The organism is Ruminococcus sp. 8Y-12 (assembly GCF_058119865.1).
Window position 1 is genome coordinate 4,120,344 of sequence record NZ_CM176623.1, and the last position, 57,671, is coordinate 4,178,014.

Sequence of the window (57,671 nt, forward strand, 5' to 3'; positions counted from 1 at the left end):
AGCCACATTGACTGCGCCAATGATGATGGACTTACCGGCCCCGGTCTCACCTGTGAGTATATTCAATCCCTGGCCCAGGTCGATTTCCGCCTCCTGGATCAGCGCCATATTTTTTACATGAATATTCAGTAACATTTTTCTACCTTTGCTCTCTCCCGAACTGCGCAACAAATGCGCAGGCCTGCTGATTCAAATACGCCTTGGCGTGATCACTATGCTTTCTCTATGATTTTACTGATCTTATCCATGACCAGCAGGGTGTCATCCGCGCTCCGTATGGCACACATGATGGTATCATCCCCTGCTATGCACCCTGCCACCTCGGACCACTGCATAGCGTCCAGCGCGGCTGCCACGGCCATGGCCATCCCTGAGACAGTCTTAACCACCAGGATATTCTGAGCCATCTCCATGGAGACAAAGCCGTCCTTTAACACCCTGAGATACTTCTCATCCATGCCTGCGCTGTGGGGCCTCATCACCGCATATTTCTGCTTTCCCCCATTCAGCGCGATCTTGGTCAGCTTGAGTTCCCGGATGTCCCTGGAAACAGTTGCCTGGGTCACGCGGAACCCCTCCGCATTCAGCCGCTCGGCCAGCTCCTCCTGCGTATCGATCTCATACTGGTTTATGAGATCAATAATTTTTGCGTGTCGTGCTATTTTCATGGTCTTACCTCCGCTACTGGCTGCTCATCTTTTTGCGCAGAACCTCTAAGAAACTGATATTGTTGATCTTGACCAACCTGGCGGACCTGGCCGCTTTGGATATCTCCACCTGATCGCCGCAGCTCAGACTCATATAAGTGTCCCCGTCAAAGGTCACCACAGCACCTTCCCTGGTCCCTGAATGGCCCTCACAGATCTCCACAGTGATCACCGCGTCCTCGGGCAGGACAATGCTTCTGGTGTTCAGTGTGTGGGGCGCAATGGGTGTGAGAAGGATCATAGAGGCCTCCGGAGATATGATAGGCCCTCCGGCGGAGAGGCTGTACCCTGTGGAGCCCGTGGGCGTGGAGACGATGATTCCGTCCGCACAGTAGGCGTTTAGAAACTCCCCATTTACATAGATATTAAAATCAATCACCCTCAGACGCCCCTCCCTGCCGATGACGATATCGTTGAGGGCCAGATCCTGCATCAGGTGCTTTCCCATGCGCATGGCTTTGCCCTCCAGCATCATCCTGCGCTCCACCACGTATTCGTCCAACACCAGCTTATCCAGTGCCGGAAAGATATTTTGTCTGTCAATCTCCGCCAAATATCCCAGTGTCCCCAGATTGATGCCCAGAAGAGGGATTTCCCGCTCCACCAGATCCCTGCAAGCCTGCAGAAGGGTTCCATCCCCTCCCACCACCAGAACACACTGCACATCCTCCGGCACCAGGTTGGCGTTGGTATACTTATAGGAGCGCACTTCCCCCGGTTTTGCGTGCTTCTGGATAATGCACTCCTTTCCCTTTTGGGTCAAGTATTCCCGCACCATTTTGGCGGTCTCAAGCTGGGGGTCCTTCAATTCATTGGTAATTATGTAAAATTTATCCATACCCTCACCTGCTAATCTAAAGCCCCGTGGGCTGTCGCCACGGTCTCTTCTATGGAAAAGGGAGTCTCCTCCCAGTATGTGCCTTCCCCGTGTTTCTGTAGATGAAGCAGATACTCAATATTTCCCTCAGGCCCTTTGATGGGAGAAAAGTCCAAATGTATTGGCTCAAACGCTATGCCTTTCGCGTACTCCAATACCTTTTCAATCACCTCTCTGTGAACCGAGGGGTCCCTCACCACGCCCTTTTTGCCCACCTTCTCCCTGCCAGCCTCAAACTGGGGCTTGATCAGGCAGACAATCTGGCCCTCCTCCGTCAGCAGTTCCCTGGCAGGCAGAAGTACCTTTGTCAGGGAGATAAAGGACACATCAATGGAGGCAAAATCCACGGGCTCCTGAATATCCTCAGGGGTCACATAGCGAATATTCGTCTTTTCCATGCATACCACCCGCTCATCCTGGCGAAGCTTCCAGTCCAGCTGTCCATGCCCCACATCCACAGCGTATACCTTCACGGCCCCGTTCTGAAGCATACAGTCCGTGAATCCGCCTGTGGAGGAGCCGATGTCCATGCACACCCTTCCCGCCAGCTTTACGCCGAATTTTTCCATAGCCTTCTCCAGCTTCAGTCCTCCCCGGCTTACGTACTTCAAGGTATTTCCCCTCACCTCTATGCTGACCGAGTCCTGGAACATGGACCCGGCCTTGTCCTCCCTCTGTCCTTCCACGTACACGCAGCCCGCCATAATTATAGCCTTGGCTTTCTCTCTGGAGGCTGCCATCTGCCTCTGCACAAGCAATACATCCAAACGCTCTTTCATCTCTTCCTCCGTCTATGCCCTATTCTAACATCCCCACATAGGAGGACACGATTCTTTTCACAATGGAGTCCGGGTCAATGCATACCTCTTTTCTCAGCAGATCCACATTGCCGTGTTCCACATAGTCATCCGGCAGGGCCACGTTTATCACCTTTGCCTCGCTCTGCAGGTCGTTTAAGTAAGCCACCACATGCTCCCCGAACCCGCCGCTTCGCACATTCTCTTCCATAGTCACAATCAGCCGGTGCTCCCTATGCAGCCTGCCAATGAGCTCCTCATCTATGGGTTTGACAAATCTGGCGTTGACCAGACTGCAGGCGTACCCCAGCCTCTTTAGCTGCCGGCGCACTTCCTCCCCGGTCTTCACCATGCTTCCCACAGCCAGCAGCAGGATCTCCTCCTCGTCGTAGAGAATCTCACCTCTGCCAAACAGAACGCTAGCCCTGAACTCCCGCAGCCCGTCATAGGCCTCCCCTCTGGGATAGCGCAGCGCAATGGGACCGCTATAGTCCACCGCAAACTTCATCATATCGGAGAGCTCCCACTTATTTTTCGGAGCCATAATACACATGTTGGGTATGGTGGACAGAAAAGACAGGTCGAAAATCCCCTGGTGGGTTTCCCCGTCACTGCCCACAAGCCCCGCCCGGTCTATGGCAAAGACCACGTGCAGATTCTGGATACAGACATCGTGCAGAATCTGGTCATAGGCCCTCTGCAGGAAGGATGAATAGACAGCCACCACCGGGATCAGTCCCGCTGCGGCCAGCCCTGCCGCGAAGGTGACAGCATGCTCCTCCGCAATCCCCACATCAAAAAACCGATCTGGAAACATGTTCCGAAACCTTTTCAGTCCGGTTCCATCCGGCATGGCAGCGGTCACCGCCACCACCTTGGGATACCGGTCCCCAAATTTGCGCATGACTGTGGAGAAGATATCCGTGTAGTTGGCCTTCAACCGTTTGTGGGTGGGCAGCCCGCTCTCAAGGTCAAAGGGCTCCGCCCCGTGGAACCTGGCAGGATGGCGTTCCGCGGGGACATACCCCTTCCCCTTCTGCGTAATCACATGGATGAGCACCGCCTCATTGAGCTTACTGGCCTCCTGGAACACACGCATCATTTGCTGGATATTGTGCCCGTCCACAGGCCCCAAATAGGTGATCCCCATATCCTCAAAAAGCATTCCTGGAATAAAAAGCTGCTTGATCCCACTCTTCGTCCTGCGGATTCTGGACACGATCCGGTCCCCATAAACCGGAATCTTGTTCAGGGTATTGGTCACACCGTTTTTCAGTCCCGTGTAGGCGTCGTTAGTGCGCAGATCCGCCAGGTAGGAGGACATACCTCCCACGTTCTCGGAGATGGACATATTGTTGTCGTTGAGTATGATCATAAAGTTGCTCTTTAACCTTGCCGCATTGTTCAGAGCCTCATAGGCCATTCCTCCCGTCAGGGAGCCATCGCCTATAATGGAGACTACCTTATAGTCCTCCCCTGTGATTTCCCTGGCTCTGGCGTAGCCCAGGCCCGCTGAGATGGAGGTAGAGCTGTGTCCTGTGTCAAAGGCATCACACAGACTTTCCTTCCGCTTTGGAAATCCGCTCATTCCACCGTATTTACGCAGGGTGTCAAAGCCGTCCCTGCGCCCGGTCAGCAGCTTATGGGTGTAGGACTGGTGCCCCACATCCCATATCAGTTTATCCTTTGGCAGTTCAAAGGTCAGATGCAGCGCCATGGTCAGCTCCACCACCCCCAAATTAGAGGCCAGATGGCCGCCCGAGACGCTGATTTTTTCGAGTAGGAAGTCCCGGATTTCCTCCGCCAGTAAAGGCAGCTCTCCGCTGTCCAGCTTTTTAATGTCATTGACCTCATTTATCTTCTCTAAAACCATAGGTTCACCCTCTATTTTTCCCGGTATACCAGCTGTAAAATCAGTTCCCTGAGAAATGCATTTTCCCGCCCCAGTCCGTCCAGGGTCTGTATCGCCCTGTCGGATACCTCTTTCACATCCGCCGTAGCCTTATGCAGACCCTCCAGGGTCACGTAAGTCGTTTTTTTATTCTTCTCATCACTCATCACAGGTTTGCCCAATACCTCCATGGTGCTGGTTACATCCAGTATATCATCCTGGATCTGAAAAGCCAGACCGATATCAGAAGCGATCTGTTCCACGGTCTCAAGCTCCTGTTCACTTGCTCCCGCCAGAACTGCCCCAACGACCATAGACGCTTCGATCAGCGCGCTTGTCTTAAGTCTGTATATGAAATTCAGCTTTTCCCTGGACAATTCCTGGCCCACAGAAGCCACATCAACAGACTGTCCGCCCATCATTCCATAGATACCTGTTTTCCTGGAAAGTGTCCTGATCGCACACCCGATCCTCTCATTTTCTGGTTCCAACTCAAAGGCTACGGCCGCTGTCTCATAGGCTAGATTCAGCAGTGCATCCCCCGCCAGTATACCCATGGCCTCCCCGAACACCACATGCGTGGTCTTCCTTCCCCTGCGGTACTCATCGTTGTCCATGGCCGGCAGGTCATCGTGGATGAGAGAATGGGTATGTATCATCTCTATCGCGGCCATGAAAGGCTCCACCACCTCTGTGCTGCCGCCGAACATCCGGTACGTCTCCAGCATCAGCAGTGGCCTCAAACGTTTCCCCCCTGCGGTCATACTGTAATTCACAGCCTCCAGAAGCGTCTTTTGAAAGCCTTCCTCTTCTGGAAGGTATTTTTCAATAATGCACTGTACCTCCTGCGTGCGCAGGTCCATTTGTTCTTTAAAATTCATTCGTCTCTCCATTATCATTCAAAACAAGCATCTTCTTTTCCACCTTGTCAATCTTCTGGCTGCATTCCTTTAAAAGCTCCATACCCTCCTGGTATTTTTTAAAGGAATCCTCCAATGTGATATCCCGGCTTTCAAGGGCCTCTATGGTTACATCCAACCTGGAAAAAGCCTCCTCAAGCGTCAGCTCTTTCTTTTTTTCATCCTGTGCCATCCTATGCCTCCTCCATCACTTCTGCCTGACTTTGTTGCAACCTTGTTTACTGTTCACAGTAACACCTTATCCCTCTTTCTCCTCCACACGCGTGATTAGGCAACCGTCGGATACATACACTCTCATCCGGCTGCCTGCCTCCACCTGGGAGACAGAGGTGACTTTTCTGTTTTCCTCATCCGCTGCAAAGGCATATCCCTGTTTTAGCTTATCCAGGGGTGAGAGCCCTCTCAGCTTTTCCACATAAAGCATCATCCGGTGCCTGGCAGTTGTTACTTTTCCTTCCATCAGAACTCCCAGACGCTCCTCAAGCTCCGCGAGCTGCTGGCGCTTTTCCCGTATCTGGTTTTCGGGGCTTAAATATCCCACCTTCAGCCGGTACTGTTCCAGTCTGCTTCTGGCCTCCCGTATCTGTCCGGCAAGCAGGCGCTCCAGGGTAATCTGATACTGCAGTATCTGCTGCTGGGTCTGGCGGATGTCCTCCACCGCCAGCTCCGCAGCCGCGGAGGGTGTGGGGGCGCGCAGATCGGCTACATAATCTGCAATGGTGGTATCCGTCTCATGGCCCACGGCAGAAATTACGGGTGTGGCGCACTCAAAGATCGCCCTCGCCACCTTCTCCTCATTGAAGGCCCAGAGGTCCTCAATGGAACCGCCGCCCCGGCCCACGATCATCAGATCCACGCCGTACTCATCCAGCAGACGGATCCCCTTTACTATGCTTTCCGCGGCACCTTCGCCCTGTACCAGAGCAGGATACAGGATCAACTGCACATAGGGATTGCGCCTTGTGGAGATATTCATGATATCCCGAATGGCCGCCCCCGTAGGCGCAGTGACCACACCCAGCTTTTTCACATGCCTGGGAATGGGCTGCTTGTAATCACTGGCAAACATCCCCATCTCCTCCAGCTCCCGCTTCAGAGCCACAAATTTCTCATAGAGCAGTCCCGCTCCGTCCAGGATGATCTCACTCGCGTACAGCTGGTAGCGTCCGTCCCGCTCGTACACATTGATCCCACCCAACACCACCACCTGCTGTCCGTTCTCCATATGAAACCCCAGACCCTTTCGGGAACCTGCAAACATCACGCAGGCAATGGCACCTGTCTCGTCTTTCAGGGAGAAATAGATGTGACCGGAAGTGTGGTATTTGCAGTTGGACACCTCCCCCTTCACATAGATCCTCCTCAGTACAAAGTCCTGGGTAAACATGTTTTTGATGTACGCATTGATCTGTCCTACGGAGTACGCCTTCTGCATCTGTCCACCATCCTCTATACCAGTTTTGCCAAAATTCCGTTAATAAATGCGGAAGAATCATCTCCTCCGAATGTTTTTCCCAGCTCAACGGCCTCGTTGATGGCCACGCCCACCGGAATATCCTCATCATACTTCATCTCATAGACTGCAAGCCGCAGAATGGTCAGATCCACCTTGCCCATTCTGCCTGTCTTCCAGCCTTTGGAAACCTCATCTAAGGCCTGGTCGATCCCCGGCAGCTTCTCCTTTATATGGGCATACTTTTCCTCTATGTACTCGTGGTCCGCCTCCTTTACCTCTGACAGCTCCTCAAAGTACATTTTAACCTGTTCCGGAAGTTCCTCTTCCTGATGAAATTCCACAAAAAACAGCAATTTGAATATATGCTCTCTCAGTTCTCTTCTTGTCATATTCTTTTCCTTTTCTCATTCAGACCCTTCGGCCCTTTGTTTTCCCGAAAGCCATCTGCTTCCCATGTGCAGAAAAAGGATGTCTTAACACAGACACCCCCTTACGCTTTTCCCGCTTTTTGCATCCTATCTGCGATTGTCCATGCTCACGCTGGCAATCCTGACATTCACGCTCGATACCGTCAGCCCTGTCATATTTTCAATGGACGCTTTTACTTTCTCCTGCACCTTTTTGCTGGTCTTGGGTACGCTGTATCCGTATGCGATGTTGAGTCCCACATCCACCTGTACCACGCCTTCCTCCACAGTGACCTTGATGCCCTTTGAGAGGTTCTTCATTCCCAGCTTTCCCACCAGCTCGTTGGTGATGTTTCCCGCCATGCTGGCCACACCCTCCACCTCAGTGGCAGCCAGGCCCGCGATGATGGCCACTACCTCATCCGCGATCTGTACCTGTCCGAAACTCTCTTCGCTCTGTATTGTATAACTGTTCTGATTGTCTTCTCTGCCCATACACGTAACCTCCTGTATTTGTTCGCTCTTCGTAGCTGTTCCGTACCTTCCTGTTGTTTGTTTCAATTCACGCTTGGTAATTTAACAGAGTACGACCACATCTTTCGATGCGTTGATTGACTTTATGTCATGTTTGTTGAATCGTTACCGCTTTTCTTTTTATTATACCAAACTGTATATTTTTTAGCAAATATATTTTCGGGTATAATCAGGAGCGCCCGAACTCGGTCAGCACCAGACCTTCATTTCGCTCCTGAGTCATACGGATACTCCATTCATTGACCCATAACAGCAGCGGATTACCTTTTAAATCCTTAACTTTCTTCATGTCAGAGGTACCCATCAGCTTATTCAGGTCAATATCCTTATTCTCAATCCAGCGTATATACTCATAGGGCAGATTTTCCATGCGGATTTCCACATTGTATTCGTTTTCCAGGCGGTATTTGAGCACTTCAAACTGAAGCACACCCACCACGCCCACAATAATCTCCTCCATACCGGTGTTGAACTCCTGGAAAATCTGGATCGCGCCCTCCTGGGCAATCTGATTGATCCCTTTGACGAACTGCTTGCGCTTCATGGTATCCACCTGACGCACTCTGGCGAAATGCTCCGGCGCAAAGGTGGGTATGCCCTCATAGGCAAATTTATTTCCCGGCATACAGATCGTATCACCAATGGAAAAAATCCCCGGGTCAAACACTCCGATGATATCCCCCGCGTAGGCTTTGCTCACAATGTGCCGCTCCTGGGCCATCATCTGCTGAGGCTGGGAAAGGCGCTGCTTTTTGTTTCCCTGGACATGGTATACCTCCATCCCCGCGTCAAACTCTCCGGAACAGATGCGCATAAAAGCAATCCTATCCCTGTGGGCTTTGTTCATATTCGCCTGAATCTTAAATACAAATGCGGAAAAGTCCTCCTCCATGGGATCAACCTGGCCGATATCCGCAGTCCTGGGCAGTGGAGAAGAGGTCATCTGCAGGAAATGTTTCAGAAATATCTCCACTCCAAAGTTGGTGAGCGCAGATCCAAAAAATACAGGGGATAGCTGCCCTTTATTCACCATCTCCTGGTCAAACTCCGCACTTGCGCCGTCCAGCAGCTCGATTTCCTCCATCAACTGGCTTTTTTGATCCGGAGTTACGATCTCATCAATCTCCGGTGAGTCCAGATCAATCTCTCTTGCTTCTCCCTCCTTTGTCCCCTTCTCTGTATCCGTAAACACGGTAATCCGGTGACTTCCGCGCTCGTAAACGCCTTTAAAGCTCTTTCCTGAACCGATGGGCCAGTTAATGGGACAGGTAGCGATGCCCAGCTCTTTCTCTATGTCATCCAAAAGCTCAAAGGTGTCATTGGCATCCCGGTCCATTTTGTTGATAAAAGTAAAAATCGGTATATGGCGCATCACACAGACTTTAAAAAGCTTCCTGGTCTGTGCCTCCACGCCCTTGGACGCATCAATCACCATCACCGCAGAGTCTGCTGCCATGAGGGTGCGGTAGGTATCCTCAGAGAAATCCTGATGTCCCGGTGTGTCCAAAATATTGATGCAGTAACCTCCGTAATTAAACTGCAGCACAGAGGAGGTTACGGAGATACCTCTCTCCTTTTCAATCTCCATCCAGTCAGACACAGCATGCCTGGCAGTTGCCTTGCCCTTCACAGAGCCGGCCAGATTAATGGCTCCTCCATAGAGGAGAAATTTTTCCGTCAGGGTCGTCTTACCTGCATCCGGATGGGAGATGATGGCAAATGTACGGCGTTTTTTTATTTCTTCTTTAATATCGGTCACGATAGTACCTCCAATGAAATTCATATTATCCCAGGCTATTTTAGCAGGGTTGATGGGGGCTGTCAACCTGCCTGATGTCAGTATCCAAAAAAGAATACTGTGGGTGGTAGCAGTTCATGATGGGAAAGAGGACGCTTCCTCCGGAGCAGAGCGTTGCACGTGTTTGCGTGAGAGATGCCAACGCCCGGGTGACGTCCGGATGATACCCCCTAACGAAGCAACCAAAATGCCGCAGGCGTGTCTTACGCTCTGCGGCAATCCGGCGGCCGGCTCTTCCGGCCCCTGCTCTTATTATTCTTGATTCTGTTCCTGATCCTGTGTTGCATCCGTGGTGGACTTCATAGGAGTGATCACAATGTTCTCACCAGATACTTCGGTCTTTCTCTTTACAATATCCTCAATCTGGGCGCGCTGCGCATCCGTCACTTCCGACTGTGCAATGACCACGTCCACTGTGCCGTCCGTGATGCTGACAACCGCGTTCTCAAAGCCCTTGGATTCCAGCAGAAGCTCTGCAGCGGCTTCTTTCTCAGCAATCTTTGTCAACTCTGTCATGCTGTTGATGGCATCCTGTTTCTGGTCGTCTGATATGTTCACATTGTTGATCACTTCCAGCAGAGTCTCTTTATTCTTTGCTCTGACCTGCTCCCTGGAAAGCTTGGCTTCCGCCGCAAATCCGGAACTTCCCGGAATGCTGGTAAGTACTGCTTCCCCAGGCGTGTCTGTCACCTGTTCTGCGTCTGCCGCATCGGAAGCTGCCGCTTCATCGGATATTTCACCCTCTGCCTGAGCGCTGTCCGTCTCCGCAGCCTGGGCGTTTTCCGCCTCCGCCGCATCCTCAACGGTGAGTGAGCCATCCGAATAATCTTCATCCAGACTCTCAATGTCCACTAATGCACTGTCATCGCCTGTCTCCCCTGTCTCGGTCGTCTCGGTCTCTTTTTTCACGCTGTCCTTATCCGCTATGGTCTGAGATACCTCTGACCCCAGCTTTGTCCCCGAATAGTTCAGGTAACCGGCTACTGCGATCATAACAGCCAGTGCAGTGATGATGATTTGATTCTTCTTAAAGATATGTTTCACACTTCCCCCTCCTTAATTCATCTTCATTACTTTGATTTTATGCGGCTCGACTCCAAATAATGCCATAACTGCCTCAGTAATATTCTGAACCACTACGGAATTATCACCTCCCTGGGCCACAACAACAACACCTGCAATCTCCGGTTCCAGCTCCTCCACCACGTAGGGGGTCTGGCCTCCGCCTCCATCCTGGGTATACACTGTTTCCTCCCCCAGGGTATGTTCCTCCACACTGCGGCTTCCGCCTTCACTGTCCTCCTCCTTGGTGCTTTGATCCGTTACCGGACTATCCTTCTCCACGATCTTTTCACCGCTGGATCTCTTGGTGATCATTACCTCCACCTTTCCTACTCCGGACACCTTCTCCAATGCCTGCGTCAGACGCTTTTCCAGTATCTCCATATCCGTATCTGCGGTTTTCGTCTCTTTGGGCACAACCTCCTCCTTTTCTGCAGTTTTCGGATTTACCGGCATGGCAATCACTAAAATCAGGATTCCCACCAAAACCAAAATAAACCACTGGTTTTTCTTCATATGTTTCATCTTTTCCAGAAGCTTTGATGTTCCCTTTTCCATAGGCTACTCCTGTACAATAATATTTATATTATCCATAGAAATATGATAGACTTCCTGAATCTCTTTTTTTATGTTTTCTGCGTCATCCTGGGTCTGAGTGTTCCCCACCTTGGGAATAGAGATCTCCTCCCCCTGCTTTGGAGCAATCTTAAGCGCTACCTCACGGATCATCTGCACCCCATCCTCCCCATCCTCAAAAGTAATGTCCGTATCTACAGGAGAAAAGTCATAGGCCTTGACTACCTCCTCAATCTGCCGCTTCAGCTCTTTTTTGTATGCTTCATTAATTTTCTCGGAGCGGAACTCCTCCATTCCCTGTTTCGTCAGTTCCAAGTTATCCACCTCCTCCTTTAAGCTTTCCATCCGCCACGCCTTTTCAAAGCTTCCGGATACCTTCACCAACTCGGCCAGAGGGTTCAGCACAATCACCACCAGCAAAAGTCCGCCGAAAAAGCGCACGTATTTTTTGAAAGCTCCCCCTGGCAACACCTGTAAAAATACGTTGAGAATGCACAGAAAACAGACAATGTTCCGAATCCACCCGTAAAAAGCCTCCATATATTACCCCCCTTTAATGGATGCAGTGGCCATGGCAATGGATACAAAAAACAGAACCCCTGTCATCAGCAGAATCCTCATCAGCAGAGCTGCACCTTCCCCCACACTGCTGACACATCCCAACATACGCTTGTCCGTAACCGGCTGTATCAGGGCTGCCATGACTTTGTATAAGAGTGTGCAGATGCCAAGTCTCACAAACGGAACCAGGCAGATCAGGGTGAGTAGGATCAACCCTGCTGCCCCAATGGCATTTTTGATCAGAAGAGCGCTCCCCAAAACCACCTCCGTGACCCCGCTGAAAATATTTCCCACACCCGGAATTGCACCTGCTGTCTTGTTCATCACAGTAGTTTTGAGTGCGTCCACAGCGGGTAGGATCAGACTTTGGACTGCCTGAAAACCGATTGCTGCTGCCACCAATGTCTTTAGCGTCCACTCCACAAAGGTTTTCAGAAGCTCTGCCATTTTGGAGAGATACTCCTCCTTTGTGAGATAGTTCAGCATTGAGAACAGCACAAACAGATTAACTGCCGGCAGCACCAGGTACTTGAGCACCCACTGAATCACTGTGATCAGGATCAGTGTCAGCTCATAAAAACCGGCTCCTGAGATGGAACCTGAGGCAAAGGCTGCAGCCAGAAAGTAGGAGGGAATCAACAGCTTCATAAATGTCAGGATGTGGTTCAAAGTATCCGTGGTCATAGAGCTCATGCTGTAGAATGCTTTCATCAGCATGGTAAAAAGCAGCAGATACATCATATAAAAGCTCACGTCCGCCACCTGACTCTTCTCAAACACATTGGCAAAATTTGTAAAAACGGCAGCTACAATGATCAAAATCAAGATATGTACTGCCGTATCCTTGTGCTGTTCCAGTTCAGAGAAAAGCGCGTTTTTGGCCAGATCTCCTACCGCCCCGGCCGACAGAGGTATTTCTCCCTTTACCAGCTGCTTCACCGCCTCCGTAAAGCTAAAGGACTTGTCCTCCAAAAGCTCCTCCAGAGTATCGTCAATCTCATCCAGCCCCAGCTCCCCCATAAAGCTGTCTGTAAACTCATCCTCAGCAGCCTGCACCTGTATTTTACAAAGGCCTGACCCAATAATCATCAAAACCAGCACCAACAACCTTATTCTTTTCACGGATCACCTCTACATCAGAAACTCATTGATGGTATCCAGAAGCGCTAAAATCACGGGGGTGCTGATTGCCAGTATGGATATCTTTCCAAAAAACTCAATCTGCCCTGCAATGGCAGAGTACCCTGCGTCTTTACAGAGGTTGGACGAAAAATCAGCGATGTATGTGATCCCCACTATCTTCATGAGGGATGTCAGGTATGAATCTTTCAGGCTGATGTAGTCCCGCAGGGTCTGGAGCGTATCTGTCATAAAGGACAGCTTGTTCAGTGCATAAAAGAAGATCAGCAAACAGGTTGCCATACTGATATACACACAAAACTGCGGTTTTACCTCTTTAATCAAAAGTGCAGTTAATATGCCCGTCAGTCCCAGGATCGCAATTTTCAGCATAGTATTTCCCCCTTACAGTGAAAATAGGCTTTTTATGCTCTCAAACAATTGATTAATATAGGGAAGTATCCAGAAGAGTACCAATATCAGTCCTGCCAGGCTTGCCAAAAAAGCGTGTTCCTCTCTTCCGCTCTGTTTCAGTACCTGGCTCAACACTGAGACCAGAATACCCACAGCCGCTATTTTAAAGATCAGATTTACACTCATGCCCATCTCCCTTCCCTAAATAAAGATAATGGCCAGAAACAGTCCGCCCATCAGCCCCAGATAACGGCAGAGCTTTGCTTTCCCCGCAAAAGCCTCCGCCGCCCTTTTATAGGAATCCTCCAGCTGGTTCTGGTAAAGCGCGAGAGCATTCAGCTGCATCTGCGCATCCAGATACCCCAACTGCTCGCCCAGTCTCTTCAGTTGTTCCAGGTCCTCCGTAGCCAGAGCCGTATCCCTTAAGTCCTGCTCTACATGCTGTGTGAAGATTTCCTGCACCGTATCCCCCCGGAACTCTTCCATATGTTCCGCCATGTTTTCTAAAAAAGCACCAAAGGGCTCGCAGATGCGCCCGGCCACATGCCTGAAGCACTCGGAGAGTGTAGAGTTGGCACACCGGATTTCCCCCTCCAGCATTCCCACCATTCTCCTCATCTCTCTCAATTGTACAAGGCGTTTTTCCATCTCCCAGCTCACAGCCAGTCCTACGGCAGTGGAGCCTGCGATTACCAGTCCTATACCCAGCCACCGGATCATCCGCCCCGCCTCCCCTCATAGAGGATACTTCCCCTTTCGTCCATGATTTCCCGCACACTCCCCACACCCCCTTGGTTATGTAGGACAATGTAACGCTCAAAAACCCTCTCCTTCACCAGCTTCTGAAGCAGCGGTTTGCGCCTGATATCCTCCATATCACATCCATGAACGGTGGCTATCAGCTTGCACCCGCAGTTTACCACCGTCTCAATGGCATGGATGTCCTCATAATCCCCGATCTCATCCACTGCAATCACTCTGGGGGACATGGAACGGACCAGCATCATCATGCCCGCTGCCTTGGGACAGCAGTCCAGCAGATCCGTGCGCATCCCCAGGTCATTTTGGGGAACTCCCAGGTAGGCCCCGCCGATCTCGGAGCGCTCATCCACAACCCCCACAGTTTTTCCCGAACAGTATTTGCCCCCATTGGAGATCTGCCGGATCAGGTCCCTTAAAAGGGTTGTCTTGCCGCAGCGGGGCGGGGAAATGATCAGAGTGTGGCACACCTCCCCTTCCTTTACCACATAGGGTATCACCGGGTCCGCGCAGCCCTTTACCTGGTGGGAAAGCCTTACGTTCAAAAAAGAGATATACTTCACATTTCGGACCCTCTCCCCATCCATGATGATGCGGCCCGCCACCCCAACCCTATGGCCTCCCTGAATCGTGAGAAATCCCTGGCGCAACTCCTCCTCATAGGCATACATGGAATAATTGGCAATATATTCCATTGTCTCCAGCAGTTCCTTTTTGCTCACAATGTATCCGCTTGTCTCACTGTTTTTCAACTCTCCGCCCTCTGTGACAAAGTATTCTCTTCCCCGGTAGGTAAGCATCATGGGCCTTCCTACCCTCAGCCTGATCTCCTGTACCTGTCCAAAGTCAGCACAGATCTTTGACAATATGGTTCTTATATTCATAGAAAAGATTTTTATAAACTCGTCCTTTTCCTTCATGGCCTCACCCCTTTTACACAATATATGTGAGGTCCTTCCTTTTATGATAGGAAATTCCAAAGGACTTTTCCGGGAAAGAACAAAGAATGTACCTTGGCTGGGAAATGGAATTTTTTATTATACAAAAAAAGCACTGCCCAGGCTTTTCTCTGCCCGGCAATGCTCTTGACTAATACGAAACACAAAAAGAACGGATATGCAGTTTTTTATCAGTTTCACAGTTTTCTCATCTATAAGATTCTCTACTGGATAAAAATATTGTTTCTTATAATAGCTGTTCCATTTTCCTCATTTCATCGAACTTCCAATGACTTTTTCCATCTTCAATAATTACTCTTCATTATAATAAATACTTTCATCTAAATGATTTCTTTTTTATAATCTACTCTTCATTACTGCAATGACCAGTTTCATTTATTTGTCTGATTACTTTACTTTAATGGTTTTAGCTAATTATAACAATTATTTTTATTTCGTCAGATCGTCTCATTCATGGAACCTTTCTGTTACTTACAGATTTCACTCACATATCCGTTCCTAATGGACTTCAATCATTCTGTACCTCTTCCTTGTCTCTGTGCTATACAAAAACAACTCAATTTAAGTTTTTGGTGGTCCATACCTCTCTTTCTCAGATTTCGTTGCTTATTTTTTCATTCACCTTCCTAAACACTTGTTTCAATCCGCTCTTAATTATTTAATAGAGCACGACTTTATCAACTGATCATGTTGAATTTGAATGATTTCTTTAGTATCCCACTGGACTGTCCTCCTTATGTTTCTTTCCCAAGTTTTCTTTTAACTTATCTCTTTCTCTTTTGTTGTTTTCATTATATCTCTATATAGCTGTTTTGTCAAGTATTAATTTGATTATTTTTTCGATATTCATAAATTTTCAGAATATTTTTTTATTTTCAGACTATTGGTCTTTTTATTTCACCCATCACTGCCTTCTTCATTACATGCAATATTCTCCTTACTGATCACCCTCTTAAGATGCACAAAACAACGTTTTCCCCTTTACATATTGCTTTTTATATCACAAACTTATATAATAATGATGTTGTAATTAAAACATATTGTAACTATTCCGTACCTACACAATTGCATGCAAAAATCCATTTAAAATCACCTTCGTTGACGGAATTTTTGCACTCCTGAATCATTTTCTTACGGTCAGCGCAATAGATCAGCAGACCTGTTGCATAGTTACAAGATTTTTTAAAAAATTTTGGAATATAAAAAAGTAGACATAGAAAGAGGTAGACATATGAAAAGAAAAGTTGTGATTGCATTGGGACACAGAGCTTTGGGCACTACATTTCCGGAGCAGAAGGTTGCTGTGAAGCGGTCTGCCGAGGTGCTTGCCGACATGGCAGCGGAAGGCTGCCAGTTAATCATTACACACAGCAATGCGCCCCAGGTGGGCATGATCCACACTGCCATGAATGAATTTGGACGTGCACATCAGGACTACACGGTAGCTCCCATGTCTGTTTGCTCTGCCATGAGCCAGGGCTATATTGGCTATGACCTGCAGAACGCACTGCGCTCTGCGCTTCTCAAGCGCGGCATCTGCAAGCCGGTGAGCACGGTACTCACCCAGGTCCTGGTAGATCCCTACGATGAAGCTTTTTACAAGCCGGTGAAAATAATCGGACGCTATATGACTCCCGAGGAAGCCGAGGAGGAAGAGAAGAAGGGAAACTATGTGGTGGAGGAACCTGGCAAAGGCTTCCGACGCATTGTGGCCGCTCCAAAGCCCAGGGATATCATAGAAATTGATGCCATCAGGGCCCTGGTGGATGCCGGACAGATGGTCATTGCCTGTGGCGGAGGCGGTATTCCGGTTCTCCGTCAGGGAAGTGAGCTTAAAGGCGCCAGCGCCATCATTGAAAAAGATTACGCCAGCGGTAAACTGGCTGAATTGTTGGAAGCTGATATTCTGATGATCCTCACCAATGACGAGAAGGTGTGTCTGGACCACACCTCCTCCTCCCCGAGACCACTTGACCTGCTCGACACAGATACGGCGGAGGTATACATCCAGGAGGGACAGTTCGGCGAAACTGCCATGCTTCCCAAGATAAGAGCCTCCGTGGATTTCATAAAAGCAGGCCAGGGCAAACAGGCCATCATCACAAATCTGGAACACGCTCTGGAGGCCCTGGAGGGCAAGTCAGGCACCATAATTCGTTAATGCTACGGCGGCAGGTACACAGCTTGAGACTTGCCGCCCTTTTCTCCCTCTAATACCTCATGGCCTCCAGCGCAGACACCTTCACAGCCTTGTTGGCAGGGTAATATCCTGCTGCAATGCCCATGAAAATGGAAAAAACGATGGCAAACCCAATGAGCCACAGCGGAATTACAGACAGAGGACTGCCCTCCTGAGCGGACAAATTCATACCAAAGGAAATCCAGATACTAATGATGCTGCCCACGGTCCCACCCATCAATCCAATCATTCCCGCCTCCAGCAGGAATTCCCTGCGAATATCTTTCACATAACATCCCAGCGACTTCATAATGCCAATTTCCTTTGTCCTTTCCGTGATGGACATTATCATTGTATTGGCAATACCGATGGCTGCCACTAACAGGGAGATGGCCCCCAGCCCTCCAAACATCAGTTGTTTCTGACGCGCCTCCTTTTCCATAGGCTTTCGAATGCTCTCCATGGAACTGGTCTGATACCCCATGCCCTGAAGGGTTTCCTCCACCTGAGCCACATGTCCTATGTCATCCACCTGGATAATCACCTGCGTGTACTCCTTTGAAACCTTCTTGCCTGAGATTTTGGCAATCTCCTTTTGCAGACTTTGCAGATCCCCCAGGCGCATGATGATTCCATATACCGTCTCCTCCCCTTTGCCAAAATCATCTTCTACCTTGCCTACAATACTTAGCTGGACCAGTACCTGACGTTTGCTCTCTGCGGCACTCTGGCCGCCATTTTCTTCCCCAGGTTCTCCCCCTCCAAAGGATGATGCGCTGTCTTTTGCCCCTTTTACAATCTGTACCTTTTCTTGAAATACATTCACATAGGGCTTGGCGTCCGGGTTACTCCAGAAATCCACCATATTCTTTCCCTCTGGCTTCTTTTTGTCTTGGAAAGCAAAGGCAAATTCTTTTCCTATTATGGCTTCATAACTTCTGTCCCCAGGAAACCGCCCTTCCAAAAGCTTATATCCGATTTTTTCGAAAGCTTCATCCGGAATCCCGATCACGGTAATGCCCTCTGCCTGATACCGGTCATCCTTTCCCACTGTTATCTGCAAGTCATCCAGGGGCAGACCCGCCTTTGGCGCTGCCAATGTCACATGCTTCAGTCCCGAGGCAGCTTCCACCATTGCGGCGTCCAGTTTTGCCCTGTCTTTCTGGCTGCCGCCGGCAGGCAGAACGGTAATGGTGGACAAATCCCCCATCTCCTGAAGCATCCTTTCCTGAGACTCCTTCATTCCAAGCCCAATCGAAATCATGATCACAATGGAACAGCACCCGATGACTACTCCTGAAACAGTGAGCAGGGTTCTCCCTTTCCTTCTCTTTAAATTTTGAAGACACATTCTAATCAGATCTTTTGTTCTCATCTAAAAGTCATCCTCCAGTTCTTCCAATAACTTTGTCTCTCTTGCTGACTTTCTCTTCCTGTGCCAAAAGAAGCCTCCCAGGACAATGGCAATGATTCCAATGGCTGCCGCTGCCCAGCCCCATACACCCGGATTTTGGCTGTTTTCAACCTCCCCTTGTGCTCCATAGTCCATTCCCTCCCCCTGTATTCCCATCATATTGCCTCCCATGGCATACTCATCCGATGGCTCCAGCGCCTCCAGTTCCACCTTTTTTTCAATCTGCTGCTGTTTTCCGTCAGAGTCCTCGTATGTGATGGTGACAATGGCTGTCTGCTTTCCCAACTCATGGGGTGTCACCAGAAAATCAATGGTTCCGCTGGCACCGGATTCAAAATTCCCCAAATACTTATAACGCTCCTCAGCTTCCATCCCCGTCTCCAACTTGGCTTCCACATTTGAAATGGTACCCTTTCCTTTATTCACATATGGCAGGCTGATGGTCGCTTCCGAGTCCTGGTGAACTTCTCCGTCCGGCTTTGCCTCGCTTATCAGAAAACGGTCCGGCTGTGAGAAGGGCAGACCCAGCTTTTGGGACGCGGTTGCCTGGCTTCGCGTCTTTTTCACAACATATTCATACTTTAAATTCAGATCGATCTTTGCATCCTCGGGTTTTCCGTTGGCCAGGGCTTTCAGGGAAATCACCTCTGTCACAGAACCCCCCGCAGGTATTTTGTCTATGTAGAAGGTGTTCGTCCCGTCAGCCAGGGAAAGCGCTTCCCCTAGATCCAGGGATAGGATCATATTCTCCACCGCAGTACCGCAACTGGTATTTTTCAACTCCAGCTTCAATGTAAAATCCTTGCCCGCTGTGACCTTTTTTCCATACTCAAACTTGCTGATAATAACATTCGGAGTGGGAACGTCTATCTCCTTTATGTCTCCACCATCCGAGGGGCTGTCGCCGCCTCCCCCATAACTTCCCCCATCGGTTTCTCCTCCCCCAGTATTTGGTCCATCCCCCTTTGGCTGTGCTGTTTTCTCTTTTCCCGTGTTTGTGGGTATAATGATCTGCTCATCCTTCTGCCCGTGCACGATTCCAGAGGGAGTGTCATAGTCGTAGCGAACCTTCACACGCAGGGTCTGCGCTGAGGAGGACACGGTTTTCTCTGTTTTCAGCTTAACGGAACACTCCACAGTCTTCCCTCCTGAAATATCCCCTGGTAAAATGGTTGCAGATGACTCCTGCAGCACCATCTCCTTTGTTCCCTCCAGAGAGATCTCTACATTTTTCAGCGGATAGCTCTGCCTGGAATTGTCCAGAGTAAGGATAACCTGAAATTTATCTCCCGGCATTATCTTTTGCTCCATTTTTCTTCTTCCCACTTTTAGCACGGGCTCCAAAACCTGTTTGACTGTCTCTTTTTCCGCATCCTGGGGCTTTTGGGTTTCCTTTTCCTTTTGATCCTGCTCATTTTTGCCCGGTGTGTCCGTGCTGTCCTTCTCTCCCTTGGACTGTCCGGACTCTTTATTCTCATTCTCGTTTTCCTCACTGGCTGCCTGAACCGGATTCCCCTGCTCCTGAGCCGCCTTCACGGTGATACCCTGTATCCCTGTACAGGAGACCACAAATAAGATTGCCGGTATAAGTATGCGTCTTTTCACTGTTCCTCCTCCGTTCTCCTATGTATTTGTTCCTTTTTATCTGTTCTCCTCACTTTGTGGTCATCCACAATCTCCCCGTCTATCAGCTTGACAATCCGGTCCGCATAGCCTGCCATCTCAGGGTCATGGGTCACGAGTACCAATGTCTGCCTGTGTTTTCTGGCAATTTCCAACATCATGGCCATGATCTCTTTTGTGGTCCTTGTATCCAGATTTCCTGTGGGTTCATCGGCAAATACCACCTCCGGATGTGCCGCAAACGCTCTGGCAATTCCCACCCTCTGCTGCTGTCCTCCGGACATCTGTGTTGGATAATGGGACATTCTATTCCCCTGCCCCACCTTTTTCAATATCTGAGCAGCCTGCCGGTTCCTGCTTTTCTCTTCTACTCCCCGAAACATCAGGGGAAGCGCCACATTCTCCCCAGCCGTCAGGTAGGGAAGCAGATTGTAGGCCTGAAAGATAAATCCCAAATGCTGCTGCCGGAATGCTGCCATCTGGTTTTCATTCATCCCCGTCACAGGTGTCTGGTTGATGATAATCTCCCCCTGGTGGGTTTCTCCAATCCTGCCAGTAAGTTTAGCAGAGTGCTCTTTCCTGACCCAGATGTGCCGAAAATGCAGCATACCTCCCCCTCCTCTATGGTGACGTTAATATTATTCAGGGCCACAATTTTTTCTTCTCCCACCCTGTATACCTTCCGTATATTTTTCACTTGAATCATCGCTTTCATCGTGTCCTCCTTTACTCCTGCAACGATACAGTAAAAATCCAAAGAAATGCCATATAGATTTGTGAAGAATTATGAAGTTGGATGCTTTCTGTAGAAAGGGCAGCCTATTTATGATAAAATTTTTGTGAAGTAAACACACAGCCCTTTTGCCCGCAAGTTAAATTTGAATATAGGTTAGGAGTGCATGGCGTATGGAAAATATAAAGAGAAAAATATTAATCGCAGATGATGACAGCGCGATCCGGGAAGTCATCCGGATTCTGCTGGAAAGCGAAGGCTATGATATCGTGGAAGCTGCCAATGGGGAGGAAGCAGTCAAGCGAATGGATAATACTATCGACCTAGTGATACTGGATGTTATGATGCCGGGTTGTTCGGGCATCACCGCTTGTACACATATCCGCAGGGAATATCTGGCTCCCATACTTTTTTTGACAGCAAAATCCACTGACACGGATAAGGTGATCGGATTTTCCGAGTCTGTGAAAGTTTTTCTGTAAATAAAGATTCTAAGGGTCTTCTATGATAAAATAAAATCATAGGAGGCCTTTTATTATGGCAAAAAGAGAAAAGAAACCAGTACACAGAGTACAAATGACAGAAGGAAAACGCAACATCATCCATCAGCTCTTGGAGGAGTATGACATTGAGTCTGCACAGGATATTCAGGATGCACTCAAAGATTTACTTGGCGGAACCATCAAGGAAATGATGGAAGCTGAAATGGATGACCACCTTGGATACGAAAAATCCGAGCGTTCAGACAGTGATGATTATCGTAATGGCTACAAATCCAAACGTGTTAACAGCAGCTATGGCTGCATGGATATCGATGTTCCTCAGGATCGTAAGTCAACCTTTGAACCTCAGGTTGTAAGAAAACGCCAGAAGGATATCTCTGATATTGATCAGAAAATCATCTCCATGTATGCAAAAGGAATGACTACCCGACAAATATCTGAAACGATGGAGGATATTTATGGTTTTGAAGCATCAGAAGGATTTATTTCAGATGTAACAGATAAGATTCTTCCACAGATTGAAGACTGGCAGAACCGTCCATTGGATGAGATTTATCCAATCCTGTACATAGATGCCATTCATTATTCTGTCCGGGATAATGGCGTGATTCGAAAATTAGCCGCATACGTTATTCTTGGGATCAACACAGAAGGAAAGAAGGAAGTTCTGACAATCAATGTCGGAGATAATGAAAGTTCTAAGTATTGGCTCTCTGTGCTGAATGAACTAAAAAATCGTGGAGTAAAAGATATCCTCATCATCTGTGCCGATGGGCTTAGCGGAATCAAAGAAGCTATTGCTGCTGCATTCCCTAAAACAGAATACCAGCGTTGCATTGTCCATCAGGTTAGAAATACTCTAAAATACGTACCTGACAAAGACCGTAAAGCATTTGCAACAGACCTTAAAACCATCTACCATGCACCAGATGAGAAGAAAGCGCTGGAAGCCCAGGAACGGGTCAGCGAAAAATGGACACCTAAATATCCCAATTCCATGAAACGCTGGAGTGATAACTTGGAGGCCATATCCCCGATTTTTAAGTTTTCTTCACAGGTTAGAAAGGTCATTTACACGACGAATGCGATTGAAAGCCTGAACGGCACCTATCGCAAGCTGAATCGTCAGAGAAGTGTATTTCCGAGCGATACCGCTCTGTTAAAAGCACTTTATCTGTCCACATTTGAAGCCACGAAGCGTTGGACAACAACAATTCGGAACTGGGCTCAGGTCTATGGGGAACTGAGTATCATGTATTCGGACCGACTGCCAGAATAAGAAGTACAGTCCTGAAAAAGGCGGGAATCACTCGCCTTCTCTTGACATGCAAGGATATCTAAAGTATATATAAAACAAGAGCTGGAAGCTAATTCCTTAACTTACCAGCTCAAACTTATCATAGAAGAACTGTATTTACAGACTTTTCTTCACACACTCGATTTTCCGTGGGGGGAGACGACTATCTGAGCAAACCTTTTTCCTACACGGAACTGCTCTCCAGAGTCAAGGCTCTGATCCGCCGCTACCACGTCTACAACCAATCCAGCTCCTCCCAGGACCCCTGTATACATATTCAAAATCTGAGCATTGATACGGATACCCATCAAATTTTGAGAGATGACGAAGAAATCTTTTTGACGGATATTGAATATCAGATTTTCCATTTGCTGGCCACCAACCGGAATAAAATCTTCTCTGTCCAAAATATCTATGAGAGCGTGTGGAATGAGCCATATTTCTCCACCTCCAACAACACGGTCACGGTACACATTCGAAATATACGCAAAAAATTGGAGCCGGATGTACAAAACCCAAGGTATATCCAGAACGTATGGGGAAGGGGGTACCGCATTGTCTAAAATAAAAAAACTGCTGACAAAAAGCCTTGCTATGGAACTGCTCTTTTCTGTAATATTTTCACTGGTCTTTGCCTATTTCTCCTATCATGTCTCCCAGGATATTGGTTATAACTATTTGGACAATAAATATAACAGCGATGACTTCATGCTCTATAAAGAAAAAAAGCTTCAAACAGAGCTTCAGAAATACATTGACCAGGAATCCATTCGCTCACAAAACATTCAGCTGCTGAAGGACTGGGCCTCAGAGCAAAAATCCACACTGACACTCTATTACAATCATCAGCTCATGCTGGATTCAGAGGGTGAAACCATTTACGACACTTCTTCCGCCACCGACTCCGCCCAGGATACGATGATAGATTATTCCCTGAACATGTATCCGGATGAATATCTGCTGGAGGGCATGCGAAGCTACACTGTTACTCTGACAGACTCTAAAGAGATGAAGGCAGCTTTTTATTATTATGGCTATTACACCTATTATTCACTGGTGCACAATGCTGCCCTCACCATTGGGATTGTTGTATTTTTGATTCTATTTCTTCTCTTCATACAGAAGAAAGTGAAATACATACACCATCTGTCAGACGATCTATATATTTTGGAGGGCGGAAATCTGGAATACGAAGTGTTTGAGAAGGGCAATGATGAGCTTTACCTCTTGGCCAATGGCATCAATAAGATGCGCGTATCTATCCTCAGGAAGCAAGAGAGAGAAAATTACAACCGGGACGCTAACCAGAAACTGGTCACCGCCCTCTCCCACGACATCCGCACCCCCCTCACATCCCTGATCGGGTATTTAGAGCTGCTGCGACTGCACCGGTACAAGGATGAGGAACAGCTCACCCATTTTTTGGAGACATCGATTCAGAAATCCTATCAGATCAAGGACCTGTCCGACAAACTGTTTGAGTATTTTATTGTGTCTGAAAAGACAGAGGACTCCTATAACAAGGAACCCATTCCCACCAATGTGCTCCTGGACAGCCTTGCGGACAATCAGCTGTTTGATCTGGAAAATTCCGGTTTTGAGGTGCAGAATAACTTTGACCAGGAGGTTTTCTCCAAAACCTGCCTGATTGACATTGAATTTATACAGAGAGTGCTGGACAATCTTTTGTCCAACATTAAAAAATACGCAGACCCCTCCTTTCCTGTGAAAGTGGAGGCGCACGAAGGAGCCGGGAAGTTCCTCCTCCGGTTTCACAACATCCCTTCTCTCCTTCGTGACAATGTGGAGAGCACCGGGATCGGCATCAAGACCTGTGAGAAAATCATGCGGGAACACGGAGGCGATTTCCGTTTTTCGCAGGAAGAGGAGACCTTTATCAGCACCTTGACCCTCCCTGTTCTTTAACAGACCCCGTTACTCACTGCTTCTTTTTATTCCGCTGTAACATTGCCATTATATAGGCAATACACAATTATCTTTTTATTTGTAATAATAAAAACAGACAAAAGACAAAGCAGACGCAAAAGTACAAAAGATAAAGTGAGAATAAAAATGATAAGGTACAATAAAATATGGGATCTACTGAAGGAGCGAGAAATTAGTCAATACAAATTGATTAATTGCTTCGGATTGAGCAGAGGACAGCTGGATCGGCTGAAGAAGAACGAAAATGTAACCTTACATACCATTGATGTGTTGTGCAATATACTGGAGTGCAATCCAGAAGACATTTTAACGCATACAAAAGATGGTAACAATCATTTTTAAGGCGGATAGCAAAGAACGTGCTTCTCCAAAAAGTTTACAGGCAGCATACTGACCAAAATCAGATGCTGCCTGTAAACTTTAGAAAGGTGTTCCCGCCATGTCATAAGGCGTCACCTGATATACGTAATAATTCAGCCAGTTAGTATACAAATTGTTGGCGTGGGCCCTCCACATCAACAGCGGCTTGTTGCTGCAATCATTATCCTTATAATAATTCTTGGGAAGCTGAATGTCCATTCCCTTTTCCGTATCCCTTCTATATTCCCCGTCCAGGGTAATCCGGTCGTATTCCGGGTGGCCCATGACAAATATCTGCCTTCCGCCCTTGGCCATACCCAGAAAGAATCCCGCCTCTTCAGACTCCGCAAGTATGGTGATGCTCTCGCACGCCCTGATATCCTCCAGGGGGACTTCCGTATGTCTGGAGTGGGGCGCTAAGAACACATCGTCAAACCCTCTTACCAGAGGAATTTTTCGATTCAGCACCCTATGCCAGAAAAGTCCGAACATCTTCTCAGGCAGGGCTTTCTTTTGCAGTCCGTAGTGATGATAGAGTCCCGCCTGAGCAGCCCAGCACAGATAAATGGTGGAGGTAACGTTTTGGTCGCTCCAGTTCATAATGGTCACCAATTCCTCCCAGTAATCCACTTCCTCAAACTCCATGTTCTCCACAGGTGCTCCTGTGATAATCATGCCGTCAAACTTTTTGTCCTTTATCTGGTCAAAAGTCAAATAAAACTTATTGAGATGGCTGGTGGAAGTATTTTTCGACTCATGGCTGCTCATGGTCATGAAAGTCACATCCACCTGCAGTGGTGTGTTGGACAGGGATCGCAGCAGCTGAAGCTCTGTCTCCTCCTTCAGGGGCATCAAGTTTAAAATCAGAATCTGAATCGGGCGTATATCCTGATGGACAGCCCGGTTCTCATCCATGACAAATATATTCTCTCTCTCCAGAATTTCTTTTGCGGGCAGTTCCGCCTGAACCTTAATAGGCATACTCTCACCTTCCCTTTTCCATTTACTGTAAATCCACAGATGCCAAGTCATTGTGATTTATACAGTATATCACACAGTCGGCGTATTTCGAAAGTCTAATTTCACAGTACATCTGTCCGCTTAACATGGACGTTACGGTTCCATCCGTGATCAGCGGCACCTAGATATTTTGCTACATCAGAGGAGCAAACAGCCGCAATACTTTGCCTGCTATCCGGTTAAACAGGGGCTGCTTCTTGTAATCCTCCTGGCTCATTTGCTGACACTGCCTGAGCGTATCCTGGAAGTCTTTCTCAATTTTGGGAATCTCCGAATTTTTGTACATATAGGCTGCACACTCAAAATGCAGATAAAGGCTGCGGTAATCCAGGTTTATGGTTCCCACCACTGCTTTCCTGTCATCGGATGTGAACACTTTCGCATGTACAAAGCCAGGAATGAACTCGTAAATCTGTACTCCGGCATCCAGCAGCTCATTATAATAGGTCTTAGCCAGTACAAAAGCGTACCATTTATCCGGAATATGGGGCATGATAATAATAACCTCCACCCCTCTCTTGGCTGCGTATGTGAGGGCAGTGATCATATCATGATCAGGGATCAGATAGGGTGTCATGATATGTACATATTTTTTTGCAGTATACAAGATATCCATATATACCTGCTCCCCCACCAGCTCTCCATCCAGAGGGCTGTCCCCGTAAGGCATCACAAACCCGTCTCCCGGCTGGGGCAGCCTGGTCTGAGGCACATTCAGATACCGGTCGAAGTTCTCCTTTTTGGAGTCTTTTTCCACATTCCACATCTCCAGAAACATAAGTGTAAAGCTCTTCACTGAGTCCCCTTTGATCATCACAGCCGTATCCTTCCAGTATCCAAAACGCTCCTTGCGGTCAATGTACTCATCCGCCAGATTAATCCCCCCGGTAAAGGCTGTATGGCCGTCGATCACCACTATCTTCCGGTGGTCTCTGTTGTTTTGGTGAGTGGAAAGTGCCGGATATACCGGGGAAAACATATGACACTTAATTCCCATAGCCTCAAGCTTTTTGGGGTATTTGAAGGGCATCATAGCCAGAGAGCACATGCCGTCATACATGAAACGTACCTCCACTCCCTCACTCACTTTTCTTTTTAAAACCTCCAGAATTGTATCCCACATATATCCTTTGGATACAATAAAATACTCCATAAATATAAAATTTCTAGCTGCCCCCAGCTCCGTTAAAAGATCAGCGAATTTATCCTTCCCACAGGGAAAATATTTGACGGATGAGTTTTGATAAGTAGGAAATCCTCCGCTCTTATAGACATATCTGGCCAGATTGCCCACCTCGTTGCTCTCTCTCTCCAGATTCAGGGCGACCACCTCACTCTGAGTCCAATAAGGCTTCGTGGTGGCATGCATGGTCTGCAGCTTCCGGTTTATCCATTTAGTACCAGGCTGCAGCTCCACAAACAGGTAGAGGAGGGCTCCGAATACCGGGGAAGCCAAGATCAGTATGATCCACACAAGTTTAAAACCCGGATCACCTGACTTGTTTATGATATGAACCACCAAAAGGATTCCCAAAACAGTCAGAACCGTATTCAAAAAGTAAACATACTCATTTAACAATCCGTATCCCACAAACAGCAGAGCTATCTGCAAAAGCAGAAGAACAATCACCACAACTGTCCTCCCAAAGAGAATTCCGAAAAATCCCTTACGCCCTTTTTCCAGTGTCTGGCTCTCATCCAGCTTCTGCCTGATTTTTTGTTTTTTCTCTTCGTACATAACTTACCCCAGCATTTCTATAAATTTATCTTCAGATATAATTGGCACTCCCAGCTCTTTCGCTTTTTTATTTTTTGATGAGCCAGAGGCTGTGTCATTGTTGATCAGATAATTAGTCTTGGAAGTCACAGATCCTGTTACTCTTCCACCCCTCTCCTCAATCGCTGCCTTTACCGCATTTCTGTTGGCAAAGTGGTTCACACTTCCGGTAATGACAAAGTTCATACCCTCAAAGATCGGTTTGACTCCCTCTGTCTTCGGAATCTCTATACTCAGCTCCGAAAGCAGCCGGTCCAACGCGTCCGCATTCTTTTTCGATGCAAAATAGTCCGCCACCGTCTTTCCGATAATGGGTCCGATACCGTCCACTGCTGCCAGCTCCTCCGCATCCGCGCTTCTGATTTTTACAAGATCATAGTCAAATGCTTTGCAGATCATCTTGGCGTTGGCCACACCAATATTGGGAATTCCCAGGCTGTAGAGAAGTCTAGGCTGTGTGGTATTTCTGGATTTCTCAATACTGGCCGCAAGGTTTTCATAGGACTTTTCACCAAATCCCTCCATGGAAACGATTTCCTCCCTGTGCTGGCTCAGGTGAAAGATGTCTGCAAACTCCCTGATAAATCCTCTGGCAATAAACTTTTCCAATGTGGCCTCTGAAAGCCCCTCAATGTTTATAGCATTTCTACTGACGAACAGGGTAAATGATTTGATCCGTTTGGCCTGGCATTCGCTGTTTATGCACACAAGGGTTTCCACATCGTTCACAGCCTGGATCTGTGTAGGTCCCCCGCAGACGGGACAGTGCTCCGGAACCTTTACGCTGTTGCTCCTGGTCAGATTCTCCGCGATCTGAGGAATAATCATGTTGGCCTTGTAAACTTGTATATTGTCCCCGATCCCAAGCTCTAGAGATTTCATTATGCTTAAATTGTGGACACTTGCCCTGCTCACGGTTGTCCCCTCCAGTTCAACAGGCTCAAAGATCGCGACAGGGTTAATAAGCCCTGTCCTGGAGGGACTCCACTCAATCTCCAGCAGATGTGTATCCCTGATCTCGTCCGCCCACTTAAATGCAAAAGAGTCTCTGGGAAACTTTGCGGTATTGCCAAGTGAACGTCCGTATTCGATATCGTCATAAAGCGCTACCAGGCCATCGGAGGGGATGTCATTCTTCTTAACCGCATTTGCAAACCAGGCCACAGTTTCCTCCAGATTGTCCGCGGTAACCTCCCGATACTCCACAACCGCAAATCCCTGACTTTTCAGCCACTCAAACTGAGCCTTCCTGGAATTCTGGAACTCCACGCCTTCTGCCTGTACCAGGGAAAAAGCATAGAACCGAACCCTTCTCTTGGCTGTGATCTCGTTGTTAAGCTGGCGTACAGAACCACTGCACAGGTTTCTGGGATTCTTATACTTGGCATCTACGTCCTCAATCTCCTCATTGATTTTTTTAAAATCACTGTAGGAAATCACTGCCTCTCCTCTGAGAACCAAATCCCCCTCATAGGGGATGGAGAGTGGGATGTTTTGGAACACTCTGGCGTTGTTGGTGACCACCTCTCCCACTTCCCCGTTTCCCCTGGTAACTGCTTTGGCCAGTGCACCGCCGCTGTAGGTAAGCACTACGGTCAGACCGTCCAGTTTCCACGACAACAGCGCCTTTTGTTCTCCAACAAAATCTTTCAGTACATCCACATCCTTGGTCTTGTCCAGGGACAGCATGGGACTGGCATGGCGTTCTTTGGGAAGCTCATCCACGGACTCATACCCCACTGCAGTTGTGGGACTGCCCGCCAAGACTACACCTGTCTTTTTCTCCAGCTGTGTAAGCTCATCATAAAGCCTGTCATACTCCAGATTGCTGATCAGCTCCCTGTCTTCCTGATAGTAAGCCTTTCCCGCTTTTGTAAGTATTTCTGTCAAGTCTCTCATTCTCTGAAGCTCTATATCCATTTCTTCCTCCATCACCGCTTTTTATATCTGGAATCACTGCTGGAACCCTTCATCATTTCATACAGTTCCTCTATCTCCTGATCCGTAAGGCTTCTCCATTTCCCAGGCTTTAAACCGCCCAGGCGGACATTCATGATTCTCACTCTTTTCAGTTTCACCACACGGCAGCCGCAGTATTCACACATGCGCCGTATCTGCCGGTTCAGTCCCTGAGTCAGAATGATCCGGAACCGGTCCCTGCCCAGCTTTTCCACACGGCAGGGTCGGGTGAACTGTCCCGCGACAGGAATCTTCCCCTCTGCCATCCGTTTTAAAAACGCATCGGTCACCGGCCTGTCCACCGTCACCTCATACTCTTTCTCGTGGTAATTTCCAGCGCGCATAATTTTATTTAAAATCTCCCCGTTGTTCGTCACAAGCAGAAGTCCCTCTGAGTCCTTGTCCAGCCTGCCAATCGGAAAGACCCTCTTTGGATAGGAAAGCATCTCCTCCACCGTTTCATCCCCCCACCGTTTGTCCGTAGTGCACACCACACCCACCGGCTTATTCACTGCCAGCAGAACCATCTCCTTCTCCCGGCTCAAAGGCTGCCCCTGGACTCGGATATCCTGCCCCGGCAATATCTTCATACCAGTCACAGCCGTCCCGCCGTCCACTGTCACCTTACCTGACTCTATCAACCGGTCTGCCTCACGCCTGGAACAGACACCCGCTTCACTCAAATATTTATTTAACCGCACTTGGCTGTTTCCATCCCTATGTGCAAACTCCTGCTGCATCCGGTTGCTCATCGTGCTATCCTTCCTCCATGTCTGCATTTCTCAATTATTCCCATAGAGTATAACACAAAAATACACTTTCGGCTACCATAAGCCTGAGGAACCACATCAGAGAAAAACAGCGGTCCCTGAGAACTTTTATCCCTCGGAACCGCCTTGCAAACGAACTATATATATGATTTCAGAATCCTGATATTCTCCTCCTCGAAATCCATGAATTCCTCTGCGATCTCATAGGCCATACGGCCAATCACATCATTCTCCTTCACTGTGGACATGAGATGGCGCAGCCGTCGGGCGTTTTCCTTAACCATCATGTCCGCCACATGCTCTGTACTCACATTCAGGGCAGTGCCCGCCTGTATGGATGCCCACCGCTTTGTCCTGTCCACAATACTGATGGGCTCTGGCATAACACCTGTCTCCAAGAGCTTATCCTCTGCCTTTTCCTGCAATCTGGAATACTTGGCTGCCTGGCGGTTTAAATCCAGGGCCAGCTCATCGTCGTACACTTTGCTGATCACAGTGTGAATGTCCAGAAGGGCTGATCTGCTCCCCTGGCTGATCTCCTCCAACACGTTCTGTTCCGATTGGGACAACATCGCCTTACCTCCTGCATACTTTTTCTTAGCATGTGGAGAAATGTAATTTTTATGCATGGGAATAGGGCGTTCTTTCCTGCACGGCAGAGATTTACAGGAATAAGAATGAACCAGGTCAATGATCATGACCTGGTTCTATCAATTTCTCAAACTTTTATTCTCCGGAATTCTGTACAGAGGAGAGATCCTCTGTCAAATAATCACTCTTTACATATCCAACTGCATCACCATAGCGAACCTCGGACCAGCCGTTGTCCAGCTTTTTAATGCGTGTCACTGTCTCTCCCACAGCCAGCATACCGAGTGGGTCAGCCGTCTCCACGGAATCGGATCTTACATAACACACATCCGTGGCTGCCACCTTCTTATTGGCTTCCACACCTGCCTCGTCGCTATTGGGAAGTACCGCCTCTGTTTCAGAAGCACCCAAAGCCTTCATTGTACTCTTCAGGTTTGGATCGGATTCTTCCGCTTCAGCATATCGCTTCTCTACATCTGCAAGAAGTGCAGCCACATCAGGTTCCGCGGAAGTCTTATTAATAAACGCCTCCACCTGCTCATCGCTATGTGGATCTGCCACATACAAGCTGCCATCATCATTTGTACAAATATATAGCAGACTCAAGCTTGGAGCCATGGTATCCACATCTATGATCTTACCATCATAACAAGCATAGACTACATATGAGCCCTCGACAGGTCCATTCTTCGAATAGACAGTCATATTGTTATAGCTTTCTACAAAATTGTTATCAAAAATTGCCTGCTGGGCATCTTCATCCAAAGACTCTACAATCTGCTTTAAGGTGTCGATGTCTTTGCTGACTACTGCAGTATAATATCTCTGCACCAAATCTAATATTGCAGCGTCATTCTGCACCAGAGGACTTGAGGTCTCTGACTCACTTTGCGTTTCTGTATCCACCACTACGGCAGGCTGCGAACTGCTTTCACTTCCCTTATCGGGAGTTTTCTCACCCATGTTGCCGATCAGCTTCACTGCAAAGACAGCCACTACAATGATTAGAATGACAGCTAAACCCAGTAAGATATATCTTAGATTATCAGATAGCCACTCTCTAAAATTATCCACTATGCTTACCTCCATTTTTACTATCTGTCTGAAATACTTTCGTATATAAAAAGAGCGCACCTGGAGGGATTCGAACCCCCGACACACGGTACCGGAAACCGTTGCTCTATCCCCTGAGCTACAAGTGCCTGTCTCTTTTCCAGAGGCCTGTAATCGATCAGTGCGTCCCACTTCAGGCCTTCAGACAAATATGTCCTTTGTCATTACTCCCACAAACAATACTTTTTGGGATAAACAACACAGTTATGATACCACAATCCAATTTAAAAGTCAAATAAAACGAAAATTTGCCTATCTTATGCACTTTTGAATCACGTTCTTACGGTATGCGCAGTAAATACGCACGCCTGCCTGAACTGTTACCTCTATAAGCTCAATCTATGACTTTTTCTTTCATAATAATATACTCGGTCCGAAAGAATTTCCTCCGGGAGTACCTGCGTGGTGTTAATTTCCCTTACCATGGCCTCCAAATCTTCCTGTCCGGCACCTGAGGATGCCGGCACAATAATCACCTCATGGACGCTGCTGGGCAGTACAAAGAAGTCGTCCTGAATCCGATCTCCTATCTCTGCTAAAATGCTGTCGTACAAAATACAGGCAGCTCCCAAATATTTTTTCACATTGGACAGCACAAACATGGGAACCTGCTCTTGCACTGCATCCTCCTTAAACACCAGCTCTTCCTCTGTAAAGCCATCCTTTAAAAGCTCTCCCATCCCCTGAAATTCATAGGGCAAAAGCTTCTGCGTATTATTTCTCCCTCTTTCAAATATTTCCTCCTGGCTCACATTCCACATTTCCAGATGGCTGTTGTAAATCAGGATCATGCCGTTCCCCAACTGTGGATTGTCCAGCATACAGTAATACACCACAGCCAGGTCCAGGCAGGGAAGATGGGGAACCCGTTTCAGAAGCTCCCTGTTCTTTTCATAGTTGACCAGCTTACAGACAATCCTGTCCTGCACTTTTTTAAAATCTGTATAAAACTCCGGATCTATGGGGACATGTACCTTTGTCTTTTCATAGACCTTCAGAATTTCTGCGGCAAGTTCCGGAAGCGATGCCCCTTCCTCATATGATTTGAAATAGTCCCCTACGTAGATCATGGGAGAGATACGCCTGTTTTCCTCAATGATAGAGAGTCCGTCCATCTCTATCCCATTGTTTTTTGTCACTCGGCGAAGTTCTACACGCACCGACTTCCCTGCCTGCTGCTGTACTTTTGTTTTTAAATTGCTAACAAACTCTTCGTACTTCAAAACATCCCTTCTTTCTCTGTATTTAGTTTTTTAGGTTGGATTTGTAGTGCGAATGCACCAGATAATTATGTTTCTTATTAGATTTTTATATCACTTATCATATCACATTATAGTGCGTTTTGCAAGTACATTTATAAAAAACTACTGAGTAAGCCTTTACTCTTACTGTACAGACTGCAGGAAAATGAAGCAAGGGGGCAAAACCCCATTTCGTAAATGATAGAAGAAAGGCAATTCCTCAGAGCAGGAACTGCCTTTTATAAGCTTGTACAAAAATATGATTGCCAAAAACGTATTTGCCCCTAGTCAAAAATAATCAATGCCATAAATATCAAATCTGTCTCACCAGTATTGACAAGTCCATGTCCATGATTATCTGGAGTAAAGGTCACATCCCCTGCTTTCACCGGCCCTACTACACCGTTGTCATCATAGTCACCCTCACCGGAAAGAATATAGTAGGTTTCGCTCTCCCCGTGGTGCTCATGGTATCCCAGAGAGCAGCCTGGTTCAATGGTTACCTCCGCGTAAAGTCCACATTTGCCGTTGAGCTCTTTTTCTTCTAAGAGATGTTTAATGGTGACATGCCCCTTGCCTCCGCACATGTTTTCAATTCTCTCTGTTTTCATTTCAAATTCCTCCTTGTTTTTATAAAAAAGCAGAAAGGTCCCAAAAACACTTTCGCCTTTGAAAACCTTTCTGTTTAAGTTAAGTATCGTAAATTGCAAAAATTTGTCAAACAGTACTTGACCTGTCTGTCTATTTTCTCCATTTCAGTGCATAATAACCATTTACTTTAGAACTCTTGGATGTCCGGTAAACTCTTATGTAGTAAGTTCCTTTCGGAAGCTTGCCTCCTTTTGTGGTCTGCAGTTTCATGGTTCTGGAATTATTGTACACAGACTCATAGGCATATCCTGTAAGTTTTATCCCTTTAGCAGGCGTCACCTTAACGGAAATGGAACCACTTGAAGCGCCCTGTATATCCAGATAAATCTTTGCAGGCTTTTTTAAAGTTATCTTGTAGTAATCCACTTTCTTTCCGGATTCACCAATCCCCATCACGCCATACGTTTTCTTCTTTTTCTTAAGTGATACTGCCTTCTTTAAAGAAGTACCGCTCTTTTCTTTGAAAGCTTTAAAATCATACGTTAGCACAAAAGCATCAGGTGTTTGCACCTTCAGCATATAGGTCCCTTTGTTCACCCCATAGAATGCTGAACTGGAGTAATCTGAATAGGCATTCACATAAGTGGAATCCAGTTCTTTTCCTCTGGAGTTGCAAAGTTTAACCGTCAGTCCTCTTGTGTAAGTGCTATAAGCCGTACTGTACTGTCCATACCCGGAAAATGCAAGCAGTCCGGAGGACTTTACCTTAATCTTGTAGTAATGTGTAATTGAATTGTCCTGGTCAAAGTTCGTATATACTTTTTTTGCAGTCATATTTGTATACTTATTTGCCGCAAATGTTGTCATTCCGAACAGCATTGCCATAACGCAGGCAATTACAGCGAGCCCCATCAGTTTGCTTAAAATTCTTGATTTCTCTTTCATTCGTTTCTCCCTTCTTGAGTCAGATTCTTTTTATAATTTTATCATACTTATGTATCACAGGCAATCATAACTTAGACAAATTTGGTTTTTTTGTTTCACATAAGGTATCTTCCTAAAAAATAAAAATTCCAGGCTCCAAAAGCCTGGAATCATATGCATCTTATACCCTGGAGAGATATTCCCCAGTTCTTGTATCAATCTTGATCTTATCTCCTGTGCTCACAAACAGAGGAACATACACGGTAGCACCTGTCTCCACAGTGGCAGGCTTGGTTGCTCCCTGGGCGGTATCCCCCTTGAAGCCCGGCTCCGTCTCAGTGATCTCCAGCTCTACGAACAAAGGCGGCTCAACTGCAAATACGTTTCCGTTGTGGGAACATACTTTCACCATCTCGTTCTCCTTAACAAACTTCAGAGCATCCCCTATAGCATCCTCATTCAGAGCGATCTGGTCGTAAGTCTCCACATTCATGAAATGGAACAGATCCCCGTCTGAATACAGATACTGCATATCCACCCGGTCAATGCGCGCCTGTGGGAATTTTTCTGTGGGGCGGAAGGTTTTTTCCACTACCCCTCCGTTGATTACATTTTTTAACTTTGTACGAACGAAAGCAGCACCTTTTCCTGGTTTTACATGCTGGAACTCGATAATCTGCATAATATTGCCTTCGATCTCCAGCGTAATGCCGTTTTTAAAATCTCCTGCTGATATCATCTGATATTCCTCCTTAAATTTTCAAACATAGGAATCGTCTTATTCCCATAGATATTGATATTCTATAATATAATCTTTCTTTTTTCAACCATTTTTTACAGCTGGATCAGTTCTTTGGGCGACTGAGTGAAATTTCTGCACCCATCCTCTGTAATTACCACCATATCCTCGATCCGCACACCCCCAAATTCCGGCAGGTAAATACCCGGCTCCACAGTCTGTATCATTCCCTTCTCCAGTTTTGTATGGCAGTTGGGCGACAGTCTGGGCTCCTCGTGGATGAACAGGCCCACCCCATGTCCAAGGCCGTGGCCAAAATACTCCCCGTATCCTGCCCCCGCGATCAGATCTCTCGCAGCTTTATCCACCTGAGCGCCGGTCAGGCCGGCCCGTATAACGTGCAGTGCCGCTCTCTGAGCCTCCAGCACAATGCTGTAAATCTCCTTTTGCTTTTCACTGGCTTTTCCCACCACTACCGTTCTGGTCATATCTGAGCAATATCCATCCCAGATACAGCCGAAATCCATGGTCACAAAATCTCCCTTCCGGATCTTCTTTTCCGACGGGATCGCATGGGGCATGGCAGAGTGAAGCCCTGAGGCCACAATGGTGTCAAAGCTGGTGCCTGACGCTCCCTGCTCTTTCATAAAGTATTCCAGCTTGGCAGCTATGGCAAGCTCCGTGACTCCCGGTTTGATCTCATCCAGGATGTAGGAGAAGGCCTTATCCGCAATGGATTGCGCATTTGCTATTTTGGCAAGCTCTACCTCTGTTTTAACCATCCTCAGACTGTTCAGGCTGTCTCCCAGCGGAACCCACTCTGCCTTCCCGCACGCTTCCCTCAGTTTATGAAAGTCCGCACAGATCATCTGGTTATCCTCATAGCAAATGGCACGGATATGGTCTTTCGCAAGCTGTTTGCCCAGAAGCTCTGCGTATCCCGTTCCCCCGCCTGCCTCCAGGATCTCATATCCCTCTGTCTCTTCTGAAGCCTGAGTAGTATATCTGCTGTCCGTCATCAGCACCTTTCTCTGGCCTGTCAGGTACAGATACCCGGTAGCTCCCCGAAATCCGCTGATGTAGTGCATATTGTAACCATCGGACACTAATATTGCATCTGCCTTTTTATCATGCAAAATCTTTTCCAGCTTTTCATACATGGCACTTTATCTCCTCCACAATCCGGCGGTAGCCCTTTTGGTCTGTTACGATATCAATATCCGCCGTCTCCTGATAAACACACCCTCTCGCCTGCATCAGATCCCTGATTTTTGTCTGCAGATCTCTGCCCTTTAACATGGGACGGCTGGTGTCTCCCTGCAGCCGCTCTACCAAAGTATCTACCTCTGCTTTCAGATAGATGACGGTTCCCAGCTGTTTTAAATAGTTCCGGTTCTCACTGCGCATTGGAAGTCCTCCCCCCACTGCAATCACCAGACGATTCTGTGCGTCCATCAGCTGCCGCAGAGTCAATGTCTCCAGATCTCTGAAATATTCTTCCCCATATTCCTCAAAGATATCGGTAATCTTCATATGGGCCTGCTCTTCAATCAAATCATCCGTATCCACAAACGAAAGCTCCATGGCCCGGGCCAGCTTTTTTCCAACACTGCTTTTCCCCGATCCCATAAAGCCGATTAAAATAATATGGTTCATATTCACTGTTTCCTTTGTTTTTTATAAAAGTAGAGCACAATCCTCTCCAGATACCGCTTCAGCACAATCTGAATCTCTTCTTTAGGATGGATGGGTTTTACCAAAATAGTTTTCATACCAGCTCTCTTTGCCCCAAAGACATCTGTAAAGAGCTGATCCCCTACAAAAAGAGCATTTTCACAGGTACATCCCATCATTTCCATTGCTCTTTGATAATTTTTCACAGATGGTTTGTGGGCATTTTCGATGAATCTGGTCCCCACCGCATCCGCAAAGGGCTTTACCCTGGGAAGCTGGTTGTTGGAAATCAGACAGCTCTCCAGATCCTGTTCCCTCAATCTCTCAAAAAGGCGTACCGCCCTCTCATCCGCCGGAGCACCGTGGGGCACCAGGGTATTGTCAATGTCAAACAATACTCCCCTGTATCCCTGCTCCCGCAGTTCTGTAAAGTCTATCTGGTAGGCGGACTCCACATATTCGTCCGGATAAAAACACTTAAACATGGATCTTCTCACAATCTCTCTGCTGAGGCACTGCCCTGGTGTACGGTTACTTTTCTATGCATCCAGAAAACACAGCATAGCTTCATACTGCTTTTTCATCTGTTCATATCCGTGACTATAAAATCCCATCAATGCATCCGGTTTTGTTTCCATCCTGGATATGGCCGGCACTTGGGGGCGGACCACGAAAATTCTGCCCTCCGACTCCCACTTTTCAATACATTCCAGAGTCCGGTTATACTGAAGGGGACGTCTGCATATGGCTTTGACCACCTCCGGATATTTTTTCAGAGCAGCTCCATAGATGGCCATGGCCTTTCTGGATATGCTCTTTCGATAGCCCTTATTTCTTGTCAAAATCACCACATTTTTACGGCAGCCCAATTGCATGGCATGAAACAGAGGAATCGAATCCGCCAGGCCCCCGTCTAAATATGGAATCCCCTGAAGTTCCACCACCGGGGACACCAGAGGCATACTGCTGGATGCCCGTGCAAGCAGCATCAGCCGGTCCGGATTTTCATATTCCGCAAGGTACTCTGCCTGTCCGGTCAGACAATTAGTCACTACAATCTCATGGCCCATGGGAGAGGCGAAAAAGGTATCAAAGTCAAAGGGATACTTTTCCTTTGGATCTATATCAAAAAGCAGGTCCATGTCAAACAGGCTTCCTGTGTGAAGGGCCCTCTTGAAATCAATCAGCTTCCCATCTTCCTCCCTCTGGCGTATGGTACAGTCACGCATCCTTCCTCTCTGTCTTGAGAGAAAATTCAGCAGATTGCCAGACCCTGCAGAGACTCCGATTACATGGCGGATCATAAAGTCCTGCTCCTGCAGAAAATCCAAAGCTCCTGCAGTAAAAACTCCTCTGACTGCGCCTCCCTCCAGTATCATTGCTCCATCCTTCATCTTTCTCACCATCCAATTAATTCTGCCTGTAGTTCTTCAAAAACAGCTCCAGCTTATTCATGGCCTCTGCGAGCACCTCCACCTTGGGCAGATATACTACCCGGAAATGATCCGGAGTAGACAGGTTGAACCCACCTCCGTGCACCATCAGTACTTTCTCCTGTTTTAGAAAGTCCAGAACAAACTGCTCATCATCTGTGATATTAAATCTGTGCGCGTCAATCTTTGGGAAAATGTAAAAGGCAGCCTCCGGCTTCATAGCAGAAAGCCCCGGGATATCATTCAGAGCCTTGTATATATACTCCCTCTGCTCATAGATGCGTCCTCCCGGCAGAATCATCTCGTCCGGAACCTCCACGCCCTCCAGCGCAGTCTTTACGATTGCCTGGGCCGGAACATTGGAACACAAACGCATGGATGAGAGCATGTTCAGACCTTCTATGTATCCCTTAACCCTGGATTTGTCGCCGCTCAAGCACATCCATCCAACCCGGAAGCCTGCCACTTTGTGGGACTTGGACAGTCCGTTCATAGTAATACAGAACAGATCCGGAGCCAGTGAGGCTATGGAGACATGCTTCTTCCCGTCCATCACCAGCCTGTCGTAAATCTCATCTGCAAAGATAATCAGCCCATGCTCCCTGGCTATCTCCACAATCTGTTCCAGGATCTCCCTGGGATACAGGGCTCCTGTAGGATTGTTTGGATTTATCACTACGATTCCCTTTGTCTTATCCGTGATCTTTCTGCGGATGTCTTCCATGTCCGGATACCAGTTGGACTGCTCATCGCATACATAGTGCACCGGCCTGCCCCCTGCCAAATTTGCAGCTGCTGTCCAGAGAGGGTAGTCTGGAGCCGGCATAAGAATCTCATCTCCGTCATTGAGCAGTCCCTGCATGACCATCACGATCAGCTCACTGACGCCATTGCCTGTATAAATATCATTAATTCCCACTCCGGGAATATTTTTCTTTTTACAGTATTCCATGATTGCCTGTCTGGCCGGAAGAATGCCCTTGGAGTCTGAGTACCCTTCTGTATTTCTGAGATTATGCGCCATATCCGCTATGATTTCATCCGGCGCCTGAAAGCCAAAGGGCGCAGGATTACCAATATTCAGCTTTAAGATGGGGATGCCCTCCTCTTCCATTCGCGCGGCCTCATCCACCACAGGTCCTCTCACGTCATAGCATACGTTTTCTAATTTTGTAGATTTTTCAAATAATTTCATATGGTCCTACCCCTTTCATGCTAAGCATGTAATTTAGTATATACCAATCTTTTTTTTCTCACAACAAAAATTTTTATAAAATGGAGAAGAGCAGCCAAGGCTGCTCCTCTCGTTTCCTTTATTTCACGCGAACTCGTTTCTTCGCACTGTCCTTTGTATAGATCTTCCGGCCATCCACTGTTCTATAAGCTTTGATTTTTACGAAATACGTCTTTTTAGAGGTCAGCTTTTTTATGGTCTTTACGGTTACCGTACCCTTTTTGACAGTCAGCTTCTTTGCTCCCTTAAGGCTTGACTTTGCCCCATATTGGATCACATAACCCTCTGCTCCCTTTACTTTCTTCCACGAAAGCTTTGCTCTCTTCTTTCCAGATTTTAAGGATTTGATGGTTACTTTGGAAGCCTTGAATCTCTCCGCTGACAACAGTTTTTCCAGTTCTGCCTGTGCAGCTTTTGCTTTTTCCAGGGCATCCGTGGCTTCCTTCAGCTTTGCTTTTGCTTCTGCTTTGCTGATGTCTCCTTCTATCCATAGGGCGGCGGCTTCCGCAGCGTCTGCCTGGGTTTTTGCGGATTCTGCAGCAAATTCTGCGCTGGCTTTTGCTACTGCGGCAGTGGTCTTTTGGGCCTCTGCCTGGTCTTTTGCATCTACTGCCGTATCTTTTGCTGTTAAAGCAGCAGCCTCTGCCGCCAATGCCTCATCTCTCGCTTTATCAGCAGCTATTTTCGCAGCCTGGGCATCCTCATCGAATTGTCCAACAGCCTGCTGTGCATTCTTTGCTGCAGTATCCGCCAGCTGTGCCTGGGTTTTTGCCTGTTCTGCACCTCTCTTTGCGGTATCCGCGGCCGTCTTTGCGGCTTCGGCGGCATCCGCGGCTGTCATGGCAGCAGATGTGGCGGCTTCTGCCTGAGCTATGGCTTTCTCTGCGGCTGCTTTGGCCATCCCGGCTTTTTCTTTGGCCCCGGCACTGCCAGCTGACTTGCTAAGATCACTCTCTGCCTTTTTCAAGGAAGCTGCGGCGGCAGCCTTAGCGGCTTCTGCGGCTGTCTGAGCCGAACATGCAGAGGCTGCATCTGCGGAGGCTGCATCTTTTGCAGACTCTGCGGCTGTCTGGGCGGCTTCTGCGGCCTCAGCATCTGCTTTAGCGTTTGCGGCAGCCTTACCAGCCTCCTCTGCCGCCTTCTCTACTGCAGCGAGATCGGATTCTTTATCATACATTGCTTCAAATCCAATCTTACCGGCTGCCATCTTATCTGTATCTGCCGTGATGGGCTGGATGGCAAAACGTTTCCGGTAAGTGGGATACGTCCCGTCCGCATTGGCCTGTGTCGTGGGATAATATCCGCTCAGCGGAATATGATTAAAGAATGCTGTGTTGCTGACACCTCTCTGCATGGTGTCCACGCACAGATACGTTTCCTCATCCATAGGCACCTCTGTAGAATGCCGAATGGGCTGATTGTTATAGGGATAGTCACTGACGGATGGATTCAGATTCTCGGCCTTTACATGAAGGGCGGAGGTCTCCATGGTTCCATCTGCCCGCACAAGGATTCCGCTGCCCGCTTCATTGGTCAGGGAAGTCCAGCGCACATCTGTACGGTTTCCATTTTCCTGAGGCTTTATATGTTTGCTCTCAAACTGTTCGGTGACAGTACTCTTGTATACACCCACATCAGTGGATGTGTTCCGGTCAATGTAGTTCTCTTCCGGCCCCCGTCCGAAGTACTCCAGATTTTCATAGCCTGCCGCCAGTGTCATTCGCATGCCAACCTTTGGCAGCGCATACTGTCCGACTGTGCCCGGAGCAAAGTTACTCTTTGGCGTGAAGGAGCTGTCCACTACAATCTCGCCGTTTCCATAGATATCATAGGTAATCGTCTGTTCCGCATCCACCGGAAGGCTTACACGCAGGGCCACCTTGATATGTTTGCCATTCTCATCCATGGTAATCACCGGTTCTCTGGAAAGTTCCATGGTATCTGCTTCATTACTGAGCGCGCTGTTGTATTTTACCGGTATGTCATTGTATATCTGTGCTCTCCAGAAGCTGGGTACCGGACCTTTCTCCAGAACTACCTGGCCATCCACACAGTAATCCAGCAGGAGGCCGGTCTCTTTGTCCATCCTCAGTGAGAAGGACCTTCCGGCGTCTGTGGTTCCCTCTACCGTCAGCATATTTTTTCCATTTTCTGCCTTGGTGAAGGTACTCATATTGGTATACTGAAGGAGTGTCTTTTCCCCTACATCCGCAGGCGTAAGGTCAATCTGCGTATGAGCGGCCACATTGTCATAAGTACCTGTGGAGGCATCCCAATCCGGCTGCTTCCTATGCTCTGCCACAAACTCCAGCATATATACTTCGCCAGCCTCTGGCACCACTTCCGGGAGAGTGACGGTCACCGTCTCTTCTCCAAATGTGCTTCCATCCAAGCCGTCTGTGGAAAGCTCCAGCCTCCCATGGCCAATCTCGGCATCGTCCTTTGTCAGTTTCCAGGTAATGTCATAGTCTTTCAGCGTGCTGTTCTCCAGCTCATTGACCACTTTGACCCTGATCTGCCTGTCAGTGACCTCAGACTCTTCATTCTCCAGATAGAAATTGATCTGCTGATGGTCATAGCGCATCTGCACTGCCATAGCTGACGGAGTGCGGTCTGCGAACAGGACGCCGTTTCCGCAAAAAGCGTCCGCGTTGCTGGACGCATCAATCCAGTCTCCGCCGTATCCCCAGAAGGTATTTCCTTTTTTCGTGGTCTCCAAAGACTGGTCCACCCAATCCCAGACAAATCCCCCCTGGAGGTTGTCATAGGTGCGGTTCAAATCCCAGAAAGCGTCAAAGCTTCCGAAGGCCTGTCCCATAGCGTGCTCGTATTCCTGCTCAATATAGGGAAGCTTGTTGCTGGTGTTCTCTGCGTATCGCTTGACGGCAGAGGCCTCCGGGTACTGAGTGCTGTGAACATCTACGATATTTTTGCTTCTCGTCTCCATGCCCCAGGGATCTGCTCCCGCATCTTTCTGATAACGGTGTCCATTGTATCCGTCAGATTCCCGCTCATACATACGGATTCTGCTGGGATCACGGTTCAGTACAGCCATAGCCGCTGCCCAGAAGCAGTAAGCATTGTTCCATTTAATACTGGTGTAGGTGGATTCATTGGCGTAAGACCAGCCGATGATGGAAGGATGGTTCTTCAACAGCTCTACCATATTCATATTCCGGTCCATGACCGGAGTTACCCAGCGGCTGTCCGCGCCCGGAATCGGTGTGGAGTGGTCTGCGTAGCCTCCGTAATGGGATTCCACATTCGCCTCCGCATAGACATACAATCCCAGTTCATCGGCCAGATCGTACAGCAGCTTGTCATTTGGATAATGGGAGGTGCGGATGGCATTCACATTGAACTGTTTCATTAATTTCAAATCATCCGTAATTTCCTGCCTTGTCACAGCATTTCCTGTTTCCAGGCTTGTGTCATGGCGGTTTACCCCGCGGAATATGATCTTCTGGCCAGTAATCTGCATCTGTTCCTGGCCTGCCTCATTGATATCCACTTTGTAGATCTCACGGAAGCCCACATTCTCTGCCTCCGCCTCCAGCACGTTTCCAGCTCCGTCCTTCAGTTCCAGGGTCACCATATACAGATTGGGCGTATCCGGAAACCACTTCTTGGGATTCTTTACTTCAATGGTGGCCGTCTTGGTATCTCCCAGATTTAATTTCTTTTCACTGTCGGCCGGTGCTGCTTCCTCATTATTCGAGCCGCTTACCCCCTGCAGGGCAGTCAGCGTGTCATAGCTTAGCGTGTCTTTTCCCACTACCTTACCGTCCGCATCCAGAAGCTTCACATCCACTGTAAAGCCTTCTGTATTCTCGTTTTCAGTCAGATTACGCACAGACACATCCACATTCATGGTCACATCGCTGTTCTTATCGGTCCGGTCTGCAAATTCCGTCTGTACAAAAAAATCGCGAATCTCTGCATCCTGATTCTTAGAGTACAGGTACACGTCCCGGATGATACCGCTCTCCTGGATAAAATCCTGGTTCTCCAGATAGCTGCCAATGGAGAAGCGGTAAATTTTTATAGCCAGGGTATTTTTCTCACCAGGCGCATTTAAGTATGGCGTTATATTAAAGTCATGGGCAGTAAAGCTATCGGTACTGTAGCCTGCCTGCTTGCCGTTGATGTACAGATAGTAGGCAGATTTTACTGATTGAAGAGAGATAAACGTCTCTCTGCCGTCCCAATCTTTGGGGGTGGTAAACTCTGTACGGTAATAGCCCACCGGATTGTAAATCAGAGGCGCCTGGGGATCATCGTACTCAATGCTGTTCCCCGCGGTTCCCCACGGATAAATGCTGTTTGTGTAAATGGCTTCATCGAAATATTTGAAGGTTTTGTCCTCATTCCGGTAAGTCTGCCAGGGCTGAGGAACAAATTCCTTCTGAAAGTCTGCCCTTGCCTCCTGGGGAAGCGTTTCCTCCAGATAGCCTTTGGCGTCTGCAGACTCTGCATCCGCCGGTGTTCTCACCAGTGCAAAATCCCAGTCTTTCTGAGAGAGGAGCTGATAATAATCACTCGCCTCTGCTCCGGCTTCATCCAGTGCACTCTTCTCGCTGTTCACCGCAGTGGCTGCATCCTGGTAAGGGATAGAGTCTGCATGGGAGGGTTCCCGATTGATTTCAGCTGTGGTGATATCCTTATACCACTCTCTTCCGGTGAAGAGCGGCTCCTCCTCTGTCACATTGACCGTGATAGGGTTGGAAGCATAAGTCTTATTCCCCACGGTGACTGTGGCTGTGATGACCGCCGTTCCCGTTTTCAGGGCAGTCAGCGTATTGCCTTCAATCTTTGCCACTGTCTCATCGCTGCTGTGGACTTCTATGCCCTTCGTCAGGGGCGCGCCGCTACCGTCTTTGGCGGCTACCGTCACCTCTGTTGTGCCTCCCGCCTGAATATAGCTGGCCCCAAGCTCCAGGGTAATGGTGGCTTCCAGCTCCTTTATCACCCAGAGCGTTGTCTCCGCGCTGGATTCCCGCATCTTTACGAGAGCATAATTGTTGTCTCCCTCGGTTCCCACATACAGGCCGGACTCTTTATTCTGTATCCGGAAATTGCCTGTGGACTCATCCTTGACAATCTTCCACTTTTGAGCAACCACATCACCTTTGTTCTGAATCTCTACGTTGGCCCCGCTTCCGCCGCCTTCCAGGGCCAGCGTCAGATCCTTTTTGGGATGCCAGTACACATATCCGTCACCCGCATCGGTGAATACCCACATCCGGGTTTCCTGCAGGGCTGTATTCCACAGATAGAGGCTGCTTCCGGCCCGTACCAAGTCTGCACCCGGCTCCAGCAGATATCCTGCATATTTTACATTGTCGATGCGGTACACACCAGCCCACTCTTCCGAGGCTTTCAGAATCGTCAGAGTGGCCTCTGCCTTCGCTCCCGCCGCCTCTGCTGTGATGGTAACGGTTCCGGGCTGATTGGCTGTAATAATGTTGCCGTCTACGCTGGCAATTGTATCATCACTACTGCGAAATTTCGCATCGGTAACCTCTATGTTATTTCCGTCCTCATCAAAACCGGTCAGAGAGGCTGTGATACTGTCCCCGGTCCGCGCTACGGACGCGCTTAATGTGAGGGAAAGGTTGGACTCAAGCTTTGCCAGGCGCCATGCTTTTGCAGTATCAGACATGGTAATCTGAGAGTGTCTGTCGGAACCGGAACTTACATACCGTCCCCCGTTTATCAAATAATAATGATCTTTGGTTCCCTCCACCTTTTCAATAGTCCACTTCTGTGCCGCATTGGACGTATCCTTGGTCTGTACGCTGACGGAATCCGACTCTGCCTGCATCACCAAGGTATCGCTCTGTTTGGAATACCAATAGTAAGTTCCATTTCCAGCATCCTCAAACCGGAAAATCTCACAATCTGCCGGAGCACCGTCCTCCTGTTCCCACAGCCAGAGGCTATTTCCCTCATAGGCGCTGTTTCCGCCCGGAGCTATCCGCTGTGTGGAATCTGCGATATTGTAGATTCGATAGGCACCTGTCAGTTGGCCTCCCGCCTTGGGCTCTGCCGCCCGGACAGGAATGTCCAGAGATCCAAGCACCAGCAATAAAGCCAGTACCATAGAAATCACGGAACGCATTGTCTGCTGCATCTTTTTTCTTTTCATACGATTTCCTTCTTTCTTTTCATTTACTCTGTAACAATTCAGTCAAGCTGTCCTGTTACTGCATAAATCTTTTAAAATCGCCTGCAGCGATAGGATTTATGCACTCTTGAAGCTTGTCCTTACTGTACACCCAAAGGCATACCGTAACTCATGCTCTATCGGCTGGCGAACAGCTTTCGCTGTTCGTCGAGGAATGCGCAGTAAATGTGCACACCTGCCTGAACTGTTACTTTACTCCCACTTCAACAGTGATTGTTCTGTCCCATTTAAGAAGTATTTGTGTACAGAACTGCTATTGACATTTAACGTATTTTCTTAACTCCTCCCTTCTGTTTGGTATCCTTTGTCTAGGAATTTAGTCGACATTGACAGTATATCGTATGAATTTTCCAAAAAACATAGAATATTTTATTCATTTCATTGTATTTTTTACGGTTTTATTCATCATTTGCCACAATATAAGTATAATTTTATAGTAATAATCACGTTTCATTTAATCAAACTAATACTGTATGACTACATATTTATTTGCTGTCAGATGACGCAAAATACTATAATCGCTTGCATAGAAGGACTTCCATGGCATCTTCATTGCTGGTAATCGTATTGTATACACTGGATATATACAAAAAAGCATGCTCCAGTACACGATTAAGAACCTGAAACATGCTTTTAAATGGAGGTAACGCCAATTATCTGTGTCTCGCACGGCTGCGTTTTACCTGCAACTTTTCTCAAGAATTGTTACTCTCTCCTGCAAATCATCAACAATTCTGAAATATATATGCAGCGTTTCTGTCTCACTTTGATTCAGCCTGCATATATTTTCCAGATTGTCCACTCTCTTCTGTATCATTTTCACTTCTTTCATACTGCTGTCATAATACTTTTCCATCTCATCCAGCAGCATACTCTCGGATTCTTTTATGGATTCATCCATTCGTTTTATCATTCGCTCTTCGGATTCTTTTATGGATTCGTCCATTCGTTTTATCATCCGTTCTTCGGATTCTTTTATGGATTCATCTATCCGTTTTATCATCCGTTCTTCTGACTTTGTAACTGCTGCATTTACAATTTCTCCAATTGCCTTGAGATCATTTCGATCAAGCATAACACTCCTCCAATCTATGATAATCTTGTTTTCGGTGATTCCTCCTCCTTTGCAGAGGCGGGAGAATCCTCACTTATTTTGTTAAATATGGTTACGGCTTCAAGTATAGCTTTATTATATCATGGCCTCTCCCATAATGCAACAGTGTTCTTATTTTTTAATATGTTTCTAAGCAAAATCAAAAAGTGACAATTGGTTCGATTCCGGCAAATCGCCCAGCAACCCCAGATCATCCATCATATCAATCACTGTCTTACTAGCCTTTGTGCGTATACGCAGATCGTCTTTTGACAAGAAAGGCCCATCCTTTGCAGCTTCCACTATGGCCTCCGCAGCCTTATCTCCCAGACCATCGATACTGCTCAGGGAGGGCATCAATTTTCCGTTTACAATCTGAAACCGGCTGGCCTGGGCAGTATACAGGTCGAGGGGTGTAAACTCAAACCCTCTGGCATACATTTCCCTGACAATCTTCATATCCTTCAGGGAATCCTGCTCTTTGTTCGTAAGGGTATCACCCTGTTTCTGGTACTGTTCTATATAGTAGCTGAGTTTCTCTGCTCCCTGGCACATAAGCTCGTAGCTAAAGGCGGAGGCACGGATACTGAAATAAGCTGCATAGTAAGCAAGAGGATAAAAAACCTTGCAGTATGCAATGCGGTAGGCCATCATTACGTAGGCTGCCGCATGGGCCTTGGGGAACATGTACTTGATCTTTTTGCAGGACCAGATATACCAGTCCGGCACGTCATGCTTTTTCATCTCCTCCTCCCACTCCGGTTTCAGTCCCTTTCCCTTGCGCACGCTCTCCATAATGGTAAAGGACAGCTCACTCTCCAGTCCCATATGAATCAGATAGGTCATGATGTCATCTCTGGTACAGATAGCTGTGGAAATCGTTGCCTTTCCTTCCTGGATCAAGGTCTGGGCATTTCCCAGCCATACATCCGTACCGTGGGACAGCCCGGAGATACGCACCAGATCTGAAAAACTCTTGGGCTTGGTGTCCACCAGCATCTGGATAACAAACTCTGTCCCAAACTCCGGAATACCCAGTGCACCCAGAGGACATCCTCCGATCTGGTCCGGGGTGATCCCCAGGGCCCGGGTGCTTGTGAACAGGGACATCACCTCCTGGTCATCCAGCGGTATCTTCTGTGCGTCCAGACCTGTCAAATCCTCCAGCATTCGAATCATGGTGGGATCATCGTGTCCCAGTATATCCAGCTTGAGCAGGTTATGGTCAATGGAATGGTAGTCAAAGTGGGTTGTGATAATGTCTGTTGTCTGGTCATTGGCCGGGTGCTGCACAGGTGTAAAGGAATAGATCTCCTCCCCCAGCGGCAGTACGATAATTCCTCCGGGATGCTGTCCCGTTGTCCGGCGCACTCCAACGCACCCCTGCACGATCCGGTTGATCTCACAGGTGCGCTTGCGCTGTCCCCTCTCCTCAAAATAATTTTTGACATACCCAAAAGCGGTTTTATCCGCCAGAGTACCGATGGTGCCGGCCCGGAAAGTCTGTCCCTTCCCAAAGATTACCTCTGTATACCGGTGTGCGTTTCCCTGGTAGTCACCGGAGAAGTTCAGGTCAATATCCGGCTCCTTATTTCCTTTAAAGCCCAGGAAGGTCTCAAATGGGATATCAAATCCTTCCTTAATCAGCATGGCGCCGCAGTTGGGACATACCTTATCCGGCATGTCACACCCCGCCCCTCCCGCATAGGGTTTCACATCCTCTGAGTCAAACTCAGAATAGTGGCATTCCCTGCAGTAATAGTGGGGACTCAGGGGATTGACCTCTGTGATACCGGCCATTGTAGCCACAAAGGAGGAGCCCACAGACCCCCTGGACCCCACCAGATAGCCGTCTTCATTGGATTTCCACACCAGCTTCTGGGCAATGATGTACATCACGGCAAAGCCGTTGGAAATGATGGAGTTTAACTCACGCTCCAGCCGCTCCACCACCACCTCCGGAAGCTCCTCCCCATAGATTTCATGGGCTCTGTTGTAGCAGATCTCCCTCAGAGTCTTGTCTGAGTCCGGGATTACAGGGGGACATTTGTCCGGCCTGACGGGGGACAAGCGTTCACACATATCCGCAATCCGGTTGGTATTGGTGATAACCACCTCCTCAGCCTTCTCGCTTCCAAGGTAGGCAAACTCCCCCAGCATCTCCTCTGTGGTGCGCAGGTAGAGCGGGGCTTGATCATCCGCATCCCCAAATCCCTTGCCAGCCATAATGATCCGCCTGTATACCTCATCCTCCGGATTCAGGAAGTGCACGTCACAGGTTGCCACCACGGGCTTATTAAACTGTTCTCCCAGCTTTACGATCTTTTTATTGATCTCCATCAGCTCTTCCCTGGAAGAAATCTGCACCTTCTCACTGGCAATCATAAATTGATTATTCCCCAGAGGCTGTATTTCCAGATAATCATAGAAATCCACCAGCCTGGCAATCTCCTTCTCAGACCTTCCGTTTAAAATTGCCTGGTAAAGCTCTCCTGCCTCGCAGGCAGAGCCGATTAACAGCCCCTCCCTGTTCTCGTTAAAAACACTTTTGGGCACCAGCGGCCTCCTGTGATAGTAGCTCATATGTGAGAGGGATACCAGCTTGTAAAGGTTTACCCTGCCCACATCGTTTTTTGCCAAGATTATGGCGTGGTGGGAGGGCAGCTTTTTAACCTGGTCCGCGGATGTCCTGCCCAGACGGTTCACCGCGTCCAGCGCAAAGGCCTCCCGCTCCTTTAACATTTCCACAAATTTCACAAAAATCTCAGCCGTACATCCGGCATCGTCCACTGCCCTGTGGTGGTTTTCCAGGGAGACATGCAGAGCCTTTGCAACGGTGTCCAGTTTATACCGGTTCAACTGAGGCAGCAGAACTCTGGCTAAGGCCACCGTATCCACGCTGGTAAACTCCTTCTCTATCTCCTGACGCCTGCAGTTTTCCTCAATAAAACTCATATCAAAGGATGCATTGTGCGCAACCATCACCGCATCCTGGCAAAAATCCATAAAATCAGGCAGAGCCTGCTCAATCACAGGCGCGTCCAGAACCATGTTGTCGTTGATTCCGGTCAGCTCCTCAATGCGGAAGGGAATCGGTACCTCCGGATTTACGAAGGTACTGAATTTATCCACAATCTTGCCATCCACTACCTTCACTGCGCCAATCTCAATGATCCGGTTCTGGGTGGGGGAAAATCCGGTGGTCTCCAGGTCAAACACCACATAGGTGTCATCCAGGCTCTGGTTGTGGGAATTTACCACCAAATCCTTTAGATCATCTACCAAATATGCCTCCACACCGTAGATCACTTTAAAGTCACTATCCGGAGGCACTGCATGGTTGGCGTCCGGGAACGATTGTACCACACCGTGGTCCGTGATTGCCAGAGCCCTATGCCCCCAGCTCATAGCCCTCTTCACCAAATCCTTTACATCCGAGACTCCATCCATATCGCTCATCTTGGTGTGGCAGTGCAGTTCAACCCGCTTCTCCGGATAAGTGTCCTGGCGCCCGGCTCTGAAATCGGAAATCTTTTTGATCCCCACCACAGACCCGATGGTCAACTGTCCGTCAAAGCGGTCGATGGTAGTGACACCCTTCATTTTCAGGAAAGCACCCTTTTTAACACCCTCCAGAATCTCCGCCACCTGATCATTTCTGGCAAACATTTTTACTACAATAGTATCCGTAAAGTCTGTTATCTCTATGATAATAATGGTTTTTTCGTTACGTATCTCCCGTGTATCCAAGGCCTGAATCTGCCCGCGGATAACCACCTCGCCCATCTCGCCCTGGATCTGTTCCATGGGGATGGCCTCCTCCTCAAAGTCCCTTCCGTAGACCACATCCGGATTATCTGAGCGTTTAAATCCCCGGTATCCACCGGAATATCCGCCTTTTTGCCCCTTTTTCTGTCCCAATGAGGAACCATTCTGCCGCGCTGTGGAAAGCTCCCTGTCTGTTCTGCTCTGTACTTCCGCATTTTTCTTTTTTGGGGCTGAACCATCGCCTGAAATCTGGGCAGTCTTTTCCTCTTGTTCCAGAAACGCTTCCCCATCCTCCTGCGATGCGGCGGCTGCCACTTGGTTTAAAATGGCCTCCACTTCCTGCCGAATGCGGATTTCACTGTTTTTTCTGGCCTTGCTCTCCACCGGCTCAGTCATCTCCAGATGAATCTTCAGAGACAGCCCACATCTCTCACAAAAGATCTTTTCCAGAATGCGGATCAGCTCCTCCGCCTTCCCCTCTGTCACCACACTCTTCTCCACCGTCATGGTCATGCTGTCATCCCCGGTAAACTCACACTTGGCCTGGCGGAAAATATTATACTCAAAGATACTGTATTCCTTAAGCTCCATAAGAATACTGTCCCGGTAAATAGGCAGGAGTTTGCTGGCTGTGTACTGTTTGGAGAGGTTGAATTTTTCAACCATCTTGATCTCCAGAGGTACGCCTCCAAACAATTCTTGCTTTATGGTCCGCTCTGCCTCCAGGATATATTTCTTATGTATCAGCTTTTCACTGCTTAGATAAATGCGCATCCGGTCCTTCGCAGAAGTAACGGTTACTCTCGTAACCGCTACCTGTGCAAAAAGATTTTTAATTTGGTCGTTTAAGTTGAGATTCGGGAAAACCTCGAAAAATGGTTTGGTCATTTTATTCACTCCAATTTAGTAATTCCTTCCGGAGCTCTGCCAGCAACTGGTCCTCCGGTATTTTTCTGATTACTTCACCTTTTTTGATCAGAAGACCCTCTCCCTTTCCTCCGGCAATTCCGATATCCGCTTCCTTAGCCTCCCCGGGGCCGTTCACTACACATCCCATGACAGCCACCTTCAAATTCAACGGGATATCCTCCACCATATTCTCCACCTGGTTTGCAAGGCGGATGAGATCAATCTGGGTTCTGCCGCAGGTGGGACAGGAAACCACCTCAATCCCTCCTCTGCGCAGACCTAAGGTCCGCAGAATCAGCTTAGCGGACTTGATTTCTTCCATGGGATCGCCGGTAAGGGAAACCCGTATTGTATCCCCGATCCCCTTTGACAAAATGATTCCCAGTCCCACTGCAGACTTGATATTTCCGGAGAGCAGAGTACCCGCCTCCGTGATTCCCACATGCAGGGGATATCTGATTTTCTCCGCAATCAGCTCATGCGCCCTGGCGCACATCATCACATCTGAGGACTTAATACTCACCACCAGATTGTCATATCCCATATCCTCGATCATGTGTACCTTGTCCAAAGCGCTCTCCACAATTCCCTCAGCGGTCACTCCGTGATATTTTTCCACCAGCTCTCTCTCCAGAGATCCGCTGTTGACCCCCACCCGGATGGGGATCTGACGTTCCCTGGCTACATCCACCACAGCCTTTACCCGCTCCCGGCTGCCAATATTCCCCGGGTTAATCCGTATCTTATCCGCCCCATTTTCAATGGCTGCAATTGCCAGGCGGTAGTCGAAGTGAATGTCTGCCACCAGCGGTATCCTTATCTCCCTCTTTATCTCGCCAAGCGCCCTGGCCGCCTCCATATCTGGCACCGCGCAGCGGATTATGTCACAGCCCGCTGCCTCTAACTTTTGAATCTGAGCCACAGTAGACTTCACATCTTGAGTTTTTGTATTTGTCATGGACTGGATCAGTATGGGGCTGCCCCCGCCTATCACTCTGTCTCCAATGGTTACCGGCTTCGTTTCCTCTCTTCTATACATAACGGCCTCCTCTGTCTTTGACTGGCCCCTGACGGCCTCTTTGCTATAATCCTAGTATACTCCATAGAACCGCTTAAAACAAGAATGGAATCACCCATCCAGTTCCCAGCGCACCCTGCTGCCCCTGTTCGTCTTCTCCACCACCAGCTTTCGGTCCATCTGTTCCTTGAGCTCGGTCACGTGGGAAATAATACCAATCATCCTTCTCCCCCCTGCAAGCTCTTTTAAAATTGAAACCGCCCTGCCTCTTGACTCCTCATCCAGTGACCCAAAGCCCTCATCAATAAACATGGCGTCTATCTGTACATTCCCGGCAGTATTCTGAATCACATCCGCCATTCCGAGAGCCATAGAGAGAGCTGCCATGAAGGATTCTCCCCCTGAAAGTGTCTTCACATCTCTGGAGGTATCTGTCTCAAGGCTGTATATATCCAGATCCAGCCCCACCTCCCCCTGACGGCCCAGTGCGTCCAGCTCCCTGCACTGCAACATGAACCTTTCATTGTTCATATACAGCAGGCGGCGGTTGGCGGCCTGTATCATATGTTTAAAATACTGTCTCTGCACATAGGTTTGAAAATCTAAACCCACACTTTCCCTCAGCTTGCCGTTGGCAGTCTGGTACAATAGGTGGACCGTCTGGTACTCCTCCTCCACCTTTTTTCTGTCCTTTTTGATACGGATCACAGAATCATAAGCCTCCCTGTTCACACTGTGCAGGGAGGCTGCCTTTAGCAGTTCCCGCTTCTGCTCTTCCAGTTCCCCGGCAGTCACGCTTTCCCGCTTTAAAATCTTTTCCGTATCCCGGCGTTCCAGCCCTGCTGTCTGCTCCTCGTACTGCCCCTGTGCCGCCGCTGCCCGGGCCAATTCTGCCTCATATGCCTGACACTCGGTCTCCAGACGTTCCGTCTCTTCCTGTGAGCAGCAGGCGCTGTGAAAATCTTCTTCATCCGAAAATCCCTGTCTGGACAGCGCGTTGCAAAAAGCTTCCCTCTCAGCTTTCTCCTGGATTTTTAGCTGTTCCAGCTTTTTCTGTTCCGCCGCCTGTCTCCCCGCGTTTTGTGCTCTTTTCTGAGAGATGCCCTCCAGCTTTTCTCTTAATCTTGCTGCCTGCTCCTCCAGCTTTGTCAGCTTTTCTGTGAAACTCCTAAGCTGTTCCTCCGTCTGTTTCCGTTTTGCATATGGAAGTAAGGCTGCGAGACGCTCACTCTCCGCCTGCAGCTTCTGGACTACGAGCCTCTGCTCATTTCGTTCTTCCTCCCATCTGCTTCTCTCCTCCTCTGCTTTTTCCAGCCGCTCCCTCACCGCGAGCAGCTCCTCCCTGCACTCTTTCTCCCTTCTGGTCCGCTGTTGGCAGCTCCCCAGATGATCCTGACAGGCCATTCGCTCTCTCTGGCTATCTTTTAGGAAATCTTTCAGCGCCTCCTGCATATGCTCCGCCCCGGACTCTACGCTTCCCAGAAGCCTGCCAGCCCCCTCCCGGTAAACACCAAAGAGACTCTCGTATTCAGCGGCCGCCTGGGCGCTCTGCGCGGAAGCAGTGCGCATCCTCTGGTCCGCTTTCTCCCGCAGTTCTCTGGCCTCTTCCACCTGCGCCTCCGTGACAGACTGGGCGCCAAGCACGGCTTTTTGTGGATGCGTGACAGATCCGCATACCGGACAGGGCTCCCCCTCTCTCAAATTCTCCGCCAGTATTCCTGCCTGTATAGCCACAAAGCCCCTGCTGTACTCCTCATACCTGCGTAAGGCTTCCGAAAATTCCCTCTCCGCGCGGACCGTGGCTTTCTGCCTGGAATCACACATTTCTCGCTTTTGCCGCAAATCCTCTCCCCTTTGCAGCAGACGCTTGGCTTCCTCCTCCTGCCGTTTCAGTGTCTGTACTTTATAACTCCACTCCTGCACCTTCTGCAGACTGTCTGAGAGCTGCTCCTGTTCTTCTGAAAGCACCCTCTTGCTCTCTCTCAACTCCTCCGTCTCTGCCCTGAGTGCCTCTGCCAACTCTTTTATTTTATCCTCTGTCCGTTTTGCGGATTTCCACTCACTCCTCTTCACCTGCCATTGGTCATATCTGGGCAGGGCATCCTCAAGTCTTGTGATACCCGCCAGTATCTCCGGGCGGGCTGTCTTAAGTTCACTGTCCGCTACCGCTGCATCTGCCTCCGTCTGTTTATATTCAGAAAAAAGCTTTTCAGAACAACCTGCCAGTTCCTTAACACTCCTGCTGGTATGGCAAAGCTCCCCATTTGTCCTCATCCAGACTGCTTCCTGTCCGGCCACGGCTGCCGCTGACCTGGCCCTTTTTAACCTGGTCTTCCTGCTGCTGTATTCTTCCCTTCCCTCTGCCAGTTCCCGGCACCTTTTTCTCGCCGCGTCCCGCTTGTCCAGAAGCGTATTCACTTCCTCCGCCTGTTTCCTTTCATACTGTGACTTACGTAACTCCTCCTGTAGAAGACCTTCTCGGCTTCTTATTGCATCCTCTCTGACACCTGATTCCTCCACAATCGCCTTTGCCACCTGAATCATCCCTTCCTCCCCGGAGTTGGAATGTGCTCTCACCTCCATCCAGGTTGCCTCCAGACTGCTGCCCGGAACACACCGGATACGGTCCAGATCGTGCTCATACAGCTTACGCTTGTCCTCCAGAGTCACCCAAAGTGACTTATCCCACTCCTTAAGCTGCTGCTGGATGCGGAAATACAGCCCTGTATCAAAGATTCTCCCGAAGATCTCCTTTCTCTCCTTGGAAGATGCGTGGAGCAGCTTTAAATACTCCCCCTGGGCAATCATGGCGATCTGAAGAAACTGGCTGCGGTCAACCCCCACAATCTCCTGTATCTTCTGATTGGTTTCCCGCAGGTTTCCGGGAAACTCACTCCCGTCCGGAAGCGTCAGAGATACCTTAGCCGGCACCTGTGTCAGGGTATAGGTCCCCTCCCGGTTCTTCTTACGGCTCCTGCGGCCATAGGCCGGGCTGCGGCGGATACCATACCGGCCTCCCTTTGTCTGAAACTCCAACTCCACATACGTATCGGAGGCGTCGGAGGCGTACTGGCTGCGCATCATTCCGCCGTCCCTCTTCCCCCCGCTGGTCTCCCCGTACAGGGCAAAAGCCACTGCGTCAAACAGGGTAGTCTTTCCCGCCCCTGTATCCCCGGTGATCAAAAACAGACCATTTCGTATTTTTTCAAAATCTACCGTCTCCACTCCCGCGTAGGACCCAAACGCAGACATGACTAGTTTTATTGGTTTCATTGCTCAACCCCCTTAGCACCTTCGATCATGGCTTTCATCCGTTCTTCCTCCGCGGCTGTCATGGAACAGTGGCGGACCGTCTCGTAAAATTGGCAAAACGCCTCAAAGGGCCTGAGAAGGGATGGCTCCTCCCCTGTGTCCTGCAGCCGTTGTCTTGTCCTGCTGTTGTCTATGCGCAGCTCCAGCAGGTGGTCGTATACCTCCTCCACCTGTTCCCGCAGGTTGTAGGGTTCTGTCTCGTCTGTAACCGTCACACTGACAAAGTCGTGACAGTTCCCCCCGCTTCCCTGGCTAAGCACTTCCTCCAGGCTGCCTTTCACCCGACGCACATCCTGGCGCCCTGTAAGGGGGAGCATGGAAATCTCCGGCTCCTCCCCCTTAGGTCCCAAATCAACCACGGTAATGGACTTCCTGTGGGACTCTTCACTGACTGAATATTTGAAAGGTGTCCCGCAGTAGCGCACACTCTCCCTTCCCACCTTCTGGGGACCATGAAGATGCCCCAGGGCGGCATAGTCAAAACTACCAAGCACCCGGATGTCCACACTGTCCAGTCCGCCTGCCATGATTGAGGCCTGTTCGGACTCACAGGTCCTGGGAAGCTGGCCCCCATTCACATAAAACTGATGGGAGAGTATTACATTTCTCTGGCTGGTATCCACATCCTCCCTTTTCAGCACCTTCTCCACAGCGTCCTCATAGCCCTCCACCCCTGTCTCCGCAAAGAGCGGTCGCACATAACCCGGCTTTAAAAAGGGCAGCAGGTAAAAATTCACCGGACCGTACTCATCTTCCAAAACCACCCTCTTTAGGTGTTCTTCCGGGCATCCCGGCGGCATGGCAGAAATATAAATCCGGTGGTACTCCAAAAAGCCTCCGGCATAGGAGAGGCGTTCCGGGGAATCATGATTGCCCGCAATGATCATCACCGGAATCTGGGGCTGTATACTTGAAAGTTCCTTCAAAAAACAGTCAAAAAGCGTGTAGGCCTCACCCGAGGGCACAGCCCTGTCATAGATGTCCCCGCAGATCAAAATGGCATCCGGATGGTATTGCTTTGCCGCCGCAGTCACCTGTGACAGCACCTCCTTTTGATTCTCCTTCAAGCTGTATCCATTTAAATTTTTGCCGATATGCAAATCTGAAAGATGAAAAAATTTCACTGGTCATTCCTCCAAAACAACGCACCGCCTGCTCTGAGTTTTTCACTGACAGAGCGGGCGGCGCCATTTAAAATTACCTTTGGTCAAAGATTTTTGCATTCCTGAATCATTTTCTTACAGTCAGAGCAGTAAATGCGCAGATCTGTTGAATAGTTACTTCGGTTTTTATTTAATTTCGTGAATCCAACCTTCAGGAGCCTGGATTCGTCCCATCTGGATTCCGGTCAGGGTATCATAGAGTTTCTGTGTGATAGCTCCCATCTGCGTCATTCCGCTTGGCAGACAGATCTCTTTTCCGTGA

At 48.5% G+C, this 57,671-nt stretch carries 47 protein-coding genes, 1 tRNA gene and 3 pseudogenes (2 of these 51 cut by a window edge); 6 read left to right on the forward strand and 45 right to left on the reverse strand.

What is annotated here, in order from left to right; genetic code table 11:
* The 19 genes from recN to spoIIIAA all read right to left on the reverse strand — a co-directional run.
* A protein-coding gene (gene recN / locus AC0THY_RS16600; protein WP_489991706.1) for a DNA repair protein RecN crosses the window boundary here: on the reverse strand, window positions 1–135 show its 5' end (the start). The gene continues 1,545 nt to the left of window position 1, outside the view; 135 of the gene's 1,680 nt are visible here — the first part of the coding sequence; it begins with the start codon at window positions 133–135; the stop codon falls past the left edge of the window.
* 77 nt (window positions 136–212) lie between these two features.
* Entirely contained in the window at window positions 213–668 is a 456-nt protein-coding gene (locus tag AC0THY_RS16605) for an arginine repressor (RefSeq protein ID WP_489991707.1), read from the reverse strand.
* Window positions 669–681: 13 nt separating this feature from the next.
* Window positions 682–1,545 carry an NAD(+)/NADH kinase gene (locus AC0THY_RS16610; protein ID WP_489991708.1) on the reverse strand — a complete coding sequence of 288 codons (864 nt, stop codon included), beginning with the start codon at window positions 1,543–1,545 and terminating at the stop codon, window positions 682–684.
* A gap of 11 nt (window positions 1,546–1,556) precedes the next feature.
* A complete protein-coding gene (locus AC0THY_RS16615) occupies window positions 1,557–2,363 on the reverse strand; it encodes a TlyA family RNA methyltransferase (RefSeq protein ID WP_489991709.1) in 807 nt (268 codons plus the stop codon).
* 19 nt (window positions 2,364–2,382) lie between these two features.
* Complete coding sequence (dxs, locus tag AC0THY_RS16620) at window positions 2,383–4,254, reverse strand: 1-deoxy-D-xylulose-5-phosphate synthase (protein ID WP_489991710.1); 1,872 nt, start codon at window positions 4,252–4,254, stop codon at window positions 2,383–2,385.
* 11 nt (window positions 4,255–4,265) lie between these two features.
* Window positions 4,266–5,153: a polyprenyl synthetase family protein gene (locus AC0THY_RS16625; protein WP_489991711.1), complete on the reverse strand. Its 888-nt coding sequence runs from the start codon at window positions 5,151–5,153 to the stop codon at window positions 4,266–4,268.
* A complete protein-coding gene (xseB, locus tag AC0THY_RS16630) occupies window positions 5,143–5,364 on the reverse strand; it encodes an exodeoxyribonuclease VII small subunit (protein WP_489991712.1) in 222 nt (73 codons plus the stop codon). The genes AC0THY_RS16625 and xseB overlap by 11 nt, the downstream gene beginning before the upstream one ends.
* 66 nt (window positions 5,365–5,430) lie before the next feature.
* Window positions 5,431–6,627 (reverse strand): exodeoxyribonuclease VII large subunit, encoded by a 1,197-nt coding sequence (xseA, locus tag AC0THY_RS16635; RefSeq protein ID WP_489991713.1) that lies wholly within the window; start codon window positions 6,625–6,627, stop codon window positions 5,431–5,433.
* A gap of 14 nt (window positions 6,628–6,641) precedes the next feature.
* A complete protein-coding gene (gene nusB / locus AC0THY_RS16640; protein ID WP_489991714.1) occupies window positions 6,642–7,037 on the reverse strand; it encodes a transcription antitermination factor NusB in 396 nt (131 codons plus the stop codon).
* A gap of 126 nt (window positions 7,038–7,163) precedes the next feature.
* Entirely contained in the window at window positions 7,164–7,550 is a 387-nt protein-coding gene (locus tag AC0THY_RS16645) for an Asp23/Gls24 family envelope stress response protein (protein WP_489991715.1), read from the reverse strand.
* A 208-nt stretch (window positions 7,551–7,758) separates the two neighbouring features.
* On the reverse strand, window positions 7,759–9,372 hold the full coding sequence (locus tag AC0THY_RS16650) for a peptide chain release factor 3 (protein ID WP_489991716.1): 1,614 nt from the start codon (window positions 9,370–9,372) through the stop codon (window positions 7,759–7,761).
* A 267-nt stretch (window positions 9,373–9,639) separates the two neighbouring features.
* Window positions 9,640–10,431 carry a SpoIIIAH-like family protein gene (locus tag AC0THY_RS16655; protein WP_489991717.1) on the reverse strand — a complete coding sequence of 264 codons (792 nt, stop codon included), beginning with the start codon at window positions 10,429–10,431 and terminating at the stop codon, window positions 9,640–9,642.
* A gap of 12 nt (window positions 10,432–10,443) precedes the next feature.
* Entirely contained in the window at window positions 10,444–11,007 is a 564-nt protein-coding gene (locus tag AC0THY_RS16660) for a stage III sporulation protein AG (protein ID WP_489991718.1), read from the reverse strand.
* Between the two features lie 3 nt (window positions 11,008–11,010).
* Window positions 11,011–11,565 (reverse strand): stage III sporulation protein AF, encoded by a 555-nt coding sequence (locus AC0THY_RS16665; RefSeq protein WP_489991719.1) that lies wholly within the window; start codon window positions 11,563–11,565, stop codon window positions 11,011–11,013.
* A 3-nt stretch (window positions 11,566–11,568) separates the two neighbouring features.
* Window positions 11,569–12,708, reverse strand: a complete 1,140-nt coding sequence (locus AC0THY_RS16670) for a stage III sporulation protein AE (protein ID WP_489991720.1) — start codon at window positions 12,706–12,708, stop codon at window positions 11,569–11,571.
* 9 nt (window positions 12,709–12,717) lie between these two features.
* Window positions 12,718–13,098 (reverse strand): stage III sporulation protein AD, encoded by a 381-nt coding sequence (gene spoIIIAD / locus AC0THY_RS16675; protein ID WP_489991721.1) that lies wholly within the window; start codon window positions 13,096–13,098, stop codon window positions 12,718–12,720.
* A gap of 12 nt (window positions 13,099–13,110) precedes the next feature.
* Window positions 13,111–13,305, reverse strand: coding sequence for a stage III sporulation protein AC (gene spoIIIAC, locus AC0THY_RS16680; protein ID WP_489991722.1), 195 nt, complete (start codon window positions 13,303–13,305; stop codon window positions 13,111–13,113).
* 15 nt (window positions 13,306–13,320) lie between these two features.
* The gene (locus tag AC0THY_RS16685; protein WP_489991723.1) at window positions 13,321–13,839 is read right to left on the reverse strand and encodes a stage III sporulation protein AB; all 519 of its coding nucleotides are present in this window, start codon (window positions 13,837–13,839) and stop codon (window positions 13,321–13,323) included.
* Window positions 13,836–14,798: a stage III sporulation protein AA gene (gene spoIIIAA, locus AC0THY_RS16690; RefSeq protein ID WP_489991724.1), complete on the reverse strand. Its 963-nt coding sequence runs from the start codon at window positions 14,796–14,798 to the stop codon at window positions 13,836–13,838. Before spoIIIAA ends, AC0THY_RS16685 begins: the two co-directional genes overlap by 4 nt.
* Before the next feature lie 1,270 nt (window positions 14,799–16,068).
* Between spoIIIAA and arcC the strand changes: the two genes are divergently transcribed.
* Complete coding sequence (gene arcC, locus AC0THY_RS16695) at window positions 16,069–16,998, forward strand: carbamate kinase (RefSeq protein WP_489991725.1); 930 nt, start codon at window positions 16,069–16,071, stop codon at window positions 16,996–16,998.
* 49 nt (window positions 16,999–17,047) lie between these two features.
* Here arcC and AC0THY_RS16700 read toward each other — a convergent pair whose 3' ends face one another.
* The 3 genes and pseudogenes from AC0THY_RS16700 to AC0THY_RS16710 form a co-directional block, all read right to left on the reverse strand.
* A complete protein-coding gene (locus tag AC0THY_RS16700) occupies window positions 17,048–18,391 on the reverse strand; it encodes an ABC transporter permease (protein WP_489991726.1) in 1,344 nt (447 codons plus the stop codon).
* Complete coding sequence (locus tag AC0THY_RS16705; protein WP_489991727.1) at window positions 18,392–20,035, reverse strand: COG1361 S-layer family protein; 1,644 nt, start codon at window positions 20,033–20,035, stop codon at window positions 18,392–18,394. It lies immediately after the preceding gene.
* Window positions 20,032–20,768 (reverse strand): annotated as a pseudogene (locus AC0THY_RS16710) (ABC transporter ATP-binding protein). Before AC0THY_RS16710 ends, AC0THY_RS16705 begins: the two are co-directional and overlap by 4 nt.
* Before the next feature lie 191 nt (window positions 20,769–20,959).
* Between AC0THY_RS16710 and AC0THY_RS16715 the strand changes: the two are divergent.
* From AC0THY_RS16715 to AC0THY_RS16735, 5 genes and pseudogenes are all read left to right on the forward strand, one after another.
* Complete coding sequence (locus tag AC0THY_RS16715) at window positions 20,960–21,268, forward strand: response regulator (RefSeq protein WP_489991728.1); 309 nt, start codon at window positions 20,960–20,962, stop codon at window positions 21,266–21,268.
* Between the two features lie 94 nt (window positions 21,269–21,362).
* On the forward strand, window positions 21,363–22,568 hold the full coding sequence (locus AC0THY_RS16720) for an IS256 family transposase (RefSeq protein ID WP_489994182.1): 1,206 nt from the start codon (window positions 21,363–21,365) through the stop codon (window positions 22,566–22,568).
* Window positions 22,569–22,729: 161 nt separating this feature from the next.
* Window positions 22,730–23,149 (forward strand): annotated as a pseudogene (locus AC0THY_RS16725) (response regulator transcription factor); the annotation flags it as partial.
* A complete protein-coding gene (locus AC0THY_RS16730; protein ID WP_489991729.1) occupies window positions 23,142–24,512 on the forward strand; it encodes a HAMP domain-containing sensor histidine kinase in 1,371 nt (456 codons plus the stop codon). The pseudogene AC0THY_RS16725 and the gene AC0THY_RS16730, both read left to right, overlap by 8 nt.
* Window positions 24,513–24,659: 147 nt before the next feature.
* A complete protein-coding gene (locus AC0THY_RS16735; RefSeq protein ID WP_489991730.1) occupies window positions 24,660–24,875 on the forward strand; it encodes a helix-turn-helix domain-containing protein in 216 nt (71 codons plus the stop codon).
* A 78-nt stretch (window positions 24,876–24,953) separates the two neighbouring features.
* Here the strand turns inward: AC0THY_RS16735 and metA are convergent, their stop codons facing one another.
* The 23 genes and pseudogenes from metA to AC0THY_RS16850 all read right to left on the reverse strand — a co-directional run.
* A complete protein-coding gene (metA, locus tag AC0THY_RS16740; protein ID WP_489991731.1) occupies window positions 24,954–25,874 on the reverse strand; it encodes a homoserine O-acetyltransferase MetA in 921 nt (306 codons plus the stop codon).
* Window positions 25,875–26,046: 172 nt separating this feature from the next.
* Window positions 26,047–27,651, reverse strand: coding sequence for a cardiolipin synthase (gene cls / locus AC0THY_RS16745; RefSeq protein WP_489991732.1), 1,605 nt, complete (start codon window positions 27,649–27,651; stop codon window positions 26,047–26,049).
* Between the two features lie 3 nt (window positions 27,652–27,654).
* The gene (gene ligA / locus AC0THY_RS16750) at window positions 27,655–29,610 is read right to left on the reverse strand and encodes an NAD-dependent DNA ligase LigA (RefSeq protein ID WP_489991733.1); all 1,956 of its coding nucleotides are present in this window, start codon (window positions 29,608–29,610) and stop codon (window positions 27,655–27,657) included.
* A gap of 11 nt (window positions 29,611–29,621) precedes the next feature.
* Complete coding sequence (locus tag AC0THY_RS16755) at window positions 29,622–30,401, reverse strand: pseudouridine synthase (RefSeq protein ID WP_489991734.1); 780 nt, start codon at window positions 30,399–30,401, stop codon at window positions 29,622–29,624.
* 155 nt (window positions 30,402–30,556) lie between these two features.
* Window positions 30,557–30,991, reverse strand: a complete 435-nt coding sequence (locus AC0THY_RS16760) for a hypothetical protein (RefSeq protein WP_489991735.1) — start codon at window positions 30,989–30,991, stop codon at window positions 30,557–30,559.
* Between the two features lie 154 nt (window positions 30,992–31,145).
* Entirely contained in the window at window positions 31,146–32,084 is a 939-nt protein-coding gene (locus AC0THY_RS16765; RefSeq protein ID WP_489991736.1) for an SH3 domain-containing protein, read from the reverse strand.
* A 55-nt stretch (window positions 32,085–32,139) separates the two neighbouring features.
* A tRNA-Arg gene (locus AC0THY_RS16770) sits at window positions 32,140–32,212 on the reverse strand.
* Window positions 32,213–32,449: 237 nt separating this feature from the next.
* Window positions 32,450–33,346, reverse strand: coding sequence for a DUF5688 family protein (locus tag AC0THY_RS16775; protein ID WP_489991737.1), 897 nt, complete (start codon window positions 33,344–33,346; stop codon window positions 32,450–32,452).
* Between the two features lie 302 nt (window positions 33,347–33,648).
* Window positions 33,649–33,975 (reverse strand): cupin domain-containing protein, encoded by a 327-nt coding sequence (locus tag AC0THY_RS16780; protein ID WP_489991738.1) that lies wholly within the window; start codon window positions 33,973–33,975, stop codon window positions 33,649–33,651.
* A gap of 130 nt (window positions 33,976–34,105) precedes the next feature.
* A complete protein-coding gene (locus AC0THY_RS16785; protein WP_489991739.1) occupies window positions 34,106–34,900 on the reverse strand; it encodes a hypothetical protein in 795 nt (264 codons plus the stop codon).
* A gap of 160 nt (window positions 34,901–35,060) precedes the next feature.
* Entirely contained in the window at window positions 35,061–35,618 is a 558-nt protein-coding gene (gene efp / locus AC0THY_RS16790; protein ID WP_489991740.1) for an elongation factor P, read from the reverse strand.
* Window positions 35,619–35,713: 95 nt separating this feature from the next.
* The gene (locus AC0THY_RS16795) at window positions 35,714–36,778 is read right to left on the reverse strand and encodes a M24 family metallopeptidase (RefSeq protein WP_489991741.1); all 1,065 of its coding nucleotides are present in this window, start codon (window positions 36,776–36,778) and stop codon (window positions 35,714–35,716) included.
* Window positions 36,771–37,274 carry a shikimate kinase gene (locus AC0THY_RS16800; protein ID WP_489991742.1) on the reverse strand — a complete coding sequence of 168 codons (504 nt, stop codon included), beginning with the start codon at window positions 37,272–37,274 and terminating at the stop codon, window positions 36,771–36,773. The genes AC0THY_RS16795 and AC0THY_RS16800 overlap by 8 nt, the downstream gene beginning before the upstream one ends.
* Window positions 37,275–37,276: 2 nt before the next feature.
* The gene (locus AC0THY_RS16805; RefSeq protein ID WP_489991743.1) at window positions 37,277–37,777 is read right to left on the reverse strand and encodes a YqeG family HAD IIIA-type phosphatase; all 501 of its coding nucleotides are present in this window, start codon (window positions 37,775–37,777) and stop codon (window positions 37,277–37,279) included.
* A gap of 54 nt (window positions 37,778–37,831) precedes the next feature.
* Window positions 37,832–38,686, reverse strand: coding sequence for a patatin-like phospholipase family protein (locus AC0THY_RS16810; protein WP_489991744.1), 855 nt, complete (start codon window positions 38,684–38,686; stop codon window positions 37,832–37,834).
* Between the two features lie 16 nt (window positions 38,687–38,702).
* Window positions 38,703–39,920, reverse strand: coding sequence for a pyridoxal phosphate-dependent aminotransferase (locus AC0THY_RS16815; protein WP_489991745.1), 1,218 nt, complete (start codon window positions 39,918–39,920; stop codon window positions 38,703–38,705).
* 118 nt (window positions 39,921–40,038) lie between these two features.
* Entirely contained in the window at window positions 40,039–46,107 is a 6,069-nt protein-coding gene (locus AC0THY_RS16820; protein ID WP_489991746.1) for a glycoside hydrolase family 2 TIM barrel-domain containing protein, read from the reverse strand.
* Between the two features lie 718 nt (window positions 46,108–46,825).
* The gene (locus tag AC0THY_RS16825; RefSeq protein WP_489991747.1) at window positions 46,826–47,221 is read right to left on the reverse strand and encodes a hypothetical protein; all 396 of its coding nucleotides are present in this window, start codon (window positions 47,219–47,221) and stop codon (window positions 46,826–46,828) included.
* Between the two features lie 168 nt (window positions 47,222–47,389).
* Window positions 47,390–51,895 carry a PolC-type DNA polymerase III gene (locus AC0THY_RS16830; protein WP_489991748.1) on the reverse strand — a complete coding sequence of 1,502 codons (4,506 nt, stop codon included), beginning with the start codon at window positions 51,893–51,895 and terminating at the stop codon, window positions 47,390–47,392.
* Between the two features lies 1 nt (window position 51,896).
* Window positions 51,897–52,961: pseudogene (gene ispG / locus AC0THY_RS16835) on the reverse strand (flavodoxin-dependent (E)-4-hydroxy-3-methylbut-2-enyl-diphosphate synthase); the annotation flags it as partial.
* 84 nt (window positions 52,962–53,045) lie between these two features.
* A complete protein-coding gene (locus AC0THY_RS16840; protein ID WP_489991749.1) occupies window positions 53,046–56,207 on the reverse strand; it encodes an AAA family ATPase in 3,162 nt (1,053 codons plus the stop codon).
* Window positions 56,204–57,370, reverse strand: a complete 1,167-nt coding sequence (locus AC0THY_RS16845; RefSeq protein ID WP_489991750.1) for an exonuclease SbcCD subunit D — start codon at window positions 57,368–57,370, stop codon at window positions 56,204–56,206. Before AC0THY_RS16845 ends, AC0THY_RS16840 begins: the two co-directional genes overlap by 4 nt.
* Before the next feature lie 165 nt (window positions 57,371–57,535).
* Window positions 57,536–57,671: the 3' portion of a branched-chain amino acid aminotransferase gene (locus AC0THY_RS16850; RefSeq protein WP_489991751.1), read on the reverse strand. Its footprint extends 890 nt past the window's final position; 136 of the gene's 1,026 nt are visible here — the last part of the coding sequence; its start codon lies beyond the right edge, outside the window — the gene reads right to left on this strand; its stop codon occupies window positions 57,536–57,538.

Excerpts from the sequence above, each read along its gene's own strand:
- AC0THY_RS16840 (WP_489991749.1), bottom strand. The coding sequence starts at position 56,207 with ATGAAACCAATAAAACTAGTCATGTCTGCGTTTGGGTCCTACGCGGGA.
- AC0THY_RS16685 (WP_489991723.1), bottom strand. The coding sequence starts at position 13,839 with ATGATCCGGTGGCTGGGTATAGGACTGGTAATCGCAGGCTCCACTGCC.
- spoIIIAA (WP_489991724.1), bottom strand. The coding sequence starts at position 14,798 with ATGAAGGAAAAGGACGAGTTTATAAAAATCTTTTCTATGAATATAAGA.
- nusB (WP_489991714.1), bottom strand. The coding sequence starts at position 7,037 with ATGACAAGAAGAGAACTGAGAGAGCATATATTCAAATTGCTGTTTTTT.
- AC0THY_RS16625 (WP_489991711.1), bottom strand. The coding sequence starts at position 5,153 with ATGAATTTTAAAGAACAAATGGACCTGCGCACGCAGGAGGTACAGTGC.
- AC0THY_RS16780 (WP_489991738.1), bottom strand. The coding sequence starts at position 33,975 with ATGAAAACAGAGAGAATTGAAAACATGTGCGGAGGCAAGGGGCATGTC.
- AC0THY_RS16820 (WP_489991746.1), bottom strand. The coding sequence starts at position 46,107 with ATGAAAAGAAAAAAGATGCAGCAGACAATGCGTTCCGTGATTTCTATG.
- AC0THY_RS16645 (WP_489991715.1), bottom strand. The coding sequence starts at position 7,550 with ATGGGCAGAGAAGACAATCAGAACAGTTATACAATACAGAGCGAAGAG.
- spoIIIAD (WP_489991721.1), bottom strand. The coding sequence starts at position 13,098 with ATGCTGAAAATTGCGATCCTGGGACTGACGGGCATATTAACTGCACTT.
- AC0THY_RS16735 (WP_489991730.1), top strand. The coding sequence starts at position 24,660 with ATGATAAGGTACAATAAAATATGGGATCTACTGAAGGAGCGAGAAATT.
- AC0THY_RS16615 (WP_489991709.1), bottom strand. The coding sequence starts at position 2,363 with ATGAAAGAGCGTTTGGATGTATTGCTTGTGCAGAGGCAGATGGCAGCC.
- AC0THY_RS16715 (WP_489991728.1), top strand. The coding sequence starts at position 20,960 with ATGGAAAATATAAAGAGAAAAATATTAATCGCAGATGATGACAGCGCG.
- efp (WP_489991740.1), bottom strand. The coding sequence starts at position 35,618 with ATGATATCAGCAGGAGATTTTAAAAACGGCATTACGCTGGAGATCGAA.
- AC0THY_RS16755 (WP_489991734.1), bottom strand. The coding sequence starts at position 30,401 with ATGAGCAACCGGATGCAGCAGGAGTTTGCACATAGGGATGGAAACAGC.
- AC0THY_RS16795 (WP_489991741.1), bottom strand. The coding sequence starts at position 36,778 with ATGTATGAAAAGCTGGAAAAGATTTTGCATGATAAAAAGGCAGATGCA.
- AC0THY_RS16815 (WP_489991745.1), bottom strand. The coding sequence starts at position 39,920 with ATGAAATTATTTGAAAAATCTACAAAATTAGAAAACGTATGCTATGAC.
- AC0THY_RS16720 (WP_489994182.1), top strand. The coding sequence starts at position 21,363 with ATGACAGAAGGAAAACGCAACATCATCCATCAGCTCTTGGAGGAGTAT.
- AC0THY_RS16760 (WP_489991735.1), bottom strand. The coding sequence starts at position 30,991 with ATGTTGTCCCAATCGGAACAGAACGTGTTGGAGGAGATCAGCCAGGGG.
- ligA (WP_489991733.1), bottom strand. The coding sequence starts at position 29,610 with ATGGATATAGAGCTTCAGAGAATGAGAGACTTGACAGAAATACTTACA.
- AC0THY_RS16700 (WP_489991726.1), bottom strand. The coding sequence starts at position 18,391 with ATGAGAACAAAAGATCTGATTAGAATGTGTCTTCAAAATTTAAAGAGA.
- AC0THY_RS16830 (WP_489991748.1), bottom strand. The coding sequence starts at position 51,895 with ATGACCAAACCATTTTTCGAGGTTTTCCCGAATCTCAACTTAAACGAC.
- spoIIIAC (WP_489991722.1), bottom strand. The coding sequence starts at position 13,305 with ATGAGTGTAAATCTGATCTTTAAAATAGCGGCTGTGGGTATTCTGGTC.
- arcC (WP_489991725.1), top strand. The coding sequence starts at position 16,069 with ATGAAAAGAAAAGTTGTGATTGCATTGGGACACAGAGCTTTGGGCACT.
- AC0THY_RS16605 (WP_489991707.1), bottom strand. The coding sequence starts at position 668 with ATGAAAATAGCACGACACGCAAAAATTATTGATCTCATAAACCAGTAT.
- metA (WP_489991731.1), bottom strand. The coding sequence starts at position 25,874 with ATGCCTATTAAGGTTCAGGCGGAACTGCCCGCAAAAGAAATTCTGGAG.
- AC0THY_RS16650 (WP_489991716.1), bottom strand. The coding sequence starts at position 9,372 with ATGAATTTCATTGGAGGTACTATCGTGACCGATATTAAAGAAGAAATA.
- cls (WP_489991732.1), bottom strand. The coding sequence starts at position 27,651 with ATGTACGAAGAGAAAAAACAAAAAATCAGGCAGAAGCTGGATGAGAGC.
- AC0THY_RS16785 (WP_489991739.1), bottom strand. The coding sequence starts at position 34,900 with ATGAAAGAGAAATCAAGAATTTTAAGCAAACTGATGGGGCTCGCTGTA.
- AC0THY_RS16805 (WP_489991743.1), bottom strand. The coding sequence starts at position 37,777 with ATGTTTAAGTGTTTTTATCCGGACGAATATGTGGAGTCCGCCTACCAG.
- AC0THY_RS16800 (WP_489991742.1), bottom strand. The coding sequence starts at position 37,274 with ATGAACCATATTATTTTAATCGGCTTTATGGGATCGGGGAAAAGCAGT.
- AC0THY_RS16665 (WP_489991719.1), bottom strand. The coding sequence starts at position 11,565 with ATGGAGGCTTTTTACGGGTGGATTCGGAACATTGTCTGTTTTCTGTGC.
- xseA (WP_489991713.1), bottom strand. The coding sequence starts at position 6,627 with ATGCAGAAGGCGTACTCCGTAGGACAGATCAATGCGTACATCAAAAAC.
- AC0THY_RS16610 (WP_489991708.1), bottom strand. The coding sequence starts at position 1,545 with ATGGATAAATTTTACATAATTACCAATGAATTGAAGGACCCCCAGCTT.
- AC0THY_RS16825 (WP_489991747.1), bottom strand. The coding sequence starts at position 47,221 with ATGCTTGATCGAAATGATCTCAAGGCAATTGGAGAAATTGTAAATGCA.
- xseB (WP_489991712.1), bottom strand. The coding sequence starts at position 5,364 with ATGGCACAGGATGAAAAAAAGAAAGAGCTGACGCTTGAGGAGGCTTTT.
- AC0THY_RS16660 (WP_489991718.1), bottom strand. The coding sequence starts at position 11,007 with ATGGAAAAGGGAACATCAAAGCTTCTGGAAAAGATGAAACATATGAAG.
- AC0THY_RS16810 (WP_489991744.1), bottom strand. The coding sequence starts at position 38,686 with ATGAAGGATGGAGCAATGATACTGGAGGGAGGCGCAGTCAGAGGAGTT.
- dxs (WP_489991710.1), bottom strand. The coding sequence starts at position 4,254 with ATGGTTTTAGAGAAGATAAATGAGGTCAATGACATTAAAAAGCTGGAC.